General features: G+C 63.5%; 47 protein-coding genes and 1 pseudogene. 38 read left to right on the forward strand and 10 right to left on the reverse strand.

Features of this window, described 5'->3' with window-relative positions; genetic code table 11:
• Together PMI14_RS30655 and PMI14_RS30660 are read left to right on the forward strand one after the other, a co-directional pair.
• Positions 1-562 (forward strand): hypothetical protein (locus tag PMI14_RS30655; RefSeq protein ID WP_238541934.1); only part of this gene is annotated, 562 nt, incomplete at its 5' end.
• A 76-nt stretch (positions 563-638) separates the two neighbouring features.
• A complete protein-coding gene (locus PMI14_RS30660; protein WP_007861148.1) occupies positions 639-1,520 on the forward strand; it encodes an HNH endonuclease in 882 nt (293 codons plus the stop codon).
• A 113-nt stretch (positions 1,521-1,633) separates the two neighbouring features.
• On the opposite strand, the gene PMI14_RS30665 is transcribed toward PMI14_RS30660, so the two are convergent.
• From PMI14_RS30665 to PMI14_RS30675, 3 genes are all read right to left on the reverse strand, one after another.
• Positions 1,634-2,119 (reverse strand): hypothetical protein, encoded by a 486-nt coding sequence (locus tag PMI14_RS30665; RefSeq protein WP_146187926.1) that lies wholly within the window; start codon positions 2,117-2,119, stop codon positions 1,634-1,636.
• Positions 2,120-2,334: 215 nt separating this feature from the next.
• A complete protein-coding gene (locus PMI14_RS30670) occupies positions 2,335-3,591 on the reverse strand; it encodes a tyrosine-type recombinase/integrase (protein ID WP_007861150.1) in 1,257 nt (418 codons plus the stop codon).
• Positions 3,588-3,800 (reverse strand): hypothetical protein, encoded by a 213-nt coding sequence (locus PMI14_RS30675; protein ID WP_007861151.1) that lies wholly within the window; start codon positions 3,798-3,800, stop codon positions 3,588-3,590. Before PMI14_RS30675 ends, PMI14_RS30670 begins: the two co-directional genes overlap by 4 nt.
• Positions 3,801-5,138: 1,338 nt before the next feature.
• Here PMI14_RS30675 and PMI14_RS30680 point away from each other — a divergent pair.
• Positions 5,139-6,362: a hypothetical protein gene (locus tag PMI14_RS30680; protein WP_007861155.1), complete on the forward strand. Its 1,224-nt coding sequence runs from the start codon at positions 5,139-5,141 to the stop codon at positions 6,360-6,362.
• A 246-nt stretch (positions 6,363-6,608) separates the two neighbouring features.
• The gene (locus PMI14_RS30685) at positions 6,609-7,523 is read left to right on the forward strand and encodes a hypothetical protein (RefSeq protein ID WP_035206353.1); all 915 of its coding nucleotides are present in this window, start codon (positions 6,609-6,611) and stop codon (positions 7,521-7,523) included.
• An 11-nt stretch (positions 7,524-7,534) separates the two neighbouring features.
• Here the strand turns inward: PMI14_RS30685 and PMI14_RS30690 are convergent, their stop codons facing one another.
• Positions 7,535-8,653 (reverse strand): hypothetical protein, encoded by a 1,119-nt coding sequence (locus tag PMI14_RS30690; protein WP_007861163.1) that lies wholly within the window; start codon positions 8,651-8,653, stop codon positions 7,535-7,537.
• A gap of 456 nt (positions 8,654-9,109) precedes the next feature.
• Here PMI14_RS30690 and PMI14_RS34510 point away from each other — a divergent pair, with 456 nt between their 5' ends.
• Together PMI14_RS34510 and PMI14_RS33870 are read left to right on the forward strand one after the other, a co-directional pair.
• Positions 9,110-9,436, forward strand: coding sequence for a helix-turn-helix domain-containing protein (locus PMI14_RS34510; RefSeq protein WP_081497445.1), 327 nt, complete (start codon positions 9,110-9,112; stop codon positions 9,434-9,436).
• Positions 9,437-9,751: 315 nt separating this feature from the next.
• The gene (locus PMI14_RS33870) at positions 9,752-11,170 is read left to right on the forward strand and encodes an AAA family ATPase (RefSeq protein WP_007861164.1); all 1,419 of its coding nucleotides are present in this window, start codon (positions 9,752-9,754) and stop codon (positions 11,168-11,170) included.
• Between the two features lie 73 nt (positions 11,171-11,243).
• On the opposite strand, the gene PMI14_RS35190 is transcribed toward PMI14_RS33870, so the two are convergent.
• Entirely contained in the window at positions 11,244-11,561 is a 318-nt protein-coding gene (locus PMI14_RS35190; RefSeq protein WP_007861165.1) for a hypothetical protein, read from the reverse strand.
• A 220-nt stretch (positions 11,562-11,781) separates the two neighbouring features.
• On the opposite strand from PMI14_RS35190, the gene PMI14_RS34515 reads away from it, so the two are divergent.
• The 8 genes from PMI14_RS34515 to PMI14_RS30730 all read left to right on the forward strand — a co-directional run bounded on the left by PMI14_RS34515 (position 11,782) and on the right by PMI14_RS30730 (position 22,795).
• Positions 11,782-12,768, forward strand: coding sequence for a MobA/MobL family protein (locus PMI14_RS34515; RefSeq protein ID WP_007861173.1), 987 nt, complete (start codon positions 11,782-11,784; stop codon positions 12,766-12,768).
• A 97-nt stretch (positions 12,769-12,865) separates the two neighbouring features.
• The gene (locus PMI14_RS30705; protein WP_007861174.1) at positions 12,866-13,120 is read left to right on the forward strand and encodes a hypothetical protein; all 255 of its coding nucleotides are present in this window, start codon (positions 12,866-12,868) and stop codon (positions 13,118-13,120) included.
• A complete protein-coding gene (locus PMI14_RS30710; protein WP_007861176.1) occupies positions 13,117-13,536 on the forward strand; it encodes a type II toxin-antitoxin system VapC family toxin in 420 nt (139 codons plus the stop codon). The genes PMI14_RS30705 and PMI14_RS30710 overlap by 4 nt, the downstream gene beginning before the upstream one ends.
• A 138-nt stretch (positions 13,537-13,674) precedes the next feature.
• Positions 13,675-15,225: a class I SAM-dependent DNA methyltransferase gene (locus tag PMI14_RS30715; protein ID WP_007861178.1), complete on the forward strand. Its 1,551-nt coding sequence runs from the start codon at positions 13,675-13,677 to the stop codon at positions 15,223-15,225.
• The gene (locus PMI14_RS34520) at positions 15,215-16,501 is read left to right on the forward strand and encodes a restriction endonuclease subunit S (RefSeq protein ID WP_007861181.1); all 1,287 of its coding nucleotides are present in this window, start codon (positions 15,215-15,217) and stop codon (positions 16,499-16,501) included. Before PMI14_RS30715 ends, PMI14_RS34520 begins: the two co-directional genes overlap by 11 nt.
• A 4-nt stretch (positions 16,502-16,505) precedes the next feature.
• Complete coding sequence (locus PMI14_RS35195; RefSeq protein WP_157405918.1) at positions 16,506-17,552, forward strand: hypothetical protein; 1,047 nt, start codon at positions 16,506-16,508, stop codon at positions 17,550-17,552.
• A gap of 34 nt (positions 17,553-17,586) precedes the next feature.
• The gene (locus PMI14_RS30725; RefSeq protein WP_035206369.1) at positions 17,587-20,808 is read left to right on the forward strand and encodes a type I restriction endonuclease subunit R; all 3,222 of its coding nucleotides are present in this window, start codon (positions 17,587-17,589) and stop codon (positions 20,806-20,808) included.
• A gap of 19 nt (positions 20,809-20,827) precedes the next feature.
• A complete protein-coding gene (locus PMI14_RS30730; protein WP_007861184.1) occupies positions 20,828-22,795 on the forward strand; it encodes an ATP-dependent endonuclease in 1,968 nt (655 codons plus the stop codon).
• 371 nt (positions 22,796-23,166) lie between these two features.
• On the opposite strand, the gene PMI14_RS30735 is transcribed toward PMI14_RS30730, so the two are convergent.
• Complete coding sequence (locus PMI14_RS30735; protein WP_157405919.1) at positions 23,167-23,973, reverse strand: flagellar brake protein; 807 nt, start codon at positions 23,971-23,973, stop codon at positions 23,167-23,169.
• Between the two features lie 215 nt (positions 23,974-24,188).
• On the opposite strand from PMI14_RS30735, the gene PMI14_RS30740 reads away from it, so the two are divergent.
• Positions 24,189-24,542, forward strand: coding sequence for a hypothetical protein (locus PMI14_RS30740; RefSeq protein ID WP_146187928.1), 354 nt, complete (start codon positions 24,189-24,191; stop codon positions 24,540-24,542).
• 18 nt (positions 24,543-24,560) lie between these two features.
• Here PMI14_RS30740 and PMI14_RS30745 read toward each other — a convergent pair whose 3' ends face one another.
• Positions 24,561-24,911, reverse strand: a complete 351-nt coding sequence (locus PMI14_RS30745) for a hypothetical protein (protein WP_007861189.1) — start codon at positions 24,909-24,911, stop codon at positions 24,561-24,563.
• 207 nt (positions 24,912-25,118) lie between these two features.
• Between PMI14_RS30745 and PMI14_RS30750 the strand changes: the two genes are divergently transcribed.
• The 15 genes from PMI14_RS30750 to PMI14_RS30820 all read left to right on the forward strand — a co-directional run bounded on the left by PMI14_RS30750 (position 25,119) and on the right by PMI14_RS30820 (position 39,633).
• The gene (locus PMI14_RS30750) at positions 25,119-25,382 is read left to right on the forward strand and encodes a DUF2024 family protein (RefSeq protein ID WP_007861191.1); all 264 of its coding nucleotides are present in this window, start codon (positions 25,119-25,121) and stop codon (positions 25,380-25,382) included.
• Between the two features lie 121 nt (positions 25,383-25,503).
• Positions 25,504-26,112 carry an NAD(P)H-dependent oxidoreductase gene (locus tag PMI14_RS30755; RefSeq protein WP_007861195.1) on the forward strand — a complete coding sequence of 203 codons (609 nt, stop codon included), beginning with the start codon at positions 25,504-25,506 and terminating at the stop codon, positions 26,110-26,112.
• A gap of 14 nt (positions 26,113-26,126) precedes the next feature.
• Entirely contained in the window at positions 26,127-26,744 is a 618-nt protein-coding gene (locus tag PMI14_RS30760) for a TetR/AcrR family transcriptional regulator (RefSeq protein ID WP_007861196.1), read from the forward strand.
• Positions 26,745-26,968: 224 nt separating this feature from the next.
• Positions 26,969-27,676 carry a response regulator transcription factor gene (locus PMI14_RS30765; RefSeq protein WP_007861198.1) on the forward strand — a complete coding sequence of 236 codons (708 nt, stop codon included), beginning with the start codon at positions 26,969-26,971 and terminating at the stop codon, positions 27,674-27,676.
• Positions 27,667-28,908: a HAMP domain-containing sensor histidine kinase gene (locus PMI14_RS30770; RefSeq protein ID WP_007861199.1), complete on the forward strand. Its 1,242-nt coding sequence runs from the start codon at positions 27,667-27,669 to the stop codon at positions 28,906-28,908. The genes PMI14_RS30765 and PMI14_RS30770 overlap by 10 nt, the downstream gene beginning before the upstream one ends.
• Positions 28,909-29,024: 116 nt before the next feature.
• Complete coding sequence (locus tag PMI14_RS33880; protein ID WP_007861201.1) at positions 29,025-30,212, forward strand: fumarylacetoacetate hydrolase family protein; 1,188 nt, start codon at positions 29,025-29,027, stop codon at positions 30,210-30,212.
• Between the two features lie 65 nt (positions 30,213-30,277).
• A complete protein-coding gene (locus tag PMI14_RS30780; protein WP_007861202.1) occupies positions 30,278-31,543 on the forward strand; it encodes a branched-chain amino acid ABC transporter substrate-binding protein in 1,266 nt (421 codons plus the stop codon).
• Between the two features lie 94 nt (positions 31,544-31,637).
• The gene (locus tag PMI14_RS30785; RefSeq protein ID WP_238541935.1) at positions 31,638-32,528 is read left to right on the forward strand and encodes a branched-chain amino acid ABC transporter permease; all 891 of its coding nucleotides are present in this window, start codon (positions 31,638-31,640) and stop codon (positions 32,526-32,528) included.
• Positions 32,529-32,543: 15 nt separating this feature from the next.
• On the forward strand, positions 32,544-33,872 hold the full coding sequence (locus PMI14_RS30790) for a branched-chain amino acid ABC transporter permease (RefSeq protein ID WP_007861204.1): 1,329 nt from the start codon (positions 32,544-32,546) through the stop codon (positions 33,870-33,872).
• Positions 33,869-34,681 carry an ABC transporter ATP-binding protein gene (locus PMI14_RS30795; protein ID WP_007861205.1) on the forward strand — a complete coding sequence of 271 codons (813 nt, stop codon included), beginning with the start codon at positions 33,869-33,871 and terminating at the stop codon, positions 34,679-34,681. The genes PMI14_RS30790 and PMI14_RS30795 overlap by 4 nt, the downstream gene beginning before the upstream one ends.
• The gene (locus tag PMI14_RS30800) at positions 34,682-35,383 is read left to right on the forward strand and encodes an ABC transporter ATP-binding protein (protein WP_007861206.1); all 702 of its coding nucleotides are present in this window, start codon (positions 34,682-34,684) and stop codon (positions 35,381-35,383) included. It abuts the gene before it with no gap.
• Positions 35,384-35,422: 39 nt separating this feature from the next.
• Positions 35,423-37,084, forward strand: a complete 1,662-nt coding sequence (locus PMI14_RS30805) for an AMP-binding protein (RefSeq protein ID WP_199234354.1) — start codon at positions 35,423-35,425, stop codon at positions 37,082-37,084.
• 17 nt (positions 37,085-37,101) lie between these two features.
• Positions 37,102-37,941 carry an SDR family oxidoreductase gene (locus tag PMI14_RS30810; protein ID WP_007861210.1) on the forward strand — a complete coding sequence of 280 codons (840 nt, stop codon included), beginning with the start codon at positions 37,102-37,104 and terminating at the stop codon, positions 37,939-37,941.
• 146 nt (positions 37,942-38,087) lie between these two features.
• Positions 38,088-39,083, forward strand: coding sequence for an aldo/keto reductase (locus tag PMI14_RS30815; protein WP_007861211.1), 996 nt, complete (start codon positions 38,088-38,090; stop codon positions 39,081-39,083).
• Positions 39,064-39,633 carry a hypothetical protein gene (locus tag PMI14_RS30820; protein WP_146187929.1) on the forward strand — a complete coding sequence of 190 codons (570 nt, stop codon included), beginning with the start codon at positions 39,064-39,066 and terminating at the stop codon, positions 39,631-39,633. The genes PMI14_RS30815 and PMI14_RS30820 overlap by 20 nt, the downstream gene beginning before the upstream one ends.
• 3 nt (positions 39,634-39,636) lie before the next feature.
• On the opposite strand, the gene PMI14_RS30825 is transcribed toward PMI14_RS30820, so the two are convergent.
• On the reverse strand, positions 39,637-41,139 hold the full coding sequence (locus PMI14_RS30825; protein ID WP_007861216.1) for an MATE family efflux transporter: 1,503 nt from the start codon (positions 41,137-41,139) through the stop codon (positions 39,637-39,639).
• A gap of 159 nt (positions 41,140-41,298) precedes the next feature.
• Between PMI14_RS30825 and PMI14_RS30830 the strand changes: the two genes are divergently transcribed.
• The 6 genes from PMI14_RS30830 to PMI14_RS35950 all read left to right on the forward strand — a co-directional run bounded on the left by PMI14_RS30830 (position 41,299) and on the right by PMI14_RS35950 (position 45,728).
• The gene (locus PMI14_RS30830) at positions 41,299-42,060 is read left to right on the forward strand and encodes a hypothetical protein (RefSeq protein WP_007861218.1); all 762 of its coding nucleotides are present in this window, start codon (positions 41,299-41,301) and stop codon (positions 42,058-42,060) included.
• Between the two features lie 25 nt (positions 42,061-42,085).
• The gene (locus PMI14_RS30835) at positions 42,086-42,364 is read left to right on the forward strand and encodes a hypothetical protein (RefSeq protein ID WP_035206359.1); all 279 of its coding nucleotides are present in this window, start codon (positions 42,086-42,088) and stop codon (positions 42,362-42,364) included.
• Between the two features lie 139 nt (positions 42,365-42,503).
• Positions 42,504-43,094 (forward strand): hypothetical protein, encoded by a 591-nt coding sequence (locus PMI14_RS30840; protein ID WP_007861222.1) that lies wholly within the window; start codon positions 42,504-42,506, stop codon positions 43,092-43,094.
• A gap of 900 nt (positions 43,095-43,994) precedes the next feature.
• Positions 43,995-44,423: a hypothetical protein gene (locus PMI14_RS35200; protein ID WP_146187930.1), complete on the forward strand. Its 429-nt coding sequence runs from the start codon at positions 43,995-43,997 to the stop codon at positions 44,421-44,423.
• A 387-nt stretch (positions 44,424-44,810) separates the two neighbouring features.
• The gene (locus tag PMI14_RS35945; protein ID WP_157405920.1) at positions 44,811-44,978 is read left to right on the forward strand and encodes a DUF1010 domain-containing protein; all 168 of its coding nucleotides are present in this window, start codon (positions 44,811-44,813) and stop codon (positions 44,976-44,978) included.
• Between the two features lie 393 nt (positions 44,979-45,371).
• Entirely contained in the window at positions 45,372-45,728 is a 357-nt protein-coding gene (locus PMI14_RS35950; protein ID WP_369751530.1) for a DUF6794 domain-containing protein, read from the forward strand.
• Positions 45,729-45,885: 157 nt separating this feature from the next.
• Here PMI14_RS35950 and PMI14_RS30850 read toward each other — a convergent pair whose 3' ends face one another.
• The gene (locus tag PMI14_RS30850) at positions 45,886-46,176 is read right to left on the reverse strand and encodes an SMI1/KNR4 family protein (protein ID WP_146187931.1); all 291 of its coding nucleotides are present in this window, start codon (positions 46,174-46,176) and stop codon (positions 45,886-45,888) included.
• A gap of 351 nt (positions 46,177-46,527) precedes the next feature.
• Here PMI14_RS30850 and PMI14_RS30855 point away from each other — a divergent pair, with 351 nt between their 5' ends.
• Positions 46,528-46,923, forward strand: coding sequence for a hypothetical protein (locus PMI14_RS30855; RefSeq protein ID WP_035206362.1), 396 nt, complete (start codon positions 46,528-46,530; stop codon positions 46,921-46,923).
• Positions 46,924-47,078: 155 nt separating this feature from the next.
• On the opposite strand, the gene PMI14_RS30860 is transcribed toward PMI14_RS30855, so the two are convergent.
• Entirely contained in the window at positions 47,079-48,029 is a 951-nt protein-coding gene (locus PMI14_RS30860) for a hypothetical protein (protein ID WP_007861226.1), read from the reverse strand.
• Between the two features lie 538 nt (positions 48,030-48,567).
• Here PMI14_RS30860 and PMI14_RS35285 point away from each other — a divergent pair.
• A pseudogene (locus PMI14_RS35285) lies at positions 48,568-49,001 on the forward strand (hypothetical protein); the annotation flags it as partial.

Genomic DNA, 49,001 nt, shown 5'->3' on the forward strand with positions numbered 1-49,001 from the left:
CAAGTTTTTATCCGCACCCCCGGTGGGTCAGGTTTGCATGGAAATCAACAATCTAGCGTGCTTTTTGGAGTGCGTCATGTGCGGGTCGACCGAGCCGAAGGAGCTGCGTCGCGAGAACATCAAAAGGATCCTCTCCAAGACGCCGAGGTTGGCCGCGGAAATTCAGTCCACCGTTACCGTCGACGAAAATGGGGGCAAGACTTGGCACCCGGACATGGATCGCGTGCGCAATGTGGTCCTGAAGCTCGCGCGCGGCCATCTGCATTTCGAGCTCAGCGTTCAGGAGCGGGACGATCCCGATGTCTTTGAGATCGCGCCGCTTTCGGTCTTGACGGCCGAGAGCCGCGAATTCTTCGAGTGCCCTGAGCCGGGGCCCATGGCGGTCTGGCCAGAGCTGGGGTCCCGCGCTTTCCTCAGGGCGTTGCCTTTGAGAGGTCAGATGCCCGACGGCTGGCTGGATGTGCAGGAGGGGCGCTATCGCTATTTGGTTGGCCAAGGCCACGGGAACTACGCCCACATCGTGATTGGCGAGTATTTGGCTTGCTGGGTCGCATGGGGTTGAAAGCGGCGCGGGAGAGGCCGCCAGGAGAGGTGGGCCTCATCCCCACGGAGCGGCCGATGGCCGAGAAGGGAAGAACATGCAGTTCGAGGCCAGGTTCTACGAGACCTACAACATGTGCGATGTCGTCAGCGGATTTCTGAAGCAGCCGTTTGACCACCTGCTTTGGTTGGAAGGATTTCACTGCGACGAGCAATGGGCTGGCTGGCTCGCGCCCTATGAAAAGCGATCGGTGCTGCACTTGTTCATTGGATTCGTGATCCAAGGGGTGCACTCGGAGCAGGCTGACGACTTCGACATCGAGAAGCAAAAGTCGATCTATGCGAACTTCAAGGACATCCCGCCCGCGATCGCGGACTTGCAGCCGCACAAGTTGCCTATCGAGCACGCCTTCGAACACCATGGAATCGATCATCAGACCTTCTTCGAGTTCCTGAAGGACGAGGGCAAGAAGTTCGAGTCTGCCGATGCGGACGATATCTACGAATACATGAACGAGATTTGGATATCGGCCGCCTATGGAGAACTGATCGAGCAAACGGTGGACGAAGTCTTCCACGTTCTCTTTCAGAACCGCGAACTCATGATGATGTTCAATGTCTTCGCGTCGAGGATCCTGGAACTTGGCGATTGGGATCTGGCAGAAGACATTGATCGTTCGCTTTTAACGTCCAGTGGCAAGCTTGCGCGCGTGCGGCCTCCAAGTTGGGCGCGGCGAGCGGTGTTCTTCCGCGACCGCGGGCGTTGTGTGCTGTGCGATACAGATCTCACGGGTCTGCTGAACATCGACAACGTGGAGAACTACGATCACATCGTTCCGCTATCGAGCTGGGGCTTGAACGACATCACTAATTTGCAGTTGCTATGTGTGCGCTGCAATCAGCATGAGAAGCGCGACGGTGCTCCCGTTACATCCGGGCGGTATCAGTCTTGGTATCCCATGGATGACGGCGATTCTTGAAAATTGGGGCGAGACGCTTGGCCCAAGATCTCTGCCTCATAGGGCCTTGTCGATGAGCTGACCACGCGGCCAAGGCCTTGTGGTGAACCGCCCCGGGTCGGTTCAGATCCAGCCTACGCGTACCGCTGTTCGGCGATTGCAGCAAGACCGTTTGCAATAGCGTCTTCGATGTCCTCAAGCATCCGCTCGTCGATCGTCTTGATCAGCGCTCGTCGAATCCTGCTTTGAGCTTCCGGGCAGTCATCCATCAGGGCGGATAGCCATTCATTCAACCAAATATCGTCCTCGCCGTCTTGTAAACCCTTCGCAATGCGTGTACTCCACCGATCGTCAGTCGATAGGTCAGCAATATCTTCCAGGATTCGAATTTCCGTCGATTCCCGCTCGCCCTTCTCAAGGCCAAAATGCAGTGCCGGCGTTGACGGCAGTAGCTCATTGACGCCAGCATGTCGCTCATGCAGCTCAATGAAATCAGGCTGCGTTGTGAACACAAACCTAAAAGTGGTTTTGGGCCTAGAGTTACGAAGGCCGGAAATTGCGACACCTCTTTCTCCGATGGCCAGAGCAGCGAGGCTGACGCTGCCTTGGCTATCGATCAAGCTGATTAGATTTCGGCGGATACGTGTACGAAGTGCTTTCGACATATAGGGTAAGAATATGAGGGGAGCCCGTCTGCGGCTACCAGGCTAGCTGACGACGGAACTCGGGATGAAGGGAGGGGTCTTAGGCTCGATGTCCGGTTATGGCTTCGCGCGGTGGCAGGCCTTCCTAAGATCCAAATTTGTGGCTTTAGATGTTGTAGAAGGCGCATCAGTCAAGCGATACCTCCCGTTGCCTTGTGGTCCGGCGTTTCTAGCGCTAGGAATTGCTCGAGCTTTTGGTCTTCCAGCGCGCTGTGCCCGTCGTTGATCCAGCGTGTGTAGGTGTGCACAAACATATCTACCGTGTGCCCCATCTGCTGCGCTGCATAACCAAGGCGCTGGCCGGCCATCAGTCGCATCGTGGCGTTCGTGTGGCGGCATTGGTAGGGCTTGCGGTAGCGGATGCCCAGGCGTTTGATGGTCGGCGTCCAATACGACCGGCGGAAGGGGCGCTCGTCGACCCAGGGGCCACCGTCGTTGCGCGGGTCATCCCAAACGTGCTCTCCACGCAGATAGGTGTTGGCCTTCTGCGCCTTGAGTAGATCCAGAGCGCGCTGGGGTAGCTTGATCTGCCGATCCTTGTTCGTCTTGGTCGTCGCCTTGGACTTGCCGCGCACCATGACTTCGTGGATGTGGATCGTCCCCTGCCGAAGGTCGACCGAGCCCCACCGCAGACCATGCAACTCGGACGTCCGCAAGCCGGTGAGGAACCAGAACTCGCACATGGCTGCGACCTGTGGAGGGTAGTGCGACCACATGTCCGCCACGATCAGGCTGGCTTCTGCCTTGGAGAATGGGTCAGGCGTACCGGCCTGCCATGTGCGCCTCACCGGTTTGCCGGCCACCGGGTGATCAGGGATGAGCCGATCCCCAACAGCCAGATCCAGCGCCTGCTTTAGCACGCTGATGTAGTTGTTGGTTGTCTTGCCTGAACGGTGGGCCTTGCTGGCCAAGGCCGCCTTGACCTGCGACAGCACGAGGGCGTCAATAGGCACCTCTCCGATCAGTGGCATGTCCTGCCACGTCTGCCCCTCCAGGGGGGCAGCAGCCGGCGCCTTCTTCCAGAATCGCACGGCGGTGTCGTAACCCTCCGCAGTGGAGGGGGCCACGATCAGAGATGAGCGCCAGATGTCGAGCTGCTGCGCCACTGTGCGGCGCTTGGCTTGTTCGGCCTGCGCGGCGGCGAGCACCTCCACGTCGTCGGGGAAGTGTCGTGACATGTCGAAGACGCCGAGCTTGATCTCTGATTTGATCTCTTGGACCAGCCGCATCGCGGCTTTCATGTTGGGCCCGGTAGGCGCCATCACGATGCCGTCGAGCTTGTAGGTCTTCTTGTGGCGCGTGCCGTCCCGGGTTGTGAACGAAATTCGGATCGAGTTGCCGCGCTTTTCCACACCGGGGAGGCTCTTGATTGAGGTTTCCGTTTTCATTGCAGCCCCCGAACCCACTTCTGGAAGGCTTCGATGTCCACGTAGATCCGCTTGTCAGGGCCGACCACGATCTCGCGTCCTTCGCGCCAGATGCCTTCTTCGCGCTTGCGGCGAATGGCTTTCACCGAGAGGCCGGTCAACTCGGCAGCCTTTTTCACAGTCACGAATCCGGCTGCAGCGTCGACGGTCAGGGTTTGGGCCGCGCTCATCGGGTAAGCCCTTCGCTCCGTTGGCCCAGTGACCACTCAGGACGGCGCTTCACTCCGTCCTGGAGTTCTTCGACTTGCGCTTGCCACGGCGAACTAAATCCCTGGCGAGGTGATTCGAGCGCTGAACTGCAGCGCAAATTGCTGACTGCTGTGGAAACAGCAGTGCGCGACAGACGGACAGGAAGGATATGGCTAGAGAGGCCGGCCGATTTCTGGCATTCGTGCATGGTGATCCAAGGTTCAAAATCCCCGAGGGGAAAAGAACCGGGTCACCGTCCGTCGCAACTTTGCGCTCCTGATCCCCCTACCCAGAATTAGGGGATACGAACCGGATCTATCAATTTCCGACCGTCCATTGCCCCGGGAGATCTTGTTCGCCGGGCTCCGTCATGGATCAGGGGGCTACCCCTGATGTCGTCAGTGCACTAGTCAGTCCTTTCACTACATGCTGCGATCCGTGCACCCACATTGCCGCAACAGGTTCTTTTTCGCTCAAGGACGTCGCCAGTATCTGGATACATGGGTGAACTGGTCAAGAAATGCGAACTTGGGAAATCAAAGGCGTGACGCTTTTTTGCAACACTACCAGTTGGCGCCATCGGCTGCGTCTCGATCTGCTGGTCAAGTTGCCATGCGCAAGACGCGACATCAACCGAGTGACGTGTCCGCTTGTGCGGTTCGATTCGGCTACAAAGTTTATCGTTGCAGGCGAAAAATATATCTTGATCAGAGCTAAGAGTCACAAAACTCTTATTCATCATCGGATGTTGCTTTATTGCAACATGCTATTCGTGTCTTTACATTAACAAGCCGATGGAATAGCAAGTACAAAATAAACCATTGAGCAACATCACATATTTTTAGATAAGTCGTTGAGTCACTTCAGGTAACTCGCATTTGAGTGAATCTCATAACTCCGAAAAATCAAGAAGTCTTGGCGTTTCGGGTGGCTCGGAAAATCATTGATCCCGTCTAGACCGGTCGGCAGACTGCAATGCATCGACTGCATTCCGCGGTCGTACGACAGGATCAATCAATGGTTGTTTCACCCCACCGTCTGGGCTCGCCTCCGCCCGACACGCCCAAAGGCACATGGTTTTCCGCCATGCATTTGACGGCCTTTCGGAAGGTTCTCCGTTGTATCCAAAATGCGCTGAAACCCGCACTGCGAGCGGCTGAATCCGAACTCCTTCCCACTTCAACGATTCAAGCACTCGAGGAATCAAGGCTTCCATTTTTCCAAGCATCAATTGCTCATAGGAAAGAAGTCAGCGCACATCGTTTTTCGCGACCCAACACAAAGGAAGCGACAAACAGGGACACGAAGGGCGCAGTGGCATGACAACAGCCGAAACGCCAGATGAAGTTGCAGGGGTGCTGGAAGACGAGTCAGACGACCGTGTCTATTTCCAGATCTCCTTCTCAGGTCTGCGCTACGTGAACCAAAACGCTTGCGAGCGGGCGGTCGCAACGTACTTCGCACTCGCGGCAGGTGTCGACCACACGAACACCGAATACCCAAGGGCCTGCACCCACGGCGCCAAAGCCGTCGAGAACCGCACTGGGCTGAGTCGCAAGAGCAGCGTGCCTGAGCTTGTGGAAGAACTCCTCGGCATCAATGCGCTTCAGCGGCCACCCGCGGTTGCTGACTTGGAAGAGGCAAGCGCAAAGACCGCCGGGCATGCCGTCACTTGGTTGGTCGATCCCGAGCGCATCGACGACCTCGTCGACATCGACCAGCGCTTCCTGGACCCCTACCACGGGGCGGATAAGCGTCCTGTGCGGCGGAGTGTCAAGGGTGTGAATTCGGACTTCATGCGCATGATGTATGCCCAGGCCGGCCGTCGCGGGGGACGGCCCTTCACGGACGCCCTGCTGCTGTACTGCGCCTTGCTGTGGCACTTCGATCTGGAGCGCCATGCCGGTGTCGATCCCCGGCTGGCCTGCACCCTCATGTCGCCGTACAGCGGGGGTGGGCCGATCGGCGATCTCGAACATGTCATGCCGTTGTTCCGCAACGATCGGCATTGTCTGGTCCTGGTCCGGGAAGCCGGCTTCCCCCGCATCAGTGCTGAGTATGCGGACGAGCTGTTCAAAGACCTGCCCAGTCGTCGCCAAGAGGCGCCGGAAGATAGGGCTGCCGCCGCACTGGACGTGCTGAGGTCGCTCGGACTTGTCAGTGCCGCGCACGTGCTGTGGACCGCATCGCCCTTCACCGAACGCGACAGTGCGCCTCTAGCCACGCTGTATGTCAAGGGCGGCAGCACCTTCACGGACGGCCGGCACCTCCAGCATGAAATCGATGCCGTGGTGAAGGATACCGACACGATTGAAGGCAGCGCGCTGTATCCCAGGGCTGCGGAGGACGGCAAATCCGCGTTCTTCGGAAGCGGGATCTACCGGTACATCGTGCAGGAAAACGAGGTCGAGGCGTCGGTCGTGTTGACACAGCTGCGCCTCAAACACGTTGCCGACTCCGATTCGCACCGCGCTGGGCTCGTTGTCGAAAGTCTGCGTCGAGACGGGTATCTGGCGTACCTCCGGTCGATGGAGGTGGCATGACCTGTATTCGTCAGCACCTGCCTGGGCATGCACTATCCCCAACAGGTCTCGCTGCAGCGCTGCAGAAGCGGCTTCGCCCGCGATTCCTTTTTACGCCGGGTTCGTCGCGTGGACCACCGGATGCAGGCTTCATGAAACCGCCCGGAAGCCATAACACGGCATAACGCATAACCCATAACGGCCCATAACGCCGGACCAATAACAACCCATAACGCCATCGTTATGAAATCAGAAAGAAAGTACGACATGACTCAACTCAACCTCACCAAAGTCGCTGCCGCCATCCGACAAATCGAGGAAAACGGCCAGAAGGCGACGGTACGCGTGGTCAGCAAGCTCCTGAAGGCGGACACCAACAAAGTGAATGAACTCATGGGAGTCCTGAGGAACGCTCAACAAGCGATGATCGAAAGCAAAGCGGAGCTGGACCCGGATTTTGCGAAGGTGCTCGTCGTGCACATCGAGCAGGCGAAAACGAAGGCCAGCCAGCAGGCTGAGCTGCGCGCCCAGGCGGCGGAAGATGCGCTCAACGCGCTCGTCACCCACGTGCAGGAGTTGGACGCGAAGCTGGTTGCCAACGATGAAGAGCTGGCTGCGGCGCAGGCTTCGCTGCTCCGGTGCAAGGGGCAGCTGCAGGAGCGCGTTCGTGAGGTCGAAGAAGTGCGCCGCGATTGCGCTGCCAAGACCGCCGACGCCAATGCGCGATCGTCCCAGGCACTCGCGCAGGTGCAGTCACTGCGTCTCCATCTCGACCGCGCAAACCTGCTTCTGGGCACGATGCCCCGCCTCGAAGCTGCTCTGGAAGAAACCCAGCAACTCGCGAAAGCCGGACAGGAAGAACTCGCGCAAGCCCGGCAAGCGGCAGCCGTGGCGGACGCACTGGTGCAGCAGCTGACTGAACGCGCGCGAGATGCCGCCGTGCTTGAGCTCAGGACGGAGGCGCAACGCCAGCGTCTGCAGGACGAGCTGGAGAAGGCAACAGCCGCCGAGCGGCTGGCACGGCAGGAGGAGTGGCAGCTCTCTGCCAAGGTTTCTGCCCTGGAAGCGCGCTGTGCAGAGCAGATGATGGAGATTGCCAAGTTGCGCGAGGCCCAGAACGATGCCGGTGATGCCTCACCGGCATCCGTTCCATCGCCGCACGACCAGCGGCGCGCTGCCTGATCAGGCGGGGCTCAGCGGGTTCGCGCCTGCCGAGCCTCCTGCTCAGCGATCGTCCGGCTAAGTTCTTTGAGCGTCCCAGGCTTATAGAGCTTGATGTCCAGCTTCGCGAACTCCTGCTCGCAGGTGGGCACGCGGCCGGGCTCCGCCGGCTCGCAGCGCTTAGCTTGGATATCCGTGCATGGCGTGTTCATCAGCCTCACATTGATCCCGCCAGAGGCCAGTGCTGTGATGGACAGTTGATCAGGTTTGCCCCAGCCGGCTGTGGGCTTCTGGATCCACTTGAGCTCATCAGATAGAAATTCGCTCACGGCGCCGCTCGGGCGGATGACGCCCGCAATCATTCCGTTCGGAAACATGGCCTCAGGCCGATCGCCGAAACTGAACTCGGCAGTCTTCAGACCGCCCCGGAAGGGGCCGTAGGGGCGAACATCCACGATCGCCGCCACGCGCTGGCCTGGCTGACAGCTGTAGACGCCGGCGAACCGCCCTTCGACGGGGTGTGCGCCGACGACCTTTTGTTTGCACCGCCGCTCGATCTCCTGCGGGTTGCCCAGCGTGATCAGCGAGGTGCCCGCCGCGCACAGGTTGTAGTCCAGCCGTGCGCCGAAGCCAGCTTGCCAGGTGCTTGTTGACGAGAAGAGCCCGGGGTGCCCAGAGCCGAAGGTTTGCCCGAGCATCATGCCGATGAACCCGAGCACCGCCAGGCCGGCCAGGACGGGGGCGAGGCTGAATGCCAGGGCCAGCACGGGCAGCGCGAGGGATCCCCCGATCCAAGCCCAGGCCAGAGTGACCACCGCCAGCGCCATCATGCCCGGCCACCCAGGCTGCCCGATGCCGCCCACGAGGGCGGGCAGCACGCCTGCACCGATGATGCCGCCGATTAGGCCGGCGACGACGATGACGAACACCATGACCGCATTTGGAGAAGCGCTGCTCAGTACCGCCGTGCTGACTGCATCAGCGGCGCCGAGGGCGCCTTCGCCGCCAGTGCTGCGCACGGTTCCAGAGAAAACAGGTGCACGCATGCGCGGGTGGGCCCAGTCAAGCCGCAGTTTGACCGCGCGGCGGCTCCAGAAGGCCAGCGCGACGGACGCTGCGGCGTAGGTGATGAGAAGAATGGATGCGATCACGGACGAGCTCCCACAGTGGTTGAACAAGTGGCGAGCGAGGCGAGCTATCTGGCTGAAGTGAGCTGCGGGACGTCCCGAACCGATCCGTTGACTTGCGGGTCCGTGTCTTTCTGAGCGGCTGCCGCTGCCCGGGCCTCGAGATCACGCTGAGTCGCTCCCGTGGACACGGTGGTCGCGGCGTGTTGAGGTGTCGCCGTGGGCGGCGATGTTCTGGGCTGCGTCTGAGCAGTCTGCGCCCCTAAAGGGCCATTCAGCAGTAAGCCCGTCAACAGAAGGGCCGCGGCGGTTCTCAGGTCAGTCCAGTTGGATGGGGTCATCAGCGATAGGTATTGAGGGAAATGCTTGAAGTGGTACCAGTAGTGGCACCTCCAGTTTTCAAAGCATTTGCACCGACTCTAACACCGATGTATTTAATTAAGTGTGGTTTTTATGCATACGTAAACCGACCCTTATGGGATGGCAACAGCAAGCAAAAAAGTCATCCTCAGGGGCCGGCCCGTCGGCTCCAAATCGACCGATCCGACGATTGCAAAGGCCTTCGGCCAAGCGGTTGTTGTGTTGCGAACGTCCAAGGGTCTGTCGCAGGAAGCTGTTGGACTGGCGGCAGCCATCGGTCGCTCGAACATGTCGTCCATTGAGAACGGACGGACGGTTCCAAATCTTGTCGGCGTGGTCAAGATTGCAGCCGCACTGGGGTGCAGCCTGCCCGTGCTTTCGCGGGAGTTCGAGCGTGCCTACAAGGAGCTGCTCCAAGGTACAGAGGGTGACGGGCCGGCCAGGTGACCAGAGGTCGAATTGCCGCCTTCACCGGCCGGCCAGCCGGCCAGGTTTTTCTTGTACTGACGATGGGTGTGCCGCTACAGTGACGGTGGCGTTATTGCTCGCACCTGATTCAAAGGTATCCCGCGTTTTTCGCCTCACACACCACATGCCCCAGTTCTTCGACGCCCGGACTTCACCGCCTCAACAGGTGGTGCGTGAGAGCGGCCGGCCGGATTTCGCGGGCATAGCCGGAAGCTAGGTCACTCATTCCTCAGTTGGCGCGCCGTACTTGACGGCGTCATCGCGGACTTCGTTCGCCCCAACTGAGCGTTATGTATGACTGAAAACCTTTTTGAAACTACTGTCGGCGTGGCCGAGGTACTGCCGCTGTTCCAATGCCCCGATTGGCTGAGTGTTCGGCTCGACCCCGAACTCACGCGCGACGGAAGGCAACTGAGCGAACTGTTCCTCCGCTCGTGTGTGCTGATCCTGGGGCGAAGGCAACCGCGTCGAGCCACCGTCAACTGCGTGAAGGTGTGCGGCGCGCTCCACATCATGTTCGACTTCTCACCACGCCGTGGTGATCTCGAGCATGCGACCCTCACCAGCCTGTCCGAGGCCCTGCAGGAACTGCACAACAGGCGTTTCGCCGCCGAGATTCGCGAGGCCAAGCCGCAGGCGATGGAGGACGTGCCGGACTTCGATCTTCCTGCGGTCGAGGGCGATTTCGACCTGCTGGGACTGGTCACCGGGCCGCGTCAGTGCAACCCCGTCGATGTGTTCCGATTCGCCGAGAATGCCGAGCAGCTGGAACAGCGGGTCAAAGGGCGTGACGGCGATGCCGGCCGCAGAATCGCGCAGACCCTGGAGCGTCTCGCGCGCAGTGGTCTCAGCCGGCCCATGGCTTCGATCCCTGCTGGCTGGCAGCGCCGGCTCGATGCATTGGTAGAGAGCTTCCCAAATTTCGAGCAGGCGATCGAGACTGCGATTCGTCCACACATCGCGCTGTGCTCGGAGGGACTTCCCCATCGGCTGGCGCCCATCTTGCTGGTGGGCGGTCCGGGCATCGGCAAAACGCGCTTCGCCAACGCGCTGGCTGATCTTCTGGGCACGCCGCCGCCCTTGTTCCTGTCGGTCGCGGCGGAGACGAACTCCAGCACGATCGCGGGCTCAAGCACTTTTTGGTCGAATTCCTCGCCCGGCCAGCTGTTCGAGTCGCTTGCGTGGGGCCGAGCCGGGCATGCGCCTGTGGCCAATGGCCTGGTGGTCCTCGATGAAATCGACAAGGCCAACACCATCGGGTACAGCGCGCTTGGGCCGTTGTATTCGTTACTGGAAGAGCACACAGCAAAGCACTTCGTCGACCAGTCGCTGCCAGATCTGGAGTTCGACGCCAGCCACCTTAGGATCGTCGCGACTGCCAACGACCTGAGCGAGGTGCCGGCCCCGCTGCGTTCGCGGATGCTGGTGTTCCACATCGCGCAGCCATCGCCGACGCAACTCAACACGATCGCCCGGGAAATTCTGTCCGAGCTGATTCGCAAGATGAGGGTGCAGTTCTCGGTGGAGCTGCCTGCTGCGCTGGACCGTCAGATTGCTGGCATGAGCCCGCGATCCATCAAGCTCTCGATGGAGATCGCATTCGCGCGTGCTGTGATGGCGCAACGGGATCATCTGAACGCAGAGGACTGGCCGGCACTCCGCATGGACGGTGCTCAGCACCGTCGCGCGGCAATGGGCTTCACGTCGAGCTGACGTGTGCTGGCGGGCGGCGCGCAACTGCCCGTCAACGCCAATCGGCGCGCTGGGCGTTGTGGTTACCCGAGGTTCAAACCTCTGTTGATGGAGGCGCAGGGTGGTCGTCCAGCGGAAGCAAGATGTCAACTTGGGTATTGCCCGGGATTTGCGGAACCTTTTCCGCTTTCGGCGGCAAGCCGAACGCCGCGCGATCTTGATCACGCTCCAGCTCGTGTGGGATCGCTGCTGCAAGCACGGCCTGTTTGGTCATGATCCATTTGCCAATAATGATTGCCTGGCGCGTACTGCGTTTGCGCTCTGCGTCGCACTGCTTCGCGAGCAGTTGAGATCGTCTGTTTTTGAGCTGCTGCAGTTTGATGTCAATCGACTGGATGTTGTTGGGTGTCATGGCCGTTCCTGGATACGTTTGCTCAGTACAGTGTATGAATTGGCGAGCCATCCGTGGGGCTGCGCGGTAGTGATTGCCCCTGTTCATTTGGCCTTTGTCGCGAATGGCTGTTGGATAAGAGGCGCGGACGGCTTGTCCCAAAGGGCGCACTTAGAGTATTCCCGCGCTGCGGGAATACGTGCGGTCAGGGCTGCGCCCCGACACCCTTGAGGAACTGCGAATGGCTATTTTTCATTTGAGCGCACGCGCACCCATTGCTCGCGGCAGCGGTCGCTCTGCGACGGCTGCCGCGGCCTATCGCGCCGGCGTATTGATCACCGATCTGCGCACCGGCCAGGTCTTTGACTATCGCCGGCGCAAGGGCGTGCTTGACGCGCGCATTCACCTGCCGGGCGGCCGGTTTGTGCGGGATCGCGAGAAATTCTGGAACGACCTGGAGCTGCACCACCGCCGGAGTGATGCCGTGCTCGCGCGCGAAGTTGTGCTCGCACTTCCCAACGAGCTGGATGCCGACGAGCGCGCCGCGTTGGCTTTCGGCTTCTCCCGAGACATCGCCACCGAGTTTGGTGTCGGAGTGGATTGCGCCTTGCACGCGCCATCCCGCGGCGGTGATGACCGAAATTTTCACGCACACTTGCTCCTGACCGCATGCACGGTCGATGCCGACGGCGGGCTCGGCAAAAAGGCAGAGAGGCTCGATCCCATCGCCTGCAAGCGAAGTGGCGCAGCGGACTCCGTGTCATGGCTGCGGCCACATTGGCAGCTTTCGGTCAACGCTGCGCTGGCCCGCAAGGGATCTGCCGAGCGCGTTGACCACAGAAGCTTCAAGGATCGAGGTATTGAGCGGTTGCCCGCCGTGCACATTGGCATCAAGGGTGCTTCAGCTCGGAGGCGAGCCAGCCTCAACGCGCGTCTGCGACGGCGGAATGCGCGGCTGGAGGCTCTTGACGAGCAGATGGGCAAACTGATGCGGATGAAAGCACGCTTGGCTGCGCGGATCGAGCCAAAGCCAGGCGACCAGCGTCCGGTGCGTGTTGTCGACGACCAAGCGTCCGACTTGCTGCTGTGGCGACGCCGCCCTCAGCCGAAGGTGCCAAAGGGCGCAGTTTCTGCGCGTCTGGCGAAGCCTGAAGGCCTGGAAGCCAGCCGCCAACCGGACAACACCTGGAACGGCTCTCGGCCGGCCCGGCGACGCCCGGGACGCTGAAACCGAAGGGCGTTCCACGGTTCAGCGCGATCCCCACGCTCGCGAGTGAATGCGTGGTTGTAGAATGCATGCATCGAATGCATTCGAGGTGATCGCCATGGCTATGCTGACAGTTCGCAACCTTTCCGAGGAAGTGCACCGTGCTCTGCGCGTCCGTGCTGCCCAGCACGGCCAGAGCATGGAGGCCGAGGTGCGCGAGATTTTGGAGTCAGCGATCAGCCCCAAGGGGCGCGTGAAGCTGGGCTCGCTCTTGGCTGACATGGGCCGCCAAGCCAAGCTGAGCGATGAAGAGTTTGCTGTATTCGAGCAGGTGCGCGACAAGACACCTGCACGCCCGGTGAGCATCGAATGATTCTGCTCGACACCAACGTGATGTCGGAGCCACTCCGACAGGCGCCGGAGCCCCGGGTGATCGAGTGGATCGACGCCCAGGCGATGGAGACCTTGTTCCTTTCCGCCATCACGGTGGCAGACCTACGAGCGGGTGTTGCCCTACTGCCGGCCGGCAAGCGTCGGGCAGGCTTGCAAGAGAACTTGGAAAAGCGTGTATTACCCCTGTTCGCCGGCCGTGTATTGCCGTTCGACTTGGCCTGCACCCAGGCCTATGCGGCGCTGATGGCTAAGGCCCGCAGCGCTGGCTTGGCCGTGGCCACGGCCGATGGCTACATCGCGGCGATCGCGGCGGCCAACGGGTTCGCTGTCGCGACCCGAGACGTCAGCCCGTTCGAGGCCGCAGGTATTACTGTCATTAATCCGTGGCAGGCGTAAGTACATGCATAAGCGGGTGGAGTTTTATTTGATTGCTTCTGCTGGACGAACTGTAGAAGCTATCCAGGAAAGAAAACAAATGGCTCTTGCTTGGTCATGCCCGGAGCTTTAAGAAATTACAAGATAGGACGTACATCGATGGCAACAAACGGCACAAACAACAATGGCAGTAATCTCGGGTTTGAGGCGGAGATGTTTAAAGCAGCCGACAAGCTGCGCGGCAACATGGAGCCCTCTGACTACAAGCACGTCGCGCTCGGGCTCATCTTTCTAAAGTACATCTCCGACGCCTTCGAGGCCAAGCACAAGGCCCTGCTGGCCGAAGATGCGCAGGCCGCGGAGGACAAGGACGAGTACCTTGCCGACAACGTTTTCTGGGTGCCGAAGGAGGCGCGCTGGTCGCACCTGCAGGCCAATGCCAAGCTGCCCACCATCGGTACTTTGGTCGATGACGCAATGCGCGCCATCGAGAAGGACAACGAGTCGCTCAAAGGTGTGTTGCCCAAGGACTACGCTCGCCCCGCGCTCAACAAGGTGATGCTGGGTGAGTTGATCGACCTGATCTCCGGCATTGCGCTCAATGAGGAAGGCAGCCGATCCAAGGACATCCTCGGGCGGGTGTATGAGTATTTCCTAGGCCAGTTCGCCGGAGCCGAAGGCAAGCGTGGTGGCGAGTTCTACACGCCTCGCTCCGTGGTGCGCGTGTTGGTCGAGATGCTGGAGCCTTACTGCGGCCGCGTGTACGACCCGTGCTGCGGCTCGGGCGGGATGTTCGTGCAGTCGGAAAAGTTCGTGACCGAGCACGGTGGCCGCATCGGCGACATCGCGATCTATGGGCAAGAGTCGAACTACACCACGTGGCGGCTGGCCAAAATGAACTTGGCGGTGCGGGGCATCGACTCCGACATCCGCTGGAACAACGAGGGCAGCTTCCACAAGGACGAACAGCGCGATCTCAAGGCCGATTACATCCTTGCCAATCCGCCATTCAACATCTCTGACTGGGGCGGCGACCGCCTGCGTGAAGACGTGCGCTGGAATTTCGGTGCACCGCCCGTGGGCAACGCAAACTACGCGTGGCTTCAGCACATTTACCACCACCTCGCACCCAACGGCACGGCGGGCGTGGTGCTGGCCAACGGATCGATGAGCTCCAACCAATCCGGCGAAGGTGACATCCGCAAGGCGATGCTTGAAGCCAATGCTGTGGATTGCATGGTGGCACTACCTGGGCAGCTTTTCTACTCCACGCAGATTCCCGCTTGCCTGTGGTTTCTGGCCCGCAACAAGAATCCCGGCAAGGGCCTGCGCGACCGGCGCGGGCAGGTGCTGTTCATCGACGCACGCAAATTGGGCGTGCTGGTAGATCGCACCCGGCGCGAACTCACGCACGAAGAAATCCAGAAGATCGCCGACACCTACCACGCTTGGCGCGGTGAAGATGGCGCGGGCGAATACGCTGACGTGGCGGGCTTCTGCAAATCAGCATCAATGGACGAAATCCGCAAGCACGATCATGTGTTGACGCCGGGGCGCTATGTCGGCGCGTCCGAACAGGAAGACGACGGCGAGCCGTTCGAGGAAAAAATGCTGCGACTCTCTGCGGTGTGGCGCGAACAGCGGGCAACAGCGGCCAAGCTGGATGCGGCGATTGAGGTCAACCTGAAGGAGCTTGGGTATGGCGAATGATTGGCTGATTCGCTCCCTTGGAGATGTATTGAACTTTGCAAATGGCAAAACAAGTCCAGAAAGAACCAATGATGGCAAGTATTGTGTTTTTGGCTCGAATGGCCCAATTGGGCAATCGGAGTTCAAGAACGCCCCAAAGGACACAATTATCGTCGGGCGCGTTGGTTCGTATTGCGGCTCAACATTCTTCTCAAAACTCGAATGTTGGGTAACAGATAACGCGATACGCGCAAATGCCAAAGAAGGAAGTGATGCACGTTTTGCATATTACCTGCTCCAAACTTTGAACTTGAACGAGCGTCGCGCTGGTTCAGGTCAGCCACTCCTGAATCAATCAATTCTTTCTTCGATTGATGTAGTGGTGCCACCACCTGAAGAACAACGCGCCATTGCCCACATCATCGGCACACTGGACGATAAGATCGAACTCAACCGTCGTGCGAACGAAACACTGGAAGCGGCAGCACTCGCCTTATTCAAGGGGTGGTTCGTGGACTTCGAGCCGGTGCGTGCCAAGCTGGAAGGCCGCTGGCAACCCGGCCAATCCTTGCCCGGCCTGCCCGCGCACCTCTACGACCTCTTTCCTGACCGGTTCGTCGAATCGGAGTTGGGCGAGGTTCCAGAAGGGTGGGAACACATTCCGTTTGGTTCGTTGCTGGAAAGCACAATCGGCGGAGACTGGGGGAAAGACGCTCCAGAAGATGACCACAATCAAGTCGTCTCCATAATTCGCGGAACAGATTTTCCTGATGTTTCGTCAGGCGGCATCGGGAAGGTGCCGACTCGATACACGTCTGCCAAAAAACTCGCCTCTCGTCAGTTGCAGGCTGGCGATATCGTTCTGGAAATTTCTGGAGGTAGTCCAACACAGCCAACAGGTCGCTCCATCTTTATTTCGGAATCGACCCTCGAGCGGTTTAGTAACGCTGTTGTCTGCGCCAGCTTCTGTAGGCGCTTCCAGCCCAAGAACAGAGGTCTCGGCGCGCTTGCCTTCATGCATCTGCAGCATCTTTATGCCGCAGGTGGAACTTGGAAATACCAAAATCAAAGCACGGGAATCGCAAATTTTCAGACCACTCGCTTCCTAGAGTCTGAGATGGTTGCCATGCCATCGGCGGTATTGTTGAATTTCTTCGCAGCCCAGGCACAGTCATTGCTCGAAAAAATGTCGAGCAATGAAAATCTTGCATTGGTCAAATTGCGCGACACGCTGTTGCCCAAGGTAATCTCCGGCGAACTGCGCGTTCACGATGCCGAGCGCATCCTCGGGGCTTGACCAGATGAAGCTTCAGCTCGACGCCAACAATTATGAGGCCTGTCCACCATACAACGAATGGTTGGATGACCGGTACTCAGAGCAGTCGGGCGAAACACTCGACATTCTTGGTTATCAGCCAAGGCCAAGCTTTGTCCTTTTCACCATGAGTGCGGACACTTATGAAGCCACATTTTCTGATTTTACGCAACAGCGCGAAGAAGTAATAAAAGAATCTGTATGCAATCACTTTCCATCACCGATTGCCTACTATTTCTACCGATTCGAGAACGGGTACGAAAGTGATCTGCAGCGCCTTCACTTTCTCCGAGACACCTGGGAGTCGGTCATCGACATCTTGCACGCGCTCGCCGTGGCGGAATGCCGTCATCGAAATATCCAGGTCTTAGATCCGCTGAAGTTTAAGGATTTGTTCACCGACAGTGTTGCAAAAAGACTCGAGAACATAGAGGTAATAACTACCCAACTGAGTGCCGCAGGAATTTTGCCAGCCGTCGCAAAAATATCGCCGGCGGTGACGCTCGCAGCGATGAAGGAGCTCAACCAGTCTCGAAATGCCTTCTCTCATAGCGCGGCGCAGTCTGAGGCGCAGGCACGGAGTTGGATAAGCGAATGCTATGTAGACGTCGTGGAAGTTCTTGCAGAGCTGGATAGCCTGGAAGACGTACAAATCGTTCGGTACTTGAGTCAAGTTGATGGAACAACTCTGAGATGTGAAATTTTTAGAGGACACAGTTCTACTAGGACAATTCAGAATATCAAGATTAGTCATCAGCAAATGATTGACTCTGCGAAATACTTCCAGAAAGGGCAGATGCTAGTGCTTGCTGATGGATTAATTTTTGGGCTTCGCCCGATGGTTTTTTTTCGCGAGGACGGTGTGGGTCACACGACTCGTCTGTGCATCTTTAGAAAGACACGAGGGGAAGATCCCGACCGGCGGCTTGAGTACGAAGTTATTGGTGAAGCCACACGTCACGAAGAAAGTCGAAAAAACTTCGCAACAGAAATAAACGAGTTGCGGGGAATTTTTGGATTGGGGGCTGAATAGAAATGTACGAATCCAGATTCGCAGGGGAACAATGATGGCTTTTCTATCTGAGGCCGCCGTCGAGCAGGCGTTGCTGGATCAGCTGCGAGCTCTCGATTACATCGTCGAACGCGAGGAGGACATCGGCCCAGATGGACACCGACCGGAGCGTGAGAGTCATGATGAGGTCGTGTTCAAGAAACGATTTGAGGATGCCGTTGCGCGCTTGAACCCTGGTTTGCCATTGGAGGCGCGTCAGGATGCAGTAGGGCTCGTGATGCAGTCCGAACTGCCATCGCTGCTCGAAGAGAACCGCCGTCTTCACAAACTGATGACGGAAGGCGTGGACGTTGAGTATTACGCCGACGACGGCACGCTGACGGCAGGCAAGGTCGTGCTCATCGACTTCGAACACCCAGAGCAGAACGACTGGTTGGCGGTGAGCCAATTCGTGGTGATCAACGGCCAGAACAACCGGCGGCCCGATGTGGTGGTGTTTGTGAACGGCTTGCCACTGGGCGTCATCGAGCTGAAAGCGCCGGGTAGCGCCGGGGCGCATTTGCTGGGCGCGTTCAACCAGCTGCAGACCTACAAGAAGCAGATTCCGGCGCTGTTCAACACCAACGCGCTGCTGGTCACCTCGGATGGCATTGCAGCCCGGGTGGGTTCACTCTCGGCAGACCTTGAGCGCTTTATGCCATGGCGTACCACCGACGGCACGGAAGTTGCCCCGAAAGGCGCACCTGAACTTTCGACACTGATCGAGGGCGTGTTCGAGCATCGCCGTCTGCTCGATCTGCTCTGTCACTTCACGGTCTTCGGCGAAACCGGTTCCGGGCTGGCCAAGATCATTGCGGGCTACCACCAGTTCCATGCAGTCCGGCATGCAGTGGCATCGACTGTTCGTGCTTCGATGGCCGTGCAGGGTGTGGCAGAGGACCTTGCTGACTACGGTTTGCCAAGTGTAAACACTCAACTCCAAGGTGATAGGCGCGCGGGCGTGATATGGCACACCCAAGGCTCCGGTAAAAGTCTGCTGATGGCGTTTTACGCCGGGCAACTGGTCAAACACCCGGCAATGACCAACCCGACGTTGGTGGTGCTAACTGACCGGAACGACCTTGACGATCAGCTTTTCTCGACTTTTTCGCTGTGCCGAGACCTGATCCGCCAGACGCCGGTGCAAGCCGAGAGCCGAGAAGACCTGCAGAAAGTGTTGAGCCGAGCATCGGGCGGCGTGATTTTTACGACCCTGCAGAAGTTCGGCGAGATCGCGGAGCCACTAACAACGCGCCGCAATGTGGTCGTCATCGCGGATGAAGCACACCGTAGTCAATATGGTTTCAAAGCTAAGGTGGACGCCAAGACCGGAGAAATCTCATACGGTTTTGCCAAGTACATGCGCGACGCCCTGCCAAACGCATCCTTCATCGGCTTTACGGGCACACCCATCGAGGCGGACGACGTCAACACGCCGGCAGTGTTCGGAAACTACATCGACGTTTACGACATCAGCCGTGCTGTCGAGGATGGCGCGACCGTGCCTATCTACTATGAGTCACGGCTGGCGCGCATCGAACTCAACGAGGACGAGAAGTCAAAGATCGACGCCGAGGTTAATGAATTGACCGAGGAGGACTCCGAGGCCGAACAGGAACGCTTCAAGCAGAAGTGGTCAACGGTCGAAGCCTTGGTTGGCAGCCGCGACCGCCTTGGTCTGGTGGCGAAGGATATGGTCGCCCACTTCGAGGATCGCGTGGCCGCTCTCGACGGCAAGGCGATGGTGGTATGCATGAGCCGCCGAATTTGCGTCAAGCTCTACGATGAGATCGTCAAGCTGCGGCCAGATTGGAACAGCACCGATGACAACGCGGGCGCTGTCAAGATCGTGATGACGGGGGCTGCTAGCGACCCGGAGGAATGGCAGCAGCACATTGGTAATAAGGCCCGGCGCGATTTGCTGGCCAAACGCGCCCGCGATCCCAAAGACCCGCTCAAGTTGGTGATCGTGCGTGACATGTGGCTCACCGGTTTTGATGCGCCCTGCATGCACACGATGTATGTGGACAAGCCGATGAAAGGCCACGGGCTGATGCAGGCGATTGCGCGCGTTAACCGTGTGTTCCGCGACAAGCCCGCTGGGCTGATCGTGGACTACATCGGCATTGCGCAAAACCTCAAATCGGCCCTGCAGCAGTATTCAAAGAATGACCAGGAAAATACCGGCGTCGACGAAGCGCAGGCTATCGCGGTGATGATGGAAAAGTACGAGGTCGTGCGGGATATGTATCACGGCTACGACTACGTCTCCGCGATGAGTGGCACGCCACAGGAACGCCTGGCGATGATGGCGGGGGCCATTGAGTGGATTCTCGATCTGCAACAGAAGCTGGCGGAGAAGGAGAAAACAGCGGAGGGGAAGAAGAACTCACATCGTCGATACCAAGACGCCGTGTTGGCGTTGTCCAAGGCATTCGCCCTTGCATCCGCCTCTGACGAAGCCCGGGGCATTCGGGAGGAAGTCGGCTTCTTCCAGGCAATCCGTGCCGCACTGGTTAAGAGCAGTACGGGTTCCGGGGTGACCCAGCTAGAGCGCGAGTTGGCCATCCAACAAATCGTCAGCCGTGCGGTGGTCTCGACCGAGATCGTGGACATCCTGGCCGCTGCGGGCATCAAGAGCCCAGACATCTCCATCCTGTCGGACGAGTTCCTTGCAGAAGTGCAACAGATGAAGCGCAAGAATCTTGCGTTGGAGGCGTTGCGCAAACTCATCAACGACGGAATTCGTTCGCGCAGCAAGACGAACGTGGTTCAGACCAAGGTATTTTCAGAGCGACTGGAAGATGCCGTGGCGCGGTACCACGCCAACGCCATTACCACCGCCGAGGTCTTGCAAGAGCTCATTGGGCTTGCCAAGGACATTCGCGCTGCCCGTCAGCGCGGCGAAGATTCTGGATTGTCAGATGAGGAGATCGCGTTCTACGACGCACTTGCTGAGAGCGAAAGCGCGGTGCAAATGATGGGTGACGAAAAGCTGCGGCTGATCGCACATGAACTGCTTGTAAGCCTGCGTGAGAATGTGTCGGTGGATTGGGCGCATCGAGATTCGGCCCGTGCCCGGATGCGGGTGTTGGTAAAGCGCATCCTTCGGAAATATGGCTATCCGCCCAATTTGCAGGACGCTGCCGTGCAGACTGTGCTACAGCAGGCTGAAGCCTTGTCTGCATATTGGAGCGATGCACGCAGTACGTTTGTACGGGTTGCCAATCACATCTGATTTACAAGGGGAGGGTTCGATGAAGCTGACAAAAGTTCGCGTCCAAAACTATCGGTCCGTCGAGGACAGCGGGGAATTTGAGATCGGCGACCTCACGTGCCTTGTCGGCAAGAATGAGGCGGGCAAGACGGCGCTGCTGAGCGCGATGCGCGGCTTGAAGCCTTCGCAGCCTTTTGAATTCGATGAGCCCATCGACTACCCCCGGCGCTTCTCAACTCGATTTGATGACCGCCATGAAGATGGAACGGCAGAGGTGATCCGAACATGGTGGCGACTTGAAGCTGCTGACATCGCCGCAGTAGAAAGGCGCTTTGGGGCAGGCGTGTTGAAGGGTGACACGTTCCAAGCCCACTTTGGATTTCGATACGATGACGACAACCGAATCTGGGTGATAGAGATCGACAGCGCCAAGGTGCTAGAAAACATGCTGACCAAACATGCACTCGACGCGCCAGAGCGAAACGTCCTGCATGGCGTGGTGGATGGACCAGCAGCAGATAAGGCATTGACGGGCTTGGCCGAGCGAACGCCAAAGCAGGAGGCGCTTCTGCAGGACATCAAGAAGTGCAGGGATTCCAGCTTCTCCAAGGGCGTGATCGATGTTTTGTCAGCAAGGCAGCCCAAGTTCTTCTTCACCTCCCACTTCGAGCGCATGTCGGGCATGGTCTCTATTCAGAAGCTCCAGCAGGACAAGCAAAACAAGACGGTTTCAGTCGGCGACCAGATTTTCCTAGCGTTCTTGGAATATGCGGGAACGACGCTTGAGGAGCTGCTTGAAGCCGACCGCCGGGAGACCTTGAAGGCCACTTGCGAGGCGGCGAGCAACGAGATCACCGAGGAAATCTTCCAGTTCTGGAGCCAGAACAACGCATTGGAAGTGGTCATCGACATCGACAGTGGAAAGGCCAAGGACCCAGCTCCGTTCAACACGGGCACCGTGGCGGAAATTCGGATTAAAAACAACAATCACAAGGCGACGCTGCCATTGTCCGAGCGCAGCGCGGGCTTTGTTTGGTTCTTCTCTTTCCTCGCCCAGTTCAAGCAGTTGAGAAAAACTCCGGGCAACGGCAATGCCATCATTTTGTTGGACGAACCGGGCCTGACCCTGCACGGCAAGGCCCAAGGTGATTTGCTGCGCTACATCGTCGAGCGGCTGCTGCCGGATCACCAAGTCATCTTCACCACCCACTCGCCTTTCATGGTGCCGATGGACCGCCTCGCCGATGTTCGCATCGTGGAGGACGTGGTCATGGAGAAGCCAGGCAAGCGTCCGGAAGTTAAGGGGACAAAAGTTCGATCCGACGTGCTGGAGGTCAACGAAGACACGCTCTTCCCGCTCCAAGGCGCGTTGGGCTACGAGGTGACCCAATCGCTGTTCATCGGCGCCAACACTTGGTTGGTAGAAGGCCCGTCGGACATCCTCTATCTGCAGGTTTTGTCGCAAGCATTGACCAAGCGCCGTCGCGTTGGGCTCGACCCGAAGTGGACGTTGTGCCCCTCGGGCGGCATCGACAAAATCGCTCCGTTCGTGAGGCTGTTCGGCGGCAATAGGATCAACATCGCGGTGCTCTCGGACATCGCCAATGGGGACAAAACCAAGATCGAAAACTTGAAGAAGGCTGACATCCTGAAAGCTGGACATTTCTACACATGTGCGGACTTCACAAGCCAGACCGAGTCGGATGTAGAGGATCTGTTCGATGCCGACCTCTTCGTCGAGATGCTCAATGGAGCCTACAAGCCGCCAGCGGCCAATGCGGTGACGAAGGATGCGTTGATGGCGGCGGCGCCAACCTCGCGCATTGTCAAGAAGGCGGAAGCACTGTTCAAGCTGATGCCCGCGACGGTCGCCGAGTTCGACCACTTTGGTGCGTCTCGTTGGCTCTTGGAAAGCCCGTCTGTGTTGGACGCAGATACGCCCGCGGTTCGGGCGACGCTCGACCGATTCGAGGAAGTCTTCAAAGCCTTCAATCAGCTGCTGGACTAGGATTGCGGTACATGTCGAGTAGGCTCAAGCCATGGCTCGACGGTCGCCGGATGGGAGGAGTATCAAAAGCCTTCGACTAACAGAAAGCCTCTCCAGTTGGGGGCAATCCTGGGGACACCGCCGGGGCAGCGGGGGTAGCGGAGGGGCATCTCCCTAGGACGGGCGGTTGAGAAGTGCCCCGGAAAACCCCTTGATACCCCCCATTCCGGTTCGAGCCCCATCAGCCACCCCAGATAAAACAAACCCGCCAGTGCTGCGAAGCGCTGGCGGGTTTTGTCTTTGGGCGCCGCCCGCAAGCAAGCTGCGCATGCCCAGGGCCGCCGCCGCGCCTGCCGCCGTACGGTCAGGCGCTGGGCGCCAGGTGCCTGTCGTCAGCCCAATCTTGGCGGTGCTGCCCGGGTTCTTTCCGCATCGAGCCGGCCCAGGCGCAGCTGCAGCGCCTCGTGGTCGGCGGGTGTGAGGTCCATGAAGCTGCAGCCGAAATGCAGCTGCTCGCCCGCCAGGAACGAGCGGAAAGCACGGCGCGAGCGCACTTCGAGGTCCACCACCAGGGGGCTGGCGCCGTGGCCCAGTTCCACGCGCACGCGCCGCAGCTGCTGGCTGGGCATGAGCAGGCGGCCTTCGTGCGCCGAGGAGCGCAGGCCGAGGCCGCCGATGGACACGTCGTCCACGCCCATGGAGAAGCTCTCGCCGTACAGCATGAACTCGGCGCGAAAGGGCTGGCCGAGTGGGGTCTCCAGGCGCGGAAAGCGGCGCCGCTGCAGGTGCACGATCTGGTCCGGAAGCGCGGCCACCAGCTGCAGCGGGGCACCGGGTGCGGCGTCGGCCCAGCGGCCACTGGCACGGAACTGCAGCGCAATGCCCAGGGGCATGGAGACCAGCAGCACGGAGCCCGGCTCCGGCTGGGGAGCAAGCGCACCCTTGACCTCGATCAGGAGTTCGCCGGCCTGGGGCCGCACCTCGGTGATGCGGCCGGACAGGAAGGCTTCGCCCGCAGAGGGGTACAAGCACACCAGATCCCCGTCATCGGCCAGGGCCTGCAGTGCCATGGCGATGTAGTGCGGGTCGGTGACGCGAAAGGGCCGGGTGTCCACATCGGCACCAATCGGTGCGATCACCGGCAGGGCCGATTCGGCGCGGGGCAGGGGGGCGGGATTTTTCTTGAGGAATGGAAGCATGTCTGCCATGTTCATGTGGGGCCATGACACAGGCTGGTCGTCGGGCAGGCGGGCTGCGGGCGCCGCCTGCGCCGCGCAAGCCGGCGTGCGAGGATGATAGCCGCATCCACCCGCGCTGCCCGCGCCAGCCACCTTTTCGGGTCATGGCGCCGCCGCGGGCCGGGTGCTAGAGTGCTCCTCATCCGAGGGGCGAGCCCCTCATGGGGGTGAGGGGCGTGAACACGAGGATGGTCGTCTGCACGGTGGTGGCGCTGGGCTTCGCGGTGGTGGCCGGGGGCAGTGCGCTCTACCACTACGCGGTGGTCCTGCCCGCCGAGCAGGCGCACCTGGACACCCTGGACGCCCAGCAGCGCGCCGAAGTCCATGCCCGCGAGGTGGACCGCACCGTCAGCTATGCGCGCTGCCTCGAGGCCGTGGGCTCGGGTGCCCGGGCCCGCAAGGCGGACCACTGCCAAAAGCTCGGGCAGGCCACGGGCTGCGAGCTGCCCCAGGATGCGGAGACGGCCCTGGGCCGGCAGCGCGAGCGCGGCGAGGTGCAGTGCTTCAACGAGGCGAAGATCGGCTTGTAGCGGTAATGGGCGGCCGGATCAGGCCCCCTGCAGCCGCAGCCCCCACTGCTGCGTCCACGGCGCGGCCATGGACAGCACCATCATCACCCAGGCCACGGCGGCAAAGCGCCCGGGCCAGGCGGCGGGCGAGCGCCCCTGGCGCAGGGCTGCATGCAGCGCGCAGGCGGACAGCGCGAACGCCATGGGGATGGCCCAGGCCGAGACCCAGGCCAGCACGGGCTGGCGGTCGTCGAAGATGGCCGGGTGGGCCAGGGCGAAGACCATGAGGCAGGCGATCTGGACGGCGGGCTGGCGCAGGTAGCTGGTAACCACCGTGGTGGCGTGGAGGCTGGCGATGGCCTGGGTGGCGGCTGCGGGCTTGCTGTGCATGGATCGGGGCTCCTCGGCGCAATGTAGCAGCGGCGCAGGCGCAAACGCCCGTTCGGGCGGCGTTTGTGGCGAACGGACACGTCGGTTACATCTTGCCCCCGGGGTCGGGCCGTGGACGATTTGGCATCTGTCCTGGACGCTTGGCGCACCCCGGCGGCGGCGGGCTGGCGACACTGGGGTTCCCTGAACCCACCCCCTGTTTGCACCATGCAGATCTCCGTTTACGACACCTATGTGCAGCGCCCCGACGGGCTGCGCATGCATTTCGACATCCTCGTTCCCGCCAGCGTCGGCGACCATGAACAGGTGCTGCAGTACGGGCGGCGCTACCTGGCGGCAAAAGGCTTGGCGGCCAGCGACCTGAAGGCCGAGAAGTGCAGCTTTTGCCACATGCAATCGGCCAGCCCGGCGGTCGAGCAGGAGATCGAATCCATCGGCTTTGCGATCCTGGAGTTGGAGCACTGCGGCTGATCGATCGCCTGCTGCCGCCCCTTGCGATACCCGTGGAGGCGTTGGGGCGAAACTCCGTGGACGGCTTTATATACCAATGGTAAGTTACCATGGGTATATAGCAATCCAATGGAGTTTCACCATGCACGCACTCATCGTCGTCGCGCACCCCCATCCCGCTTCCCTGACCCATGCCGTGGCCGCCCAGGTGGCGCAGGGCGTTGCCAGCGCGGGCTTGCCCGGCCCGCAGCACACCACGGAGATCGCCGACCTGGCGGCCGAGGGGTTCGACCCGCGCTTCACCGCTGCCGACCTGGCGCTGCACTTGAAGCAGGCCCCGGCGCCCGCCGACGTGGCGGCCGAGCAGCTGCGGCTGGACAAGGCCGATGCGCTGGTGCTGGTGTACCCCGTGTACTGGTGGTCCTTTCCGGCACTGCTCAAGGGCTGGATCGACCGGGTCCTGACCCAGGGTTATGCCTATGAGGAAGGGGAGGATGGCCAGCTCACCAAGAAGCTCGGCCATCTGCAGGTGCACCTGTTGGGCATCGGCGGGGCCGGTGGCGGCACCTACGAGCGGCACGGCTATGCGGGCGCGATGGCCACCCAGATCGATCACGGCATCTTCGGCTACTGTGGCGCGCGCGTGGCCAGCTCCAGGCTGCTGCTACAGTCGCACGACAAGGAGTTCGCGGCCTCGCACCTCACGGCCGCGCAGGCGCTGGGCCGCAGCCTGTTCGCCCCATCTCCGTAAGTTCCCTGGAGCCCATGCCCCGCACGCCGCCTGCCGCCCCGCCGCCCGAGCCCGCACCCCGCCGCCGCATGGCGCGGCACGAGCGCGCGCGCCAGCTGCTCGATGTGGCCTGGGCGCTGCTGCGTGCCGAGGGCGCCGATGCGCTCAGCCTGGGCCGCCTGGCCGAGGAGGCCGGCGTGACCAAGCCCGTGGTGTACGACCACTTCGGCACGCGCGAGGGCTTGCTGGCCGCGCTGTACCAGGACTTCGATGTGCGCCAGACGGCGGTCATGGACGCCGCCATCGCCGCCGCGCGACCCACCCTCAAGGACAAGGCCGGTGCCATCGCCGCGGCCTATGTGCGCTGCGTGCTGACGCAGGGGCGCGAGATCCCGCAGGTGCTGGCCGCGCTGCAGGGCTCGCCCGAGATGGCGGCCGTCAAGCGCCAGTACCAGGAGGCCTTCATCGCCAGGTGCCTGGACATCCTGTCGCCGTTCGCAGGGGCCGGGGGGCTGGCGCGCGCCGGCATGTGGGCCGTGCTGGGCGCGGCCGATGCGCTGTCGGATGCCGCCGTGGGCGGTGACATCGGTGCCGAGGCGGCGCAGGCCGAGCTGTTCGAGACCATCGTGGCGATCGTCCGGCGCAGCCGGTGACAGATGGCGCTGGACGGCACGAGGGCGCGGCGGATCGGCTCGGTAGGGGTTCTCACGATTGCTTCACGCTCGCCGTGGCGTAATCTGCGATGGCTGCAGCCATCGACCGGGTGCAAGGGGGCAGACAACAAGGCAGGGTCCGCGCGCTGGATGGGAGCATCCCGCCAGGAGACCATCGGCAGGCATGCGGGGACGCGCACCCGGGTGATTCGGCAAGGGCACATATGGGCAATGAACGGGTGCTGCTGGTGGAGGACAGCCGTGATCTGGCGGCGCTGGTGTACGAGGCGCTGGAGGATGCCGGCTTCGAGCCCGACCATGCGGCCGACGGCGAGGAAGCCCTCAGGCTGGCGCGCAGCGCATCGCCGCCCTACGACGCGGTGGTGCTGGACGTGGGCCTGCCGCGCATCAACGGCTTTGACGTGTGCGCGCGGCTGCGTGGCGAGGGCTTTCGCGCACCCATCCTCATGATGACCGCGCAGGGCTGCGCCGAGGACGTGGTGCGCGGGCTCGAAGGCGGATCGGACGACTACATCGTCAAGCCCTTCGAGATGCGGGTGCTGATCGCCCGCGTGCGCGCCGGCATCCGCCGCTACCTGTGCATGCCCGACCATGCGGGCGTGGTGCGCTCGCCTGCGCTCACGCTCGACCTCAACCGCCACCAGGTCTCGGTGGCCCGCAGCGGCGGCCAGTTCACCATCACCCCGCTGCAGACCCGGCTGCTGGAGATGCTGCTGCGCCACGCGCCCCGCGTCGTCACGCGCCATGAGCTGGAGAAGGCCCTGTGGAGCGACGACGAGCGCCCCTCGGCCGACGCGCTGCGGGCGCACATCTACCAGTTGCGCCAGCTCATGGACAAGGCCGGCGCCGGCGGCATGATCCAGACCCAGGGCAAGCGCGGCTACTGCATCGAGGCGCCGGCATGCGACTGAAGGCGCGCACGCTCTTCACCCGCATGTGGCACACGCTGGTCGGGCTGATGCTGGCCAGCTTCGTGGTCAACGCCGTGCTCGTCACCGCCACGCTGCAGCTGGGCAGCGAGGCCCAGACCGAGCGCCGCCTGGCGCGCATCGGCGAGTACTGGGCGGCCCAGGGGCCAGCCGCCGAGCCCGTGCAGATCGACCCCGTGACCTTCTTCTACCCGCGCTACGAGCTGCTGCCGCAGGAGATCCGGGCCATGCTGGCACCGGGTGAGCGCGGCATCTTCGAGCTCGGGCCGCGCGCGCGCGACTACTTCGTGCTGGCCCACCAGGAGGCCGCGGGCGAGCCCTTCTACGTGGTGGAGAACCACTCCGAGGTCAAGCCGCAGGAGACGCTGGAGTGGCAGGTGTTCTCGTGGTACGCCATGGGCATCATCCCCTTCACCGGCCTGCTGCTGTGGCTGTGCGCGCGCGTGGCACGGCGCATTGCGGCGCCCATCGCGCAGATCGGCATGCAGGTCGATGCCCGGCCGCCGCAGAGCCTGGAACCCTTGCCGCTGCCCGAGGGCGCGCCGCACGAGTTGGCGGTGCTGGTGGGCCAGCTCAACAGTGCCTTCCAGCGCACGGCCGACGTGCTGGAGCGCGAGCGCAATTTTGCGCGCTTTGCCAGCCACGAGCTGCGCACGCCCGCGGCGGTGATGCAGGCCGTGCTCGAGCGCCTGGCCGACGGGGCGAGCGAACGCCAGCAGACCGCCCTGCAGCGCGGCGAGCGGGCACTGCGCGACATGAATGCCCTGATCGAGACCTTCCTGAAACTCTCGCTGGAAGCGGGGGGTGCGGGTGCCACGGCTGCTGCGCCCGTGGTGGTGGACCAGGCCTGGGTCACGGAGCTGTTCACGCACTTCTACGGGCCCGAGAAGGCCGGGCGGATCGCCGTGAACGAGCTCGCCCCGCTGCGCCTGGCGGCGCCCGAGACCGTGCTGCACGTGCTCGTCGGCAACCTGCTCAAGAACGCCGTGGCGCACGGCGGCGAGCCGCCCATCGCCGTCACGCTGAGCGCGACCGCCATCACCGTGGAGAACACGCTGGCGCCCGAGCCGCAGGAGGGCTTCGGCCTGGGCTGCCTGATCGCGCAGCGCATCTGCGATCGCTTCGGCTGGACCTTCGTGCTGCAGATCGGGCCGCAGTCCGCGCTGGCCCGCGTCACCGTGCCGGCGCTGCCGGTGCCCGCATCCCTGCGCTGAGCGCGCACCGGCGCCGGGCCCGCGCAAGGCCTGCAGGCAGCCCGCGTGCAGGGCTCACGGTTGCTTCACGCACACGCTGCTGAAATCCACCCCTGTTTCAACATGAGGTGGATGCAATGCGCGTACGCAAGATCATTGGCGCGGCCCTGGGCGGGCTGCTGGTACTGACCTTCCTGGCATGGTTCTATGCCATCAGCCAGAAGGAGCCGCCCGCGACCTCGCGCTACCTGGAGATGAACGAGCGCATCGAAGGCGCGCGCCTGGGCGCCGTGGCCGTGGCGCCAGCCAGCGAGGCGCTGACCTTTGCGCGCTATCGCACGCCGCAGGGCCTGCGCCTGGTGCGGGTGGAGCGCTACGAGAACGGCCAGGTCACCGGGGTGGACATCAGCGCCCTGCAAAAGCCCGGCAGCGTGCCCGACCCCATCACCCTGTGGTCGCAGTCGAGCTACGAGGCCATCGCCAGCCAGGCGGGGCCCGCCGTGTCGCTGGACGCTGCGCAGCTGGTGCTGCCCTTTGACGGCACCGAGGCCCAGATCGCCATGGGCGGAACCTACCGCGAGCATGCCAAGGAGACCACGCTGGAGAAGCCCTTCGTCTTCCCCAAGCTGCGGCCGGCTCAGCCCTGGAATGCGCCCGTGCCGGTGGCGGGGGCGCTGCTGGACTACGAGATCGAGCTGGGCTTCGTCGCGCTGCGCCCGGTGGCGCAGGGGGCCAGCAAGGAGAGCTATGGGCTGGTGCTGGCATCGGACTACACCGACCGCGCGGTGATGCTGCGCGAGATCGACCTGTCGGACACGCACTCGGGCGAAGGCTTCTCGCGCGCCAAGTCGCTGGCACCCATGCCCGTGGGGGCGCTGTTCGTGGTGCCGAGCGACCTGCGCAGCTTCTACAAGAAGCTGGACATGCGACTGTACGTCAACGGCCGGCTGCGGCAGATCGCCCTGCCCAAGGACCTCACCTGGGACATCGACCAGATGGTGCAGGAGTCGTTCTCGCGCCGCAACCGGCTGTACCGCTACGGCGAGGGCCAGGCCCGGCTGCCCATCGGCGAGCAGGGCATCCCGGCGCGCACGCTGGTGCTGTCGGGCACCACGGACGGCGTGGCCTTTCGCCCGCCCTCGGGCCGCCAGCTGTTCATCGGCGTGGTGGAGTGGCTGGCCAGCCTGCGCTGGGCCAACCCGCGCCTGGTGGTCGAGCGCTCGCTGACCGAGGCGCGCAACGACAAGACCCACCTGCAGCCCGGCGACACCGTGCTGATGCGGGCCGACTACCTGGGCTTTCTGGCCAACCCCATCGTGCCCTGAGCCCCCGGGCGCACTCCGGGGCCCGCTGCCCCGGTCCATCCAAGAACAACGCAGGAGACAAGACCATGAACTTTCGCCGCTGGATCACCCGCGCCGCCGCCGCCGCCGCCACCCTGGCCGGGCTGCTGATGTGTGCCACCGCCACCGCCCACGCCGAGACGGTGCGCATTGCGATGATCGAAACCTTCTCGGGGGCCTTTGCACCCCTGGGGCAGAACCAGCTGAGCACCCTGCGCATGGCCACCGAGATGGCCAATACCCAGCGCTGGGCGGGCAGGCACAGCTTCGAGGTGACGCCCTTCGACGGCAAGGGCAGCCCGCAGGAGTCGCTGGTGCAGCTCAAGCTGGCCATCGACCAGGGCTTTCGCATCATCGCGCAGGGAAATGGCTCGGGCGTGGCAGCGGCGCTGATCGAAGCGGTCAACAAGCACAACGAGCGCAACCCGGGCAAGGAGGTGGTGTTCCTGAACTACCAGGCCATCGACCCGGACCTGACCAACAGCCGCTGCAGCTTCTGGCACTTTCGCTTCGATGCCAACTCGGACATGAAGATGGAGGCGCTGACCTCCTACATGGCCAAGGACGCTGGCATCCGCAAGGTCTACCTGATCAACCAGAACTACTCGCACGGCCACCAGGTCACCAAGGCCGCCAAGGAGTTGCTCAAGCGCAAGCGGCCCGATGTGCAGATCGTCGGTGACGACCTGCACCCCATTGCCACGGTGAAGGATTTCTCGCCCTACGTGGCCAAGATCCGCGCCTCGGGGGCGGACACCATCATCACCGGCAACTGGGGCACCGACCTGGCGCTGTTGATCAAGGCGGCGCTGGAGTCGGACCTGAAGGCGCAGTTCTACACCTACTACGCGGCCTCCTCGGGCGTGCCCACGGCCATGGGCTCGGCGGCCGCGGGCAGCACCCGGCAGATCTCCTACTGGACACCGAACAACGAGACCTTTGCCGGCAAGGACCTGGCCGAGGCCTTTCGCCGCCAGCACGGCGACGACCTGGTCGCCATCGGCATCCACACCATGGTGCAGATGCTGGCCCGGGCGATCAGCAGCGCAGACAGCCTGGAGCCGCTGCGCATCGCCTACGCGCTGGAGGGCATGAAGTTCAAGGCGGTGAATGGCGAGGTGGAGATGCGCGCGGGCGACCACCAGCTGCTGCAGCCGCTGTACATCTCCACCTGGTCCAGGGTGGACGGCAAGAAGGTGCAGGTGGAGCAGGAGAAGACCGGCCACGGCTGGCGCCTGGATGCCCGGCTCGACGCCTACGTCGCCTCGCAGCCGCACTCCTGCCAGATGCGCCGCCCGGCCCGTGCCGGCTGACGCGGCCGGCCCAACCCCGCACCCGCCCGGAGGTCCCTTGGAGTTCGCACTCGTCACCCTGCTCAACGGCCTGAGCTACGGCCTGATCCTGTTCATGCTGTCCGCCGGCTTCACGCTCATCTTCAGCATGATGGGCGTGCTCAACTTCGCCCACGCCAGCTTCTACATGCTGGGGGCCTACTTCGCCTACGAGATCAGCCGGCGCGCCGGGTTCTGGGCCGCCCTCGGCCTGGCGCCGCTGCTGGCCGGCGCACTCGGGGCGCTGGTCGAGCGCTTCGGCCTGCGCGCGGTGCACCGCTTTGGCCATGTGGCCGAGCTGCTGCTGACCTTCGGCCTGTCCTTCGTGGTGGTCGAGGCGGTGCAACTGGTCTGGGGGCGTGCGGCCGTGCCCTATGCCATACCCGATGCGCTGCAGGGCGCGCTGTTCAAGGTCTACAACACCAGCTTCCCGGCCTACCGGGCCTTCATGATGCTGGTGGCCGTGCTGATGATGCTGGCGCTGGTGCTGGGGCTGCGCAGGACGCGCTTCGGTCTGGTCATCCAGGCGGCGCTGTCCCAGCCGCAGATGCTGCAGGCGCTGGGCCACGACGTGCCACGCGTGTTCATGGCGGCCTTTGCCGGCGGCTGCGCGCTCGCCGGCCTGGCCGGTGCCATCGCCGGCAATGCCTTCATCACCGAGCCCCACATGGCGGCCACGGTGGGCAGCATCATCTTCGTGATCGTCGTCGTGGGCGGGCTGGGCTCGCTGGCGGGGGCGCTGCTGGCGTCGCTGCTCATCGGGGTGGTGCAGACCTTTGCCGTGTCCATCGACCATTCGCCGGCCACGCTGCTGGCCGCCGTGGGCTACACGGTGCAGGCCTCCACCCCGGCCCATGCCGTGCTGCGCACCACCGTGTCCGACCTGGCCCCCGTGCTGCCCTACCTGCTGCTGGTGCTGGTGCTCGTCGTGCGACCCCGGGGGCTGCTGGGCACCCGCGAACTGTGACCCGGGAGATCCGACATGGCCTTGTTTTCGACCCCCATCACCCCCACCGCACCGCCGGTCTCCCCCGTGGCCGCTGGCGCCCTGCGTGCGCCCCCCAGGCTGCCATGGCGCCTGCCGCTGCCCTGGCTGCTGTTTGCCGCCGCCCTGGTCTGCGCACCGCTGCTGCTGCGCGGCCCGGTGGCCCTGTCGCTGCTCACGCAGATGGCCACCGTGGCGCTGTTCGGCCTGTCGTACAACATGCTGCTGGGGCAGGGGGGCATGCTCTCCTTCGGCCATGCGGTGTATGCGGGCCTGGGCGCGTATGTCGCCGCGCATGCGATGAACCTGGGCGCGGCGGGCACCATCCCGCTGCCGGTGGTGGCCGTGCCACTGGTCGGCGGCGTGGCGGGCATGGTGTTCGGCCTGCTGTTCGGCTACCTGTCGACCAAGAAGGCGGGCACCACCTTCTCGATGATCACGCTGGGCATCGTGGAGCTGGTGTTCGCCTGCGCGCTGATGTTCCCGGGCTTTTTCGGGGGCGAGGGCGGCATCTCCACCAACCGCGTGTACGGCGCGGTGCCGCTGGGGCTCAATTTCGCGCCACAGCTGCAGGTGTATGGCCTGGCGGCGGCCTGGCTGTTCGTGTGCGCGGCCGCGATGTACGGCTTCACCCAGTCGCCGCTGGGCAAGATCATCAATGCGGTGCGCGACAACCCCGAGCGCGTGGCCTTCATCGGCTACGACCCGCGCTGGGCGCGCTACCTCACGCTGGTGGTCTCCAGCCTGTTCGCAGGCGTTTCGGGGGCGCTGTCGGCCATCAACTTCGAGATCGTCACGGCCGAGAACGTGGGCGCCGCGCGCTCGGGGGCGATCCTGCTGTTCACCTTCATCGGCGGGGTGGGCTATTTCTTCGGCCCGGTGCTGGGCGCCGTCATCGGCGTGGCCGCCACGGTGCTGCTGTCCGAGGTCACGCAGGCCTGGCAGCTCTACCTGGGGGTGTTCTTCATCCTCACGGTGATGTTCGTGCCGGGGGGCGCGGCCGAGCTGCTGGCCGGCATGGGCCGGCATCTGGCGGGGGGCAGCTGGCGGCGCACCGGGCCGGCCTTTGCCTTGTTGCTGGCGGCACTGGCCTGGCTGGCCACGGCCTTCGTGGCGCTGGTGGAGACGGTGTACCAGGCCTCGCTGGGCCCGATGGGCGCGCTGCCCAGGGGCCTGGCGGCGCTGCAGGGGCCGGCCGGCTGGATCGCCATCGGCACCGCGCTCGCCCTGGGCCTGTTCGCGGTGGCGCGTGCCCATGCGGCGCTGCGCGAAGCCCTGGCGTGCGAGGCGGCCGGCGCGGCGCGCGCAAGCGGGGAGGGCGCATGAGCACGAACCACAGCAACAACCACTGCGTGCTGGAGCTCACGGACCTGCGCAAGGCCTTCGGCAAGACCGAGATCATCCGCGGCGCATCGCTGGCGGTGAACGAGGGGGAGCGCTTTGCCATCATCGGCCCCAACGGCGCGGGCAAGTCGACCCTGTTCAACCTGGTGAGCGGCCGTCTCGCCGCCTCGTCGGGCCAAGTCCTGCTGCATGGCCGGCCCATCCAGCAGCTGCCGCCCTTCGAGATCCACCGCCGCGGGCTGGCCCGCAGCTTCCAGGTGTCGAACCTGTTCCACCGCATGACGGTGTACGAGAACCTGCGCTGCGCAGTGCTGTGGTCCAGCGGCCAGGGCTATGCGTTCTGGCGCAGCATCCACCGCTTGCGCGAGGTGCACGAGCGCGTCGAGGCGATGCTGGAGCTGACACGCATGGCGCCGCAGCGCCACACCCTGGCAGGCGAGCTGACCTATGCCGGGCAGCGCGCGCTGGAGATCGGGCTCACCGTGGCCGGGGGCGCCCAGGTGATCCTGCTGGACGAGCCCACGGCCGGCATGAGCCGCTGGGAGTCCGAAGCCGCGGTGGAGCTGATCCGCGAGGTCACGCGTGGGCGCACCCTGCTGATGGTGGAGCACGACATGGCCGTGGTCTACGGCCTGGCCGACCGCATTGCCGTGCTGGTGTATGGCGAGGTGATCGCCTGTGGCAGCCCGGCTGAGATCCGCGACAACCCCCGCGTGCAGGAGGCCTACCTGGGCACGCCTGCCACCGCTGCCGCGGGCGCCGCGGCAACCACCATCGCGACGGAGGCCTGAATGCCGCTGCTTGAGATCGAATCGCTGCACGCCTACTACGGCAAGAGCCATGTGCTGCACGGCGTGGACCTGTGCGTGGCGCCGGGCGAGATCGTCGGCCTGCTCGGGCGCAACGGGGTGGGGCGCTCCACCCTGGTCAAGGCCGTCATGGGCCAGGTGCGGGCCACGGGGTCGGTGCGCTTTCGCGGAGCCGAGGTGCAGGGCCTGGCACCGCACCGCATCGCGCACCTGGGCATCGGCTACGTGCCCGAGACGCGCGACGTCTTTGCCAGCCTCAGCGTGCAGGAGAACCTGCTGCTGGGCTGCAAGCGCGGCCGGCCATCGGAGCGCTGGTCGCTGGAGGACATGTACGGCATGTTCCCCCGCCTGCACGAGCGCCGCGCCACGCCGGCCGGCGTGCTCTCCGGCGGCGAGCAGCAGATGCTGACCCTGTGCCGCACGCTGATGGGCGACCCGGCGCTGATCATGATCGACGAGCCCACCGAGGGGCTGGCGCCCCAGGTGGTCGAGCAGGTGGCCGGCTACCTGCGGCGCCTGCAGGAGCGCGGCCTGGCCGTGCTGCTGGTGGAGCAGAAGCTGGCCATTGCGCTGCGCATCGCCACGCGCGTCTGCGTGATGGGGCACGGCGCCATCGTCTACCAGGGCACGCCCGCCGAACTGCAGGCCAACGCCCCGGTGCGCAGGGAATGGCTGGAGGTCTAGGGCATGCACGGCATCCACGATTTACACGACGGAGACACCATGGCAGAACAATGGAGCAGCGGTAGTGCAGCGGACTCGGTGGACCAGGCCCTGGCACCTGCGGGCCTGGCGCATGCCGGCGCGACCGCGTTTTCGGCACTGCGGGCGGACGGGGCCTGCGCCCGGCTGACCTATGCGCAGGTGCAGGCGCTGTCGGACGCGTTTGCCTCCTGGCTGCTGGGCAACCCGCTGCTGCGCGCAGGGGATGTGGTGGCGATCCAGCTGCCCAACCTGCTGCACTACCCGGTGGCCGTGCTCGGGGCCTGGAAGGCCGCGATGGTGGTGAGCAATGTCAACCCGCTGTACACCGCGCGCGAGCTGCAGGCCCAGCTGGAGAACTGCCGGGCGAAGGTGCTGGTGGCCGGCGAGCCGGCCCTGGCCGGTGCTACTGCCGTGGCCCAGGCGCTGGGCGTGCAGCTGCTGGTGGCGGGTGCGCACGACTTCTTCGTGGCCGCGCCCGCGGGGGCGTCGGCGGCGCCGGCACCCGGCTCCTTCGTGGCTGCGCTGGAGCAGGGGCGTGCGCCCGGCCTGCGCACCGGGCGGCGCAGCCGCGTGGCGCTGTACCAGTACACCGGCGGCACCACCGGGCGCAGCAAGGGGGCGGCGCTCACCCACGCCAACCTGCTGGCCGTGCTGCGCATGACCGGGGACTTCATGGAGTCGCACGGCATCGGGCTGCGCCCGTCGGACACGGTGCTCACGGTGCTGCCGATGTACCACATCTTCGCCTTCGTGATGAACTTCCTGAGCTTCTACCGCGCGGGTGCGCACGCCGTGCTGATGGCCAGCCCGCGGCCGCTGGCGAACCTGCGGCCGGCGTTCGAGGGCTTTCCCATCACCTGGATGTCGGGCGTCGACACGCTGTACGCCGGCCTGCTGGCCGAGCCCTGGTTCCGCGCGCACCGTCACACGCTGCGCTACGCCATGTCGGGCGGCATGGCCCTGCGGCCGGCCACGGGCGAGGCCTGGCGCGCCAGCGTCTGCCCGGTGCTGGAGGGCTATGGCCTCACCGAGACCAGTTGCATCGTGGCGATGAACCCGCCGGCCGAGCCCTACCGCGCGGGATCGGTGGGGCTGGCGCTGCCGGGCAGCGAGGTCATGGCCGTGGATGCCGATGGCCGCGCGCTGCCGGCCGGCCAGCCCGGCGAGCTGCTGGTGAGGGGCTCGCACGTGATGCAGGGCTACCTCGATGCGCCCGCCGAGACCCAGGGCGCGCTGGACCCCGGTGGCTGGCTGCGCACCGGCGACATCGCGGTGATCGGGGAGGACGGGTACATCCGCATCGTCGACCGCAAGAAGGACATGGTGCTGGTCTCGGGGTTCAACGTCTACCCCAACGAGGTGGAGGACGCCATGGCCGAGCACCCCGCGGTGGCCGAGGTCGCGGTGATCGGCGTGCCGGACGAGGCCACGGGCGAAGCCTTGCAGGCCTTTGTCGTCGCGCGCGACCCGGCGCCTGGTGCCGAGGAGCTCATCGCCCACTGCCGTGCCCGGCTCACGGCCTACAAGGTGCCCAAGCGCATCCGCTTCGTGCCGGCGCTGCCCAAGTCGCCCGTGGGCAAGGTGCTGCGCGCGCAGCTGCGGGCGGCGCCATGGCAGACCGATCTGCAGACCGATCCACCAGCCCCGCTGCCGAAGCACCCCACTGCACAACCTGAATGACGCAAGAGGCCCTTTCCATGCACGACAACACCACTTTCCAGCCCCACCTGCTGCGCGGCAAGACCGCGCTGATCACCGGGGGCGGCAGCGGCATCAACCGGCAGATTGCCGCGACCTATGCCGCCGCCGGCGCGGCCGTGGCCATCGTGGGCCGGGATGGCGACAAGGCTGCCCGGGCCGCGCGCGAGATCGAGGCCGCAGGGGGCCGCGCCATCGGGCTGGCGGCCGACGTGCGCCACTACGATGCCTTGCGTGCGGTGGCCGAGCAGGCCCACGCATGGGCCGGGCCGCTCGACATCGTGGTGGCGGGCGCGGCAGGCAACTTTGTGGCCACGGCCACGGGCATGAGCGCCAACGGCTTTCGCGCCGTGGTGGACACCGACCTGGTGGGCACCTTCAACACGGTGCGCGCGGCCCACGACTTCCTGCGCAAGCCCAGCGCGCTGGTGCTGGCCATCTCTGCCGTGCAATCGACCCTGCCGACCTATGCGCAGGCCCATGTGTGTGCCGCCAAGGCGGGCATCGACATGCTGGTGCGCTCCCTGGCGGTCGAGTGGGGAGAGCAAGGCATCCGCTGCGTGGGCATCGCCCCCGGGCCCGTGGCCGATACGGTGGGCATGGAGAAGCTCGCGCCCCATGGCCAGGCCAGCTGGGCGCGGCTGCTCGAGGGCATTCCCGCAGGCCGGGGCGCCAGCCGCCAGGAGATCGCCGACCTGGCGCTGTTCCTGGCCAGCCCGTCGGCCCAGTACATCAATGGGGTGATCATCCCGATCGACGGGGGATTCAGCTGCCTGGGCTCGCTGGCCTTCGGCCAGATGCTGCGCGACTCGGTGCGGGAGGCGCAGCAGGCGCTGTAGGGGGTGCCGGGCAGGGCCTGGCCGCTGCGTTGCAGGCGCTTGCAAAGAGGGCCTGCACAAAAGCCCGCCTGCCGTTACCATGCGGGCGCCGCGGGCAGACTTTGCCAGAGCGCGGCCGCCCCCCCACCGACGACAGGACCCCTGCCATGCAACAACGCCCCCTGGGAGCCCATGGGCCCCTGACCTCCGCCATCGGCCTGGGCTGCATGGGCATGAGCGAGTTCTACGGCGCGAGCGATGACGACAGCTCGCTGCGCACCCTGGCGCGTGCGCTGGAGCTGGGCGTGACCCACTTCGATACCGCCGACACTTATGGCCTGGGCCACAACGAATCGCTGCTGGGCCGCTTCATCGCCAGTGCCGGGTCCGCAGCCCGCGCGCGCATGCAGGTGGCCACCAAGTTCGGCATCGTGCGCCAGGCCGGGCAGTACGAGCGGCGCATCGACAACTCGCCTGCCTATGTGCGATCGGCCTGCGAGGCGTCGCTCAAGCGCCTGGGCGTGGAGCGCATCGACCTGTACTACTGCCACCGGCGCAACCCCGATGTGCCCATCGAGGAGGTGGTGGGCGCCATGGCCGATCTGGTGGCGGCCGGCAAGGTCGGGGCCATCGGCCTGTCGGAAGTGTCTGCCGACAGCCTGCGCCGCGCCCATGCGGTGCACCCGATTGCAGCGCTGCAGAGCGAGTATTCGCTGTGGAGCCGCGGGCCCGAGGACGGCATGCTGGCGCTGTGCGCCGAGCTGGGCACGGCCTTTGTCGCCTACAGCCCGCTGGGCCGCGCCTTTCTCACCGGCACCGTGGACGTGAAGGCGCTGGCGGACAACGATTTTCGCAAGAACAACCCGCGCTTCGTGGGCGATGCCGAGGCCGCCAACCGGCAGCTGGTGCAGGCGCTCGATGCGTTTGCGCGCGCGCGTGGGTTGGCCAGTTCGCAGATTGCGCTGGCGTGGCTGCTGGTCAGCCACCCGCATGTGCTGCCGATCCCGGGCACGCGGCGCATTGCATACCTGGAAAGCAATGCCCATGCGGCCGAGGTGGCACTGAGCCCCGCCGAGGTGGCCGAGCTGGACCGCTTGTTCGACCCCGCCAAGGTGACTGGCGCGCGCTACCCGGATGCCGGCTTTGTCGGCATTGAGGGGTGATGTGGTGCGCCATGCGGCGGCACTGCTTCTGGCCATGGTGACCGGCGGCGCGCACGCTGCCGATGAGGGCGTGCCGGCCGAGCCGGTCCGGCCCTGGATCGACCCCGTGGTGAGCGCCGGGTTCGAGCGCATCGTGGCGCGCTGCCGGTTCATCTACACACAGCCCTTGCGGCCGCTGCAGCGGGTGATGCTGCTCAAGGGCGACGACGCGCCCGCCACCTACGCGCTGGCGGGCATGTCGCACGACCTGGTGATGACCTCGCACCCGGTGCGGCCCTTCCTGGGCCGGATGATGCTGCGCTACGCCCTGGTGCTCAAGGATCCACCCGCGGATGCGCAGGCGCAGGCCGAGGAGGCCAAGTTCGGCACGCGCATCGTCGAGACGTTGGACTTTGCCTGGCAGGACCGGCGCTGGGTGTTCCGCGGGGTGTCTGCAGTGCTGGTCACGGGCGAACACGACCGCCCCGGCCTGCCGGTGGTGGACAGGACGCCCGCCGAGGGCAGGGCGGCGCATGCGCTGGCGCTGAAGGCCTGCCTGGGTGGGCTCTGAGGCCTAGGGTTTGGTGGCCACAGCGGCCGGCCCGTCGTAGTTCGCCTCACGGTCCATGGCCGGCATGGCCACGCCGGTGTCGGCCGCGGTGCCGGTGGCGGGTTCTTCCGGTGGCTCCTTGCGCGCTGCCAGCGAGGCCTTGCGCCAGCCGCCGTAGCGGTAGTACAGCACCGCCAGCAGCACCGAGGTGATGGAGCCCAGCGGAAAGCTCCACCAGATCGCCTCGGCGCCCCAGGTGCCCTGCAGTGCGCTGGCGAACGGCACACGCACCAGCAGCATGGAGATGAACAAGATGATGAGCGGCGGCAGCACCGCGCCCGTGGCCCGCACCACGCCGAAGAGCACGATGGTCACCCCGAACAGCACGAAGGACCAGGCCGCCACATTGTTGATGTGCACCGCCACGGCCACGGCGCCGCTGTCGCCCGGCAGGAACAGGCCCAGCGCGGTGCGGTCGGCCGCGTAGAGCGCCAGCACCAGCGCACCCGTGAGCAGCAGGTTGAACAGCACGCCCACGCGCGCGATCTGCTCCACCCGGTCCCAGCGGCCCGCGCCCACGTTCTGCGCGGCCATGGACGACACGGCGGCGCCCGTGGCCAGCGCGGGCATCTGCACATAGGTCCACAGCTGCGCGGCCACGCCATAGGCCGCCGCAGTGTGCACGCCGTAGCCATTGACCAGGCCCATCATGACGAGGGCCGCCGACGAGATCACGATCATCTGCAGCCCCATGGGCACGCCCTTGACCACGATGGTGCGCAACAGCTGCGGCCGGGGCCGAAAGTGCGCAAGCTCGTGCCGGCCCGGCAGCAGTGGGTGCTGGCGCCGCGCCAGCAGCACCAGCAGGCCGGCAAAGCTGATGCCCTGCGCCAGCAGCGTGGCCAGGGCCGAGCCCGCGATGCCCATGGCCGGCAGCGGCCCCGCGCCGCGGATCAGCAGCGGGTTGAGCACCACGTCGATCGCCACCGACAGGGCCATGAACCAGAACGGCGTGCGCGAGTCGCCCGAGCCGCGCAGCACCGCCATGGCGAAGGCAAACGAGTTCATGATCGGCACCGCCACGAAGATCACGCGCAGGTAGGCCACGGCCGAGGGCAGGGCGGCTTCGGGCGTCTTGAGCAGGCCCAGGATCTCGGGCGTCCAGACCCAACCCGCCGCCGCGATCAGCGCCGATACGGCCAGGAAGAACGTGGCGCCCGTGCCCACCACGCACTTGGCGCGCTCGATGTCGCGCGCGCCATAGGCCTGCCCGATGAGGATGGTGGCCGCCATGGACACGCCGAACACCGCACCCAGCAGCAAAAAGAGCACCAGGTTGGCGTTGGAGGTGGCCGTGAGCGCCTCTTCGCCCAGCAGGTTGCCGATCCAGATGGCATTGACCGAGCCGTTGAGCGACTGCAGCACGTTGGAGCCCAGCACCGGCAGCGCAAAGGCGATCAGCGTGCGGGCGATGGGGCCCTGGGTCAGGTCGCGTTGCGGGGCTCGGCGGGGAGGTGGGGTGTTCATGGCGGGGCGTGGTGTGGCGTTCGGGCAGTCTACGTGCTGGCGCGCCGCCTTGGGTAGGACGGCGCCGCCATGGCTCCCAGGCAAGCTTCTGCCCCGGGGGTATCTTGGTGGCGCGCGCGGGCTGAGGTAGATTGCGCCCAAGAGGAGGAGATGCAGCCCATGGCCCCAACGAACCTGGATGACCCGCTGGCGGATGCGCCAGCGGAGCTGTTGGCGTTTCTGGACCAGGCGGCCAGCCTGCAGTCCCAACCGCTGGGCATTGCGGTGCTGGGTCGCGACGCCTGCCGTGAATACTCGCGGGCCGTGCGCGGCACGGCGTGGGGCGAAGCCCTGGGCCTGGTCGCGTTGGAAGACGCCAACAACTCCATGCCGCACTGCTACGTGGTGCGCGGCCCTGCGGCCGGCATGGTGCTGCAGTTCAATCGCGTGGACGGGCAATCACTGCGCTACCCGAGCCTTGCCGCCTTTGCGTCGGCCCTGCGGGCGGCATTGGCAGGCGGCACGCACATCGAAGACCTGGCGCCGGCCACCATTCCGCCTTCGGCGCGGCAGGCCGAAGTCGTGGCGCGCCTGCTGGGCGCAATGGCGCCCCGCGCGGACCAGGAAGCGTACGCCGACGCAGCCGCCACGGTGGAGCTGCTGCTGCCCCAGCTCAATCCTGACAACCTGCCTGTGCTGCAAGCGCTCGCCTCGGACACCGATTTCTACATCCGCGAGTACGTGGCCCTGTTCCTCAGGCGCCACGCCCGTCCTGCATACGAAGCCCTGGCCAGCCGCCTGGCCGAGGACGGCCATGGCCAGGTCGCACGGCCGGCAGCCGAAGCAGCCAAGGCGATCCGGCGCATGCTGGGCGAAGCCAGACGAGACGCGATCGCCCGCGCCAGGGCCGGGGCCGTTGATGTCCAAGTGCCCCGCACCTAGTGCGCAGTGGTTTGCGATGCTTTCCATGCAATGGCTCCTCTGGACACTGGCTGCAGCCGCGCTGCTCGCGCTGGGCTACTGTGCCACCATCGCCATCACTTTCTGGTCCGGCTTCCAGTTCAAGCGCTGCCCTGTCTGTCACAGCCGGAGGTCGCAGTTCCTTCGCTACGGCCGTCTGCATGCGGAGGAAGCCTTCAGCATCCATCGCTGCAAATCCTGCCTGGCCCGGTTCGTCATCGCGGATGGTGCAAGCCATCGGTTCGAGGGGAGCAAGTGGGCTCAAGAGGCTCCTCCATCCACGTGAGGCAAGCCGCAGCTTGCTGCTATTCCGACAGGGGGCTCTGCTGCCTGGCCGCCGGGTGCCTGCAGCCATGTTGATCGGTGCAGCAATCCGATGGGGTCGCCGCACAATCCCCGTCCATTCCCTGTGAAGACAATCGCAAATGGTCTTTTACGAACTCATCGCCAGAGATCCTCAGTTGAGCTGCGCCCTGTTCTCCGAGGACGACCCTCGTGGCAGGCGCGTGGTGCGCCAGCAGTACAGGCCGTTCGTCTGTCCGAGGTGTGGAAAAGTCGATGAGCTCCATGCGCTGGCGCAGGCCGGGGTGCCGCAGATGAAGTTCAGCTCGGGCAGGAATGTCGTCTCCACTTCGGACGACTTCAAGCTGTGCAACCAGCGATTCATCGATGGGCTCGAGGCCGCAGGCATCACCGGTCTGGCGTATCTTCCTCTGGATTCGCCACAGGGCTACTTCGTCGTGTTGCCAACCGCTCGTGCAAGCGTGGACGAGCCGACGGCGGGCATGGTGACCCATGGCGAGCGCTGTGTTCTGTGCGCAAGGTGGCGGGAGACCACGGTCGGGCCCCTGTGCGAGAGCATCGAGAAGCCGCCGGATGAACGGGCCATTTTTTCGCCCGCAGTCTGGTCCGAGTCGATCCTGGGAGTGCGCCCCATGTTTCTCTGTGCAGCGCCGGTGGCCAAGGCGATGTCGTCGCAGAAGTTCAGCGGCCTGGAGTTGGCCAGGGCGTTCTGACCCCATGCGGGCATGGGCAGCTACCTGGAATGCCCTCCAACCAATGCCGAGGCCGTGTGATGGATGGCACCAGGCCCGGTGTGGTGGGGGAGGAGCGCGCCAATGGCACGGCCCGCAATGGGAGTCCGGCAGGTGCGTATTTCGGTCGCTGCTGGACAGTGGGGGCGAATTGACCTGGACAGCGGTAACGGCGGGAACTGGACACAGAGATCGGCTCTCGTGTGCATTTCCAGGTCGCTGACGATGAGCATCTGTTCGGCTCGTCTAGTCGCCTTCTTGGGTGATACAGGGCACTGCTGCGCCCAGCTAGACTTCCGCTATCGGCCAGGAGCGGCCGTTCAGACGTTAGAAGAAATCTCGTCAGGAGCAGACACTGATTCCGTCTGTAGTTCGGCGAGAAAATACAACGGGGAGGGTTGGATCCGAATGATTCGAAGGTTGAAGAATCTTGCCGCGCTCGAATGGCCTGGGCCGCCGGAATGCGCGCATTGGTTGTTGCAGCTTGCTGCACCTTTGTCACCCAGATCCCTGCGCAGACCGTCCCAGCGCTTGAATTTGGAGCCGCCGCTCAACTTGGTGAAGCGCCCCCGCAGTTTGTATCGCCTTCAAACCGAGAAGTCCAGTGGCGACCCACATCCGCCCCAATGGACCCAGCCAAATCACGTACATTGATGAACTCTGTCGCAAGAGATAGAGGTCGGCATCGACGATGCGTATTCATTCTTCGCTCCAAAACCCAAGTCACAACCAACAGCACGAACTTCAATCCTCATGAAAAAAAATACTTCCTTTCTCGGCCGCGCACTAGCAGTTATTGGATGCCTGGTCGTACTCTCTGGCTGTGCATCGATGTCGACTACCAAGTCTGAGCCCATCGCAAACGGATCCAAAATCTTGATCATGCCTTCACGCGACGTTGTACAAGGGGGGAAAGCCCATGCGCAAGGAGCAGGAAGTGGTAAAAATCTCCAAGTGGCAGTGCACCGCGAACTCAGTACCCTGTCTCAATTCAAGGCGACACCCTTCGAAGCGAATGAAAAACTCAATCACTCTGCGAGCATCGTTAAATCAGACGCCCTGGAAGCGGGCAAGAGCGCTGCGGCCGATTACGTGCTTATCCTGGACCTCGGTGAATTCAGAAACGCTGCGCCAATGACTTTTCGATCTGACTTCGTGACACTCCAAAGTGGTTCGCTCGTCCGCGTGAGCGATGGCAAGGAAACGTGGGTTTTGAATAGCCCAGTGGTCTTGGAAAAATCCAACATAGGAAATCATTTGATCTTGATTGACAACCTCGCCAAGTTGGTGTCCGAGTCCATTCTTCGGTAGTAGCCCACGGTGCTTTGCACTGTTCAATTTCAATTTTTTGTCCGGCGATGCAAAGAACAGCGCTAGTGTGCTGTCCCGCAAAGAGGTGGCAAAACTAAAACCGATGGATTTCGCGCCATGGCAAGGCGCAAACCGCAGCGATAGCTCGTGCTATCGCGAGGATTTGCAACGCAGCCATGGTGTGAAAGACGCGGTTTTAGTACCACCTATTTGCGGGACAGCACACTAGCTGCATATCGCTGGCCATAAGCAATCCGGGAATGCGAAATGGGTATGGTGCGCACGTTCGAAGGGCTCTGATAGGCTTGTAGAGCAAGACTGTCAGAGGGTTTCGCAAAGCTGGGAGTTGCTTTGAGGCAAAATCGAACTCAATCACTGCACACCTTCTTGGCAATTCCTCTTTCGGGCCTTTGGCGTCCATGTGGCAGGCGCCAGCTGCTATGGTTTTGCAGCATTGCATCGCTTCGGTGGCGCAGTGCTTTTTCGTGGATGGCGCACGTCTTCAAACATGGCCGTTCGGCGGCTTGGACAACTGTCAACTTCTCCTGTTGCTGAAGGACTGCTCCGGGCGCATTGCCGACTCTCGCCTCATCCCCGAACCAGTCGTTCAATTCGCGCACGGTGAGTGACCGCTTCCGAGTATCAGCGTCCGGCGGCTATGGGCCCAAAACCGCCGTTGGGGAACGCCATCCGGACGCTGCCATTGGTTTGTTGTCCACTGGCTCGAAATCCCGTGCCCTTTGGAATCTCTGTCACAGCTACTGGCAAGCTATAGTTGGCCGAATTGACATCTGCCGGTTTTATCGGATTTTCTGCCTGGCTTTTAAAAAGGCCATCACCTGCAAACCTATACTGCAAGCCAATTCCAGGAGGAACAAGTGCCTACAGTATTTCGCGCAATCCAGTTATCCCATAGGTTTTTCGGTATAAATCACTACGTTAGCCCTTATGAACCGTTTCCTCATCGTACTCATTTCTAGCTTCCTTCTTGTAGGCACATGTCATGCAGAAGAAAATTCAGAGGAACAGCTGGGACCTAATAAGTGGCCAGTGACAGTTGAAGCAACTGTAAAGGACATACTCTCCACCATGTCGGAACAGAGTAGGAAGACTGTTCGGGACACACCGGAACGAGACCTCATCAGGTTCCACAGGGGTTGGGGAACAGGAATTCGAAACCATTACGGCCTATGGCGCGGAAATCGCAGTCTCTTGGAGAACGCTTGTGGAAAGGACTGCCATCCAGACGAGGCGTCTATGGTCATCATCAAAGCCGTATGGCGACGGCTCCAAGACAAAGGTTAGCCCCTCGGTCGAGCTGACCCATTCCAGGAAGCTTCAATGGGAGGCTCCGCGCAGCCGTAGTTCACGAAGAGCGATACACCGAGAAGATTCGAGAACGATTTGCATCAGTAGCGCCGTGAAGTGAATTTCCGCTTCTGGCCGCTGCTCGACCGTCGAGCTATCCAATCATGGCGATGAAATCGCGGACGCTGGCCGCGATCTTGAGGTCAGCGCCGAGCTTGTGGTCCCAGTGGCGAACCGAGCCATCGCAGTGCCTCAAAAAGAAGTTCCCGCTCTCATCGGCACCGATGATGCACGCCTCTTTTCCGCGCCACCATGAGGCACGAAGCGGACGCCACTCGCTTTCAGGGATGAGCAGCACTACAAAAACTTCCCTCTCGCCGATTCGCACACGGTTTCCGCCGAGTAGCGCTTTCACTGACACGGAAGATACATCTTCAGATTTCATGAGCAGGCGAGGCAGTGGGGGAGATACTCAAACGTCCGCTTCGGGCCGATGGCCGTCATCGTAGCAGTGGCAAGGACATGCTCACGGAGGACCCGCAAACCTACGTCAGTCCAGCCCGCTCGCCGCAGATTGGTCAAGTGACAAGCTTGGCATATCCGGTCAACGTGTGTCCGCAGTGCCCGCCTTCGTGAGAAGGCTCTGGAGCTTCTTCCACCCGCGCCTTGGGATCGACGGATGGTGCGATCAGTAGGACTTCCCACTTTTTGGGTGCCGGAAGGTTTGCGCCTTCGAGAAAACGATGAAGTCGAGCCAAGCAATATCGGGCTTGCTCCCCCTCAGGCCGGCTGACACTTGCTGCTCACATTGCAAGGCCGGCTGGACATGGTGAGGCTGATCGTCGAATGCAAGAAAGACAGGAAGACGCTGGTTCGGTCAGCCGTTGTCGCGGCCGACAAAGGCCATGAGGAGGTCGCGCTGTATTGGCTGAACGTGCTGGATGCCGGCCGCAAGAAGGGCAGTACCCAGGGCTATCCATACCACGTCGTCATTCCAGCGGCTGAACGCGGCCTGATGAAGGTCGTCGGCCGTGTCCTGGCGCAAGAGTCGCGCACGCTGCACCTCGTCAACCACAACAAGACCCCGCTCGCCATGGCGTGCAAAAGCAATCAGCTCGAACGGGTGGCGCAACTGATTGCCATGGGGCCGACGGGTGGCCATGGCGCTGATGTTCCTTGCGCCTGCCATTGAACTCGCCAGGAGCCTTGGTCACACTGCGGTCGTTGGCTGGCTGTCAGGGGGGCGCGAGGCGGCGAGGCCTGGGTGAGGGCTTGCGCAGCGGGGCACTTCAGACGAACGACGCGTTCTCTTCCGCCAGCGAACGGGTGTGGTCCATCCAACAGGCCCTATTCAGCGGTCTGAAGAATAGGCGCTTGGCAGGATGGCGCGCTGCCACCCACCGGCGGATGGCCGGAGGGGCCACGGCTCGCGCTGCAGGCCGCGGCATCGTAGTGGCCCAGCAGCACGGGCAGGCCGGCAGCGGACATGATGGCGGTGGGGGCCCGGGTTGCGGTGGCGGCGGGCGTTGTGGTGGTTGTCGTCGTTGTCGTTGCCACCGGCGGCGGGGCGGCAGGGCCGTCACCGCTGACGGTGTCGACGGGATCGGGAGCGCTGCGGGTGTTCCAGGTGGTCGCGGCATAGCCGGCTGCGTACTTGGGCATGTCGACGTCGATGGCGCCCTGGTAGGTCATGAGCGCGGCGCCGCTGAGCTGGCGCACATAGAGCCACTGGCCCTGGTCGGTGCTACCGCCCTTGGCATCGAGCTGGCCGCCCATGAAGCGCAGGCTGCCGCTGCCATCGTGCACGACCAACTGCTCCTCATCTTCCTTGACCAGGCGAGAGAACAAGGCCTCGACATGCTTGCCCGTCCTGGCGGCCTGGTATTCCGCATCGCTCAGTGCGGCCAGGCGGACAGGTTCCTTGCCATACCTCAGCACGAAGGCCGATTGGGTGGCCAGGGGTGCGTACCCCGAGAGCAGCAACGAGCGCGTCCCTGCGGGAATGAAGATCTTGAACTCTCTGTGCTGTTGCAGTTGGGCACCCGTGAATTCGGGCAGCGGCAGCGAGCCGCCGCCCGGGAAGGCGCAGCCGCCCGTGCCGAAACCGATGGCGCAGCCTGTCACGCCGGTCGGGGCGTACTGCTGCTTGAACCCGACTTTGGTGTCGAAGGTGTATTGGTAGCTGCCGGCGGCGGGTGGGAGTGGCGTTTTGTGCGGGAGCTGGTGTATCGACAGAAAGTTTGCAGCCTGTGCAAACGTGCTGAACACCGCCAAAAATGCAAAAGACAGATACCTCATTGAAAACACTCCAGAAATAATACGCTGCCCGCCCCTTGCCGGCCCCACCCGGGGCATGAACCGACACCCTTGGCATGGGACCTCTTTCCGTTGCAAAAAGCAACATCGGGGCGCTGAAGCGGCGCAGGGTACCCGAGGTGGCGTGGGCAGGGGGCCGGCCCAGGCAGATGAATCCCCTCGGTTCGCAGGGTCACCCGCCGCATGGAGCCCCTCGGCGTGCTCTGTCGTGCGCTGCCGCTGTAACATTTTGTGGCATGTGAAGGGCCGCGCTGCGAAAAATGGGGGATGGACGCAGGGCCCAGGACTGGGCATGCTGCGCTGTGCTTCAGACAGCCCCTGCGCGCGGGTGGTGCTGCCCTGCGGCAAGGTGGCGCCACCGCCGGCGCCCGATTGCGGGCCGGCGTTTTTCTTTCTTTCTTTGCTTGTTTTGGCCAGCCCTATCTATTCACTTTTTGAAAGGCGTATCGCAATGACTTTCCTGGCAGTGTTGACAACAGACCGCCGCTTGCCGTCCAGGCCGCTGGCTTCGCTTCGCAGCATGGCGTTGAAGGCCGGTCTCGCGTGCACCCTGGTGGCGGCAGCGGCCGGGGCCCACGCGGCCACGGTCTTGAAGTTTGCCACCGGTGCGTCGAATTCGGCCGCCATCCTGAGCGATGGAACGCTCTGGACCTGGGGCAACAACATGAACGGGCAGTTGGGCAACGGCACCTCCGTCAGCGCGGAAAAGCCGGTTCGGGTGGGCACCGGCTTCACCCAGGTGCAGGTGGGCAGCCGCTACATGGTGGCGCTCAAGGCCGATGGCAGCTTGTGGATGTGGGGCCACGCGGTGCTCAAGGACCGGGAGTTCTACGAAACCGCGCCGGTGCAGATCGGCAGCGGCTTTGACAAGCTGCTCACGTCCGACACCGCCGCCAAGGCCGATGGCAGTGTCTGGTTCTGGGGCGAGTCCAAGCTCGTCTACAGCGCGCCCGC

The organism is Acidovorax sp. CF316, from assembly GCF_000276605.1.
Lineage (GTDB): Bacteria > Pseudomonadota > Gammaproteobacteria > Burkholderiales > Burkholderiaceae_C > Acidovorax.

Excerpts from the sequence above, each read along its gene's own strand:
- PMI14_RS30660 (WP_007861148.1), top strand. The coding sequence starts at position 639 with ATGCAGTTCGAGGCCAGGTTCTACGAGACCTACAACATGTGCGATGTC.
- PMI14_RS30670 (WP_007861150.1), bottom strand. The coding sequence starts at position 3,591 with ATGAAAACGGAAACCTCAATCAAGAGCCTCCCCGGTGTGGAAAAGCGC.
- PMI14_RS30675 (WP_007861151.1), bottom strand. The coding sequence starts at position 3,800 with ATGAGCGCGGCCCAAACCCTGACCGTCGACGCTGCAGCCGGATTCGTG.
- PMI14_RS30680 (WP_007861155.1), top strand. The coding sequence starts at position 5,139 with ATGACAACAGCCGAAACGCCAGATGAAGTTGCAGGGGTGCTGGAAGAC.
- PMI14_RS30685 (WP_035206353.1), top strand. The coding sequence starts at position 6,609 with ATGACTCAACTCAACCTCACCAAAGTCGCTGCCGCCATCCGACAAATC.
- PMI14_RS34510 (WP_081497445.1), top strand. The coding sequence starts at position 9,110 with ATGGCAACAGCAAGCAAAAAAGTCATCCTCAGGGGCCGGCCCGTCGGC.
- PMI14_RS33870 (WP_007861164.1), top strand. The coding sequence starts at position 9,752 with ATGACTGAAAACCTTTTTGAAACTACTGTCGGCGTGGCCGAGGTACTG.
- PMI14_RS35190 (WP_007861165.1), bottom strand. The coding sequence starts at position 11,561 with ATGACACCCAACAACATCCAGTCGATTGACATCAAACTGCAGCAGCTC.
- PMI14_RS34515 (WP_007861173.1), top strand. The coding sequence starts at position 11,782 with ATGGCTATTTTTCATTTGAGCGCACGCGCACCCATTGCTCGCGGCAGC.
- PMI14_RS30705 (WP_007861174.1), top strand. The coding sequence starts at position 12,866 with ATGGCTATGCTGACAGTTCGCAACCTTTCCGAGGAAGTGCACCGTGCT.
- PMI14_RS30710 (WP_007861176.1), top strand. The coding sequence starts at position 13,117 with ATGATTCTGCTCGACACCAACGTGATGTCGGAGCCACTCCGACAGGCG.
- PMI14_RS30715 (WP_007861178.1), top strand. The coding sequence starts at position 13,675 with ATGGCAACAAACGGCACAAACAACAATGGCAGTAATCTCGGGTTTGAG.
- PMI14_RS34520 (WP_007861181.1), top strand. The coding sequence starts at position 15,215 with ATGGCGAATGATTGGCTGATTCGCTCCCTTGGAGATGTATTGAACTTT.
- PMI14_RS35195 (WP_157405918.1), top strand. The coding sequence starts at position 16,506 with ATGAAGCTTCAGCTCGACGCCAACAATTATGAGGCCTGTCCACCATAC.
- PMI14_RS30725 (WP_035206369.1), top strand. The coding sequence starts at position 17,587 with ATGGCTTTTCTATCTGAGGCCGCCGTCGAGCAGGCGTTGCTGGATCAG.
- PMI14_RS30730 (WP_007861184.1), top strand. The coding sequence starts at position 20,828 with ATGAAGCTGACAAAAGTTCGCGTCCAAAACTATCGGTCCGTCGAGGAC.
- PMI14_RS30735 (WP_157405919.1), bottom strand. The coding sequence starts at position 23,973 with ATGCTTCCATTCCTCAAGAAAAATCCCGCCCCCCTGCCCCGCGCCGAA.
- PMI14_RS30745 (WP_007861189.1), bottom strand. The coding sequence starts at position 24,911 with ATGCACAGCAAGCCCGCAGCCGCCACCCAGGCCATCGCCAGCCTCCAC.
- PMI14_RS30750 (WP_007861191.1), top strand. The coding sequence starts at position 25,119 with ATGCAGATCTCCGTTTACGACACCTATGTGCAGCGCCCCGACGGGCTG.
- PMI14_RS30755 (WP_007861195.1), top strand. The coding sequence starts at position 25,504 with ATGCACGCACTCATCGTCGTCGCGCACCCCCATCCCGCTTCCCTGACC.
- PMI14_RS30760 (WP_007861196.1), top strand. The coding sequence starts at position 26,127 with ATGCCCCGCACGCCGCCTGCCGCCCCGCCGCCCGAGCCCGCACCCCGC.
- PMI14_RS30765 (WP_007861198.1), top strand. The coding sequence starts at position 26,969 with ATGGGCAATGAACGGGTGCTGCTGGTGGAGGACAGCCGTGATCTGGCG.
- PMI14_RS30770 (WP_007861199.1), top strand. The coding sequence starts at position 27,667 with ATGCGACTGAAGGCGCGCACGCTCTTCACCCGCATGTGGCACACGCTG.
- PMI14_RS33880 (WP_007861201.1), top strand. The coding sequence starts at position 29,025 with ATGCGCGTACGCAAGATCATTGGCGCGGCCCTGGGCGGGCTGCTGGTA.
- PMI14_RS30780 (WP_007861202.1), top strand. The coding sequence starts at position 30,278 with ATGAACTTTCGCCGCTGGATCACCCGCGCCGCCGCCGCCGCCGCCACC.
- PMI14_RS30785 (WP_238541935.1), top strand. The coding sequence starts at position 31,638 with ATGCTGTCCGCCGGCTTCACGCTCATCTTCAGCATGATGGGCGTGCTC.
- PMI14_RS30790 (WP_007861204.1), top strand. The coding sequence starts at position 32,544 with ATGGCCTTGTTTTCGACCCCCATCACCCCCACCGCACCGCCGGTCTCC.
- PMI14_RS30795 (WP_007861205.1), top strand. The coding sequence starts at position 33,869 with ATGAGCACGAACCACAGCAACAACCACTGCGTGCTGGAGCTCACGGAC.
- PMI14_RS30800 (WP_007861206.1), top strand. The coding sequence starts at position 34,682 with ATGCCGCTGCTTGAGATCGAATCGCTGCACGCCTACTACGGCAAGAGC.
- PMI14_RS30805 (WP_199234354.1), top strand. The coding sequence starts at position 35,423 with ATGGCAGAACAATGGAGCAGCGGTAGTGCAGCGGACTCGGTGGACCAG.
- PMI14_RS30810 (WP_007861210.1), top strand. The coding sequence starts at position 37,102 with ATGCACGACAACACCACTTTCCAGCCCCACCTGCTGCGCGGCAAGACC.
- PMI14_RS30815 (WP_007861211.1), top strand. The coding sequence starts at position 38,088 with ATGCAACAACGCCCCCTGGGAGCCCATGGGCCCCTGACCTCCGCCATC.
- PMI14_RS30825 (WP_007861216.1), bottom strand. The coding sequence starts at position 41,139 with ATGAACACCCCACCTCCCCGCCGAGCCCCGCAACGCGACCTGACCCAG.
- PMI14_RS30830 (WP_007861218.1), top strand. The coding sequence starts at position 41,299 with ATGGCCCCAACGAACCTGGATGACCCGCTGGCGGATGCGCCAGCGGAG.
- PMI14_RS30835 (WP_035206359.1), top strand. The coding sequence starts at position 42,086 with ATGCAATGGCTCCTCTGGACACTGGCTGCAGCCGCGCTGCTCGCGCTG.
- PMI14_RS30840 (WP_007861222.1), top strand. The coding sequence starts at position 42,504 with ATGGTCTTTTACGAACTCATCGCCAGAGATCCTCAGTTGAGCTGCGCC.
- PMI14_RS35200 (WP_146187930.1), top strand. The coding sequence starts at position 43,995 with ATGCCTTCACGCGACGTTGTACAAGGGGGGAAAGCCCATGCGCAAGGA.
- PMI14_RS35950 (WP_369751530.1), top strand. The coding sequence starts at position 45,372 with ATGAACCGTTTCCTCATCGTACTCATTTCTAGCTTCCTTCTTGTAGGC.
- PMI14_RS30850 (WP_146187931.1), bottom strand. The coding sequence starts at position 46,176 with ATGAAATCTGAAGATGTATCTTCCGTGTCAGTGAAAGCGCTACTCGGC.
- PMI14_RS30860 (WP_007861226.1), bottom strand. The coding sequence starts at position 48,029 with ATGAGGTATCTGTCTTTTGCATTTTTGGCGGTGTTCAGCACGTTTGCA.